The 54,107-nt window shown below is 54.4% G+C and carries 43 protein-coding genes; 22 read left to right on the top strand and 21 right to left on the bottom strand.

The features are described from left to right. Positions 1 to 1,098: 1,098 nt before the first annotated feature. On the top strand, positions 1,099 to 2,631 hold the full coding sequence (locus tag EYY67_RS22400; protein ID WP_131694422.1) for a methyl-accepting chemotaxis protein: 1,533 nt from the start codon (positions 1,099 to 1,101) through the stop codon (positions 2,629 to 2,631). Positions 2,632 to 2,688: 57 nt separating this feature from the next. Here EYY67_RS22400 and EYY67_RS22395 read toward each other — a convergent pair whose 3' ends face one another. Then, complete coding sequence (locus EYY67_RS22395; RefSeq protein ID WP_095924750.1) at positions 2,689 to 5,403, bottom strand: cation-transporting P-type ATPase; 2,715 nt, start codon at positions 5,401 to 5,403, stop codon at positions 2,689 to 2,691. A gap of 291 nt (positions 5,404 to 5,694) precedes the next feature. On the opposite strand from EYY67_RS22395, the gene EYY67_RS22390 reads away from it, so the two are divergent. Genes EYY67_RS22390 through EYY67_RS22380 form a run of 3 tightly spaced genes read left to right on the top strand, consistent with a single transcriptional unit; the run spans position 5,695 to position 10,816 of the window. After that, on the top strand, positions 5,695 to 6,789 hold the full coding sequence (locus EYY67_RS22390; protein ID WP_095925283.1) for an efflux RND transporter periplasmic adaptor subunit: 1,095 nt from the start codon (positions 5,695 to 5,697) through the stop codon (positions 6,787 to 6,789). Next, positions 6,789 to 9,854, top strand: a complete 3,066-nt coding sequence (locus EYY67_RS22385; RefSeq protein ID WP_131694421.1) for an efflux RND transporter permease subunit — start codon at positions 6,789 to 6,791, stop codon at positions 9,852 to 9,854. The genes EYY67_RS22390 and EYY67_RS22385 overlap by 1 nt, the downstream gene beginning before the upstream one ends. After that, positions 9,851 to 10,816, top strand: a complete 966-nt coding sequence (locus EYY67_RS22380; RefSeq protein WP_131694420.1) for an acyltransferase — start codon at positions 9,851 to 9,853, stop codon at positions 10,814 to 10,816. Before EYY67_RS22385 ends, EYY67_RS22380 begins: the two co-directional genes overlap by 4 nt. A 52-nt stretch (positions 10,817 to 10,868) precedes the next feature. On the opposite strand, the gene EYY67_RS22375 is transcribed toward EYY67_RS22380, so the two are convergent. Next, positions 10,869 to 11,123 (bottom strand): hypothetical protein, encoded by a 255-nt coding sequence (locus EYY67_RS22375; protein WP_131694419.1) that lies wholly within the window; start codon positions 11,121 to 11,123, stop codon positions 10,869 to 10,871. Between the two features lie 134 nt (positions 11,124 to 11,257). After that, on the bottom strand, positions 11,258 to 12,619 hold the full coding sequence (locus EYY67_RS22370) for an APC family permease (protein WP_095924744.1): 1,362 nt from the start codon (positions 12,617 to 12,619) through the stop codon (positions 11,258 to 11,260). A gap of 608 nt (positions 12,620 to 13,227) precedes the next feature. On the opposite strand from EYY67_RS22370, the gene EYY67_RS22365 reads away from it, so the two are divergent. Next, the gene (locus EYY67_RS22365) at positions 13,228 to 14,043 is read left to right on the top strand and encodes a helix-turn-helix transcriptional regulator (protein WP_131694418.1); all 816 of its coding nucleotides are present in this window, start codon (positions 13,228 to 13,230) and stop codon (positions 14,041 to 14,043) included. Here the strand turns inward: EYY67_RS22365 and EYY67_RS22360 are convergent. Then, the gene (locus EYY67_RS22360; protein ID WP_095924742.1) at positions 14,033 to 14,668 is read right to left on the bottom strand and encodes a LysE family translocator; all 636 of its coding nucleotides are present in this window, start codon (positions 14,666 to 14,668) and stop codon (positions 14,033 to 14,035) included. The genes EYY67_RS22365 and EYY67_RS22360 overlap by 11 nt on opposite strands. After that, a complete protein-coding gene (locus EYY67_RS22355) occupies positions 14,665 to 15,957 on the bottom strand; it encodes a hypothetical protein (protein ID WP_131694417.1) in 1,293 nt (430 codons plus the stop codon). Before EYY67_RS22355 ends, EYY67_RS22360 begins: the two co-directional genes overlap by 4 nt. Before the next feature lie 141 nt (positions 15,958 to 16,098). Between EYY67_RS22355 and EYY67_RS22350 the strand changes: the two genes are divergently transcribed. The 4 genes from EYY67_RS22350 (at position 16,099) to EYY67_RS22335 (ending at position 19,725) form a co-directional block, all read left to right on the top strand. Then, the gene (locus tag EYY67_RS22350; protein WP_095924740.1) at positions 16,099 to 16,758 is read left to right on the top strand and encodes a DUF1345 domain-containing protein; all 660 of its coding nucleotides are present in this window, start codon (positions 16,099 to 16,101) and stop codon (positions 16,756 to 16,758) included. Between the two features lie 161 nt (positions 16,759 to 16,919). Continuing rightward, the gene (locus tag EYY67_RS22345; protein WP_119827004.1) at positions 16,920 to 17,738 is read left to right on the top strand and encodes a transporter substrate-binding domain-containing protein; all 819 of its coding nucleotides are present in this window, start codon (positions 16,920 to 16,922) and stop codon (positions 17,736 to 17,738) included. Continuing rightward, positions 17,738 to 18,562: an amino acid ABC transporter permease gene (locus EYY67_RS22340; protein ID WP_095924738.1), complete on the top strand. Its 825-nt coding sequence runs from the start codon at positions 17,738 to 17,740 to the stop codon at positions 18,560 to 18,562. Before EYY67_RS22345 ends, EYY67_RS22340 begins: the two co-directional genes overlap by 1 nt. 26 nt (positions 18,563 to 18,588) lie before the next feature. Then, complete coding sequence (locus EYY67_RS22335; RefSeq protein ID WP_131694416.1) at positions 18,589 to 19,725, top strand: pyridoxal phosphate-dependent aminotransferase; 1,137 nt, start codon at positions 18,589 to 18,591, stop codon at positions 19,723 to 19,725. A 93-nt stretch (positions 19,726 to 19,818) separates the two neighbouring features. Here the strand turns inward: EYY67_RS22335 and EYY67_RS22330 are convergent, their stop codons facing one another. The 4 genes from EYY67_RS22330 to EYY67_RS22310 form a co-directional block, all read right to left on the bottom strand. Continuing rightward, the gene (locus EYY67_RS22330) at positions 19,819 to 21,606 is read right to left on the bottom strand and encodes a chitinase (protein ID WP_131694415.1); all 1,788 of its coding nucleotides are present in this window, start codon (positions 21,604 to 21,606) and stop codon (positions 19,819 to 19,821) included. A gap of 818 nt (positions 21,607 to 22,424) precedes the next feature. Then, positions 22,425 to 23,369: a LysR family transcriptional regulator gene (locus EYY67_RS22320; RefSeq protein WP_229920925.1), complete on the bottom strand. Its 945-nt coding sequence runs from the start codon at positions 23,367 to 23,369 to the stop codon at positions 22,425 to 22,427. A 137-nt stretch (positions 23,370 to 23,506) separates the two neighbouring features. Then, on the bottom strand, positions 23,507 to 24,049 hold the full coding sequence (locus tag EYY67_RS22315) for a glycoside hydrolase family 108 protein (RefSeq protein ID WP_119827012.1): 543 nt from the start codon (positions 24,047 to 24,049) through the stop codon (positions 23,507 to 23,509). 21 nt (positions 24,050 to 24,070) lie between these two features. Further along, a complete protein-coding gene (locus tag EYY67_RS22310; RefSeq protein WP_095924734.1) occupies positions 24,071 to 24,517 on the bottom strand; it encodes a winged helix-turn-helix domain-containing protein in 447 nt (148 codons plus the stop codon). Positions 24,518 to 24,965: 448 nt separating this feature from the next. Here EYY67_RS22310 and EYY67_RS22305 point away from each other — a divergent pair, with 448 nt between their 5' ends. Beyond that, entirely contained in the window at positions 24,966 to 27,065 is a 2,100-nt protein-coding gene (locus EYY67_RS22305) for a glycosyl hydrolase family 18 protein (RefSeq protein ID WP_131694414.1), read from the top strand. Positions 27,066 to 27,175: 110 nt separating this feature from the next. Here EYY67_RS22305 and EYY67_RS22300 read toward each other — a convergent pair whose 3' ends face one another. Continuing rightward, positions 27,176 to 28,054 (bottom strand): LysR substrate-binding domain-containing protein, encoded by an 879-nt coding sequence (locus tag EYY67_RS22300; protein WP_131694413.1) that lies wholly within the window; start codon positions 28,052 to 28,054, stop codon positions 27,176 to 27,178. Between the two features lie 116 nt (positions 28,055 to 28,170). Between EYY67_RS22300 and EYY67_RS22295 the strand changes: the two genes are divergently transcribed. Continuing rightward, a complete protein-coding gene (locus tag EYY67_RS22295) occupies positions 28,171 to 29,727 on the top strand; it encodes an MFS transporter (protein ID WP_131694412.1) in 1,557 nt (518 codons plus the stop codon). On the opposite strand, the gene EYY67_RS22290 is transcribed toward EYY67_RS22295, so the two are convergent. Next, on the bottom strand, positions 29,706 to 30,482 hold the full coding sequence (locus EYY67_RS22290) for a YdcF family protein (RefSeq protein WP_131694411.1): 777 nt from the start codon (positions 30,480 to 30,482) through the stop codon (positions 29,706 to 29,708). The two genes, EYY67_RS22295 and EYY67_RS22290, sit on opposite strands and share 22 nt — an antisense overlap. A 420-nt stretch (positions 30,483 to 30,902) precedes the next feature. Here EYY67_RS22290 and EYY67_RS22285 point away from each other — a divergent pair, with 420 nt between their 5' ends. The 6 genes from EYY67_RS22285 (at position 30,903) to EYY67_RS22260 (ending at position 36,931) form a co-directional block, all read left to right on the top strand. Beyond that, the gene (locus EYY67_RS22285; RefSeq protein WP_095924729.1) at positions 30,903 to 31,448 is read left to right on the top strand and encodes a Csu type fimbrial protein; all 546 of its coding nucleotides are present in this window, start codon (positions 30,903 to 30,905) and stop codon (positions 31,446 to 31,448) included. Positions 31,449 to 31,511: 63 nt separating this feature from the next. Beyond that, complete coding sequence (locus EYY67_RS22280; protein WP_095924728.1) at positions 31,512 to 32,030, top strand: Csu type fimbrial protein; 519 nt, start codon at positions 31,512 to 31,514, stop codon at positions 32,028 to 32,030. 8 nt (positions 32,031 to 32,038) lie between these two features. Further along, a complete protein-coding gene (locus tag EYY67_RS22275; RefSeq protein WP_131694410.1) occupies positions 32,039 to 32,581 on the top strand; it encodes a Csu type fimbrial protein in 543 nt (180 codons plus the stop codon). A 19-nt stretch (positions 32,582 to 32,600) separates the two neighbouring features. Then, positions 32,601 to 33,413 carry a fimbrial biogenesis chaperone gene (locus tag EYY67_RS22270; protein WP_095924726.1) on the top strand — a complete coding sequence of 271 codons (813 nt, stop codon included), beginning with the start codon at positions 32,601 to 32,603 and terminating at the stop codon, positions 33,411 to 33,413. A gap of 18 nt (positions 33,414 to 33,431) precedes the next feature. Continuing rightward, complete coding sequence (locus tag EYY67_RS22265; RefSeq protein WP_131694409.1) at positions 33,432 to 35,966, top strand: fimbria/pilus outer membrane usher protein; 2,535 nt, start codon at positions 33,432 to 33,434, stop codon at positions 35,964 to 35,966. After that, positions 35,963 to 36,931, top strand: coding sequence for a Csu type fimbrial protein (locus EYY67_RS22260; RefSeq protein WP_095924724.1), 969 nt, complete (start codon positions 35,963 to 35,965; stop codon positions 36,929 to 36,931). Before EYY67_RS22265 ends, EYY67_RS22260 begins: the two co-directional genes overlap by 4 nt. A gap of 55 nt (positions 36,932 to 36,986) precedes the next feature. On the opposite strand, the gene EYY67_RS22255 is transcribed toward EYY67_RS22260, so the two are convergent. Continuing rightward, positions 36,987 to 37,466, bottom strand: coding sequence for a cold shock domain-containing protein (locus EYY67_RS22255; RefSeq protein ID WP_095924723.1), 480 nt, complete (start codon positions 37,464 to 37,466; stop codon positions 36,987 to 36,989). Between the two features lie 108 nt (positions 37,467 to 37,574). Beyond that, positions 37,575 to 38,228, bottom strand: a complete 654-nt coding sequence (gene alkB, locus EYY67_RS22250; RefSeq protein ID WP_095924722.1) for a DNA oxidative demethylase AlkB — start codon at positions 38,226 to 38,228, stop codon at positions 37,575 to 37,577. 123 nt (positions 38,229 to 38,351) lie between these two features. Here alkB and EYY67_RS22245 point away from each other — a divergent pair, with 123 nt between their 5' ends. Further along, a complete protein-coding gene (locus tag EYY67_RS22245) occupies positions 38,352 to 39,170 on the top strand; it encodes a shikimate 5-dehydrogenase (protein ID WP_119827028.1) in 819 nt (272 codons plus the stop codon). 69 nt (positions 39,171 to 39,239) lie between these two features. Here the strand turns inward: EYY67_RS22245 and gudD are convergent, their stop codons facing one another. The 6 genes from gudD to dgt form a co-directional block, all read right to left on the bottom strand. Next, positions 39,240 to 40,577: a glucarate dehydratase gene (gene gudD / locus EYY67_RS22240; protein WP_131694408.1), complete on the bottom strand. Its 1,338-nt coding sequence runs from the start codon at positions 40,575 to 40,577 to the stop codon at positions 39,240 to 39,242. Positions 40,578 to 40,605: 28 nt separating this feature from the next. After that, complete coding sequence (locus EYY67_RS22235) at positions 40,606 to 41,946, bottom strand: enolase C-terminal domain-like protein (protein ID WP_119827030.1); 1,341 nt, start codon at positions 41,944 to 41,946, stop codon at positions 40,606 to 40,608. Continuing rightward, positions 41,946 to 43,319 carry an MFS transporter gene (locus EYY67_RS22230; RefSeq protein WP_095924718.1) on the bottom strand — a complete coding sequence of 458 codons (1,374 nt, stop codon included), beginning with the start codon at positions 43,317 to 43,319 and terminating at the stop codon, positions 41,946 to 41,948. The genes EYY67_RS22235 and EYY67_RS22230 overlap by 1 nt, the downstream gene beginning before the upstream one ends. Before the next feature lie 226 nt (positions 43,320 to 43,545). Continuing rightward, positions 43,546 to 44,706 carry a CdaR family transcriptional regulator gene (locus EYY67_RS22225; RefSeq protein ID WP_095924717.1) on the bottom strand — a complete coding sequence of 387 codons (1,161 nt, stop codon included), beginning with the start codon at positions 44,704 to 44,706 and terminating at the stop codon, positions 43,546 to 43,548. A 239-nt stretch (positions 44,707 to 44,945) separates the two neighbouring features. Beyond that, the gene (degP, locus tag EYY67_RS22220) at positions 44,946 to 46,391 is read right to left on the bottom strand and encodes a serine endoprotease DegP (RefSeq protein ID WP_119827034.1); all 1,446 of its coding nucleotides are present in this window, start codon (positions 46,389 to 46,391) and stop codon (positions 44,946 to 44,948) included. Between the two features lie 206 nt (positions 46,392 to 46,597). After that, positions 46,598 to 48,112: a dGTPase gene (gene dgt / locus EYY67_RS22215; RefSeq protein WP_131694407.1), complete on the bottom strand. Its 1,515-nt coding sequence runs from the start codon at positions 48,110 to 48,112 to the stop codon at positions 46,598 to 46,600. A gap of 182 nt (positions 48,113 to 48,294) precedes the next feature. Here dgt and mtnN point away from each other — a divergent pair, with 182 nt between their 5' ends. The 3 genes from mtnN to EYY67_RS22200 all read left to right on the top strand — a co-directional run bounded on the left by mtnN (position 48,295) and on the right by EYY67_RS22200 (position 50,393). Further along, on the top strand, positions 48,295 to 48,999 hold the full coding sequence (gene mtnN / locus EYY67_RS22210; protein ID WP_131694406.1) for a 5'-methylthioadenosine/S-adenosylhomocysteine nucleosidase: 705 nt from the start codon (positions 48,295 to 48,297) through the stop codon (positions 48,997 to 48,999). Positions 49,000 to 49,030: 31 nt separating this feature from the next. After that, positions 49,031 to 49,822, top strand: coding sequence for a vitamin B12 ABC transporter substrate-binding protein BtuF (gene btuF / locus EYY67_RS22205; RefSeq protein ID WP_165497995.1), 792 nt, complete (start codon positions 49,031 to 49,033; stop codon positions 49,820 to 49,822). Between the two features lie 325 nt (positions 49,823 to 50,147). Then, positions 50,148 to 50,393, top strand: a complete 246-nt coding sequence (locus EYY67_RS22200) for a hypothetical protein (RefSeq protein ID WP_095924713.1) — start codon at positions 50,148 to 50,150, stop codon at positions 50,391 to 50,393. A 138-nt stretch (positions 50,394 to 50,531) separates the two neighbouring features. On the opposite strand, the gene erpA is transcribed toward EYY67_RS22200, so the two are convergent. Together erpA and clcA are read right to left on the bottom strand one after the other, a co-directional pair. Next, on the bottom strand, positions 50,532 to 50,891 hold the full coding sequence (erpA, locus tag EYY67_RS22195) for an iron-sulfur cluster insertion protein ErpA (RefSeq protein ID WP_013576932.1): 360 nt from the start codon (positions 50,889 to 50,891) through the stop codon (positions 50,532 to 50,534). An 88-nt stretch (positions 50,892 to 50,979) separates the two neighbouring features. Then, entirely contained in the window at positions 50,980 to 52,443 is a 1,464-nt protein-coding gene (gene clcA / locus EYY67_RS22190; protein ID WP_131694423.1) for a H(+)/Cl(-) exchange transporter ClcA, read from the bottom strand. A gap of 186 nt (positions 52,444 to 52,629) precedes the next feature. Here clcA and hemL point away from each other — a divergent pair, with 186 nt between their 5' ends. Next, positions 52,630 to 53,910 (top strand): glutamate-1-semialdehyde 2,1-aminomutase, encoded by a 1,281-nt coding sequence (gene hemL / locus EYY67_RS22185; RefSeq protein ID WP_131694405.1) that lies wholly within the window; start codon positions 52,630 to 52,632, stop codon positions 53,908 to 53,910. The last annotated feature ends 197 nt before the right edge of the window (positions 53,911 to 54,107 follow it).

The raw sequence follows: 54,107 nt of genomic DNA, 5'->3' as shown, positions 1-54,107 counted from the left end.
TTTCTAGGCGCATTCTTACACAAATTCCTAATTTCACATGAAAGTGTGAGCTATACGACGCTTTTGCCCTTAATGGCTCGTAAAATCTAAGAACTATCTCATCAATAACGCCTCTCATTTGAAGAATTTAATTAACACACTTATTTATCTGATTCTTTACATTAAAACAGGATATTTCACTTTTTTAAGTGTGATTTTAGATTTAGCTTTTTACTAAAACCAAACGCCAGAACCTCATTAATGAGACATTTTCTTAAAAAACAGCTCAAGAAAACTAAACTATTGGTTTTTTATACACATTTATGTATGACAACTAACATTTTCATTTAACCATAAGACGCCCAAGAACATTCCTAACAAGGCCTAAAAACCGATTAAAAGCTTTAATTTCAGACAAATAATGGTAAATATCTGATTTTGCAATCTTATGAATACCAAGATGTTTCCTAATTAATTGTCTGGAAGTCGTTAAATAACACGAGCTGCTACCGGATTCACACCGTGGAAGTGGTTAAAGAGTGTGTTAAATCACACGACAGGATTTGATGACTGGCGGATATTTATTTAAAACGCAGTTTTGATTCATGTGTACAAAAACCCATCTTATGGCACCATTTTCAGGAAGACGCGGTTCTTCTTATCGCCTCCACGTGTTTCGCGCGTATCAGCAACAGTCTCTTCAGATCAGGCTCCGGAAAACTGCGGATACCGTTTTTAAAAGAACACATTTCATCAATCTCCCTTGCGAGGCGCTCGTGGAAATCGAACTGAGGTTCATCTGGATCGCGCACTAAATATTTTTCACTTTCCCTGAGATGATGCACTTTCCGATCTGATGCTGCTCTGTTCGGAGATTTATGCGAGGAACCCGGCACGAAAAACCCTGTGAATTAAGTGGTTATATTCACCATCCCAGACCGAATTGTTTTCTTAAAGATGAAATATTGTTAATCAACAATATTTTTTCCAGCATGATATTTAGCCCCTTAAAGCAAATTATCCTGTAATAAAATAACGCTTACATACTTACATTAAAGTAATAACGAAATCGTGCCGATGCTTATCTTGTGCTATGGCTCATAAAATAAAAGGTTAACGATGAAAATATCCACAAGATTATTTGTACTTGTTGGTTCTGCGCTGCTTGGTGTTTCCTGCGTCGTGGGTTCAGCATTGTATTCATTGAATAATTCACTGATTGAAGGTCGTAAAGTGGAAATCGTCAACTTACTGACGAAGGCCGAACATATCTCACGTTATTATGTCCAGCAACAAACAACCGGTAAAATGAGCCAGGCGGCGGCACAGGAAAGTGCTAAGAAAATGCTTTCCGAACTGAACAGTGATGCCAAAAGTTATTACTGGGCAAATGATGATAAAGATTTAACGATTGTTCATCCGAATCCAGATCTGATTGGTAAACGGTCTGGCGGAAATCACACACCCTCGGGCATGATGGACAATGAAGCCTATAAACAGGCGGTAATACAGGATCACTTCGGACTGGTCGATGTACTGGTCAAACGCAGTAAAGATCAACCCCTCCAGCCAAAATTACAGGGCGTAGTGCTACTCCCCGAATGGAACTGGATGCTCGGTACCGGATTTTTCTATGACGATATCAATGCCAGTTTTTGGAAGATGGCCTGGGAGTTATTAGCTATCTCACTGGCAATTTTAGTGGTGGTTAGCGTGATTGCCGGAGTAATGACCCGCAGTATCCGCCGGACACTGGGTGGAGAACCCGATATTGCCGCTAATATTGCGGCCCAGATTGCCTCGGGAAATTTAGGTATAGGGGTGAAACTGGCGGCCAATGATCGCACCAGCCTCATGTACACGCTCAACGAGATGAAACACAAGCTGCGTGAGCTGGTGCAGGAAATTCAGCTATCCAGTGATGCCATCGCCACCGGCGCCAGCGAAATATCGATGGGCAACACCGATCTTTCACAGCGAACGGAAGAACAGGCCGCCTCTCTGCAGGAAACTGCTGCCAGCATGGAAGAGCTCACCGCAACGGTGAAACTGAATGCCGAAAATGCCCGTCAGGCCAGCCAGCTGGCGGTGAAAGCCTCGTCCGCCACGCAGCATGGCGGCGAAGCAATGGGTCAGTTGACCGATACCATGCAGCGGATTTCAACTGAATCGCAGGACATTGTGCAGATCGTTGGTGTGATTGAAGGCATTGCGTTCCAGACCAACATTCTGGCACTGAATGCTGCCGTTGAAGCCGCACGTGCAGGCGAAGCCGGACGCGGTTTTGCGGTGGTGGCCAGCGAAGTCCGCACCCTTGCTCAGCGCAGTGCGACCGCAGCCAAAGACATCAAGAACCTGATTGGGGAATCTGTCACAAGGATCACCGACGGCTCCAGCCAGGTAACGCTGGTCGGGCAACGCATGAACGAAATCGTTCAGTCAATCCGACAGGTGAACGACATTATGGATGAGATCGCATCTGCATCCTCAGAGCAAAGTATCGGTATTGAACAGGTCAATCTTGCGGTCACACAGATGGACGGCGTGACTCAGCAAAACGCCGCACTGGTAGAACAGGCTGCAGCTGCTGCAGCCTCACTCGACCACCAGGCAAACCAATTACGCCAGACTGTCACTGTTTTTAAACTATAAACAAAGCGCTCAAATAAAGCCCCGACACAGAAAACATCCGTGCCGGGGCGTTTCCTTTTACGCCGTCTTGCGCCAGCTTCGGGTCAGCACTTTTTCTATCTCGACAATCACGAACAGGGCGACACCGATCAGCAGGCCGATGATCCAGTAGATAAACGGCAGGGGCCGCGTGCCGAACAGCGTGTTCATCAGCGGCACATAGATAATGATGGCCTGCAGCGCGAACAACACCACGGTGACAATCCAGATGCCTTTGTTTTGCAGCAGACCACGGCTGAGAGAGAAATTATCCGAATCACGGCAGTTAATCATGTATACCCACTGCGCGGTCACCAGCGTCTGCAACAGCACGGTACGGATAAATTCCGGTTCGTAACCACGCGGTTGCAGCCAGGCTTCGAGCAGGAAGGCGCTGATGGAAATCAGCAGGCCCACAAAGGCCACACGCCAGATGGCGTATTTATCCATGACGTGCGCGCTGACGTTACGCGGCGGACGACGCATCACGCGGCTTTCGGCTTTCTCAAATGCAAGTCCGAAGGAGAGCGTCGCGGAAGTCGCCATGTTCATCCATAAGATCTGCACGGGGGTCAGCGGCAGCAGATTGCCCATCAGAATGGCGATGATGATCAGCAGCCCCTGCGCCAGGTTGGTCGGCATAATAAACAGGATGGTTTTTTTCAGGTTGTCGTAAACCCGCCGCCCTTCCCTGACCGCGTTGGCGATGGTGGCAAAGTTGTCATCCACCAGGATCATATCGGCAGATTCTTTCGTCACTTCCGTGCCTTTGATCCCCATGGCGATACCGACGTTGGCCTGTTTCAGCGCCGGGGCATCGTTGACGCCGTCGCCGGTCATCCCGACAATTTCGCCGGTATCCTGCAGGGCTTTCACCAGACGTAATTTATGTTCCGGACTGGTACGGGCAAAAATATCGAACTGCACGGCTGCGGTTCTCAGTTGCGCGTCATCCATATGCTCCAGTTCATAACCGGTGATGGAGTTTTCGCTGTTGCCGATGCCGAGCATTTTACCGATGGCCATCGCGGTTTCCTGATGGTCACCGGTGATCATCTTGACGCGGATCCCGGCCTGCTGGCATTCGCCAATCGCCACAATCGCTTCCGGACGCGGCGGATCCATCATGCCCGCAATACCGATCAGCACCATGCCGTGACTGAGTTCCGGATGGTCCAGCGCGGTAACCGGCTGATCGACCGGCTTCCAGGCCGCCGCCACCATGCGCAGCCCTTCGCTGGCATATTGGGTGATCGCCGATTCCCAGTAGGCATGATCCAGTGGCACCGCGCCTTCCGGTGTCTGCTGGAACTGACAGAGTTTGAGCAGCACGTCCGGCGCGCCGGTCAGCATGATCTGCGACTGGCCGTTTTTCTCGCCAGCCACCGCCATATATTTGTAAAGCGAATCGAACGGGATTTTACTGCTGAGGCCAAACGCCAGTTCCGGCAGATGCGCCTTGGCGGCCAGCACTTTCAGCGCCCCTTCGGTCGGACCGCCGGTAATGCCCCAGTGCCCCTGCGCGTCCTGCTTCAGCGTACTGTCGTTACAGATATCCACGGTACGCAGAAACTGAGTCAGCAGCGGTGACGAATCCGCAGGTTGCGGTGTCGCCGCACCGGCGGGGGTAAAGCTGCCCATCGGTTCGTAGCTGTTGCCTTCTACCGTCCAGACATTATCCGCCAGAATGACCGCTTTCACGGTCATCTCATTCATGGTCAGCGTGCCGGTCTTATCCGAACAAATCACTGACATCGCGCCCAGCGTTTCCACGGTCGGCAGTTTGCGGATAATGGCTTTCGAGCGCGCCATGGCCTGCACGCCAAGCGAGAGAATAATAGAAATGATCGCCGGTAACCCTTCCGGCACCGCCGCCACCGCCAGACTGATAACCGACAGCAGCAGTTCGCCAAACGGAATATCGCGCAGCAGATAGCCGAAAATCAGCAACGCCACCATCATGAACAGAATAATGATGAAAATGGATTTGCCGAGTTTGTCGATCTGCACCAGCAGCGGCGTTTTGTTGTCTTCTATAGAAGAAAGCATTTCATTGATGTGACCGAGTTCCGTCTGGCCGCCGGTCGCAAACACCACGCCGCTGGCGGTACCGGAACTGACGGTGGTGCCTGAAAACGCCAGATTTTTGCGATCACCGATGGATTTCTCGCCTTCCAGCGAGTCGGTCTTTTTCGATACGACGGTGGATTCACCGGTGAGAATGGCCTCTTCGACCCGCAGGTTATGCACATCGATCAGCCGTAAATCGGCAGGGATTTTATCGCCGGGGCGCAACAGCACAATATCCCCCGGTACGATCTCGTCGGTAGCCACGGTAACCTGCTGGCCGCCGCGTAATACCAGCGCCTCACTGGAAAGCATATTCTGGATGCTCTTCAATGATTTCTCAGCATTATTTTCCTGAATGAAGCCAATCAGGGCATTGATTACCGCCACGCCTAATATCACCAGCGTATCAACCCAGTGCCCCATAATCGCGGTGATCACCGCGGCGGCAAGCAATATATAAATCAGGATATCTTTAAAGTGGGAGATAAACTTAATAAATAAAGACTTACCTTCTTTTTGCGGCAGGACATTCGGACCGTAATGTTTTAATTTGTTTTGTGCGTCTTCGGGAGATAGCCCGTCTGGCCCGGACTGCAACCCTGCCAGACTTTCTTCTACGCTTTGCTGATACCACAGTTTTTCTGTTGTTAATGTATTCACAGAATGTGGCGCTGGGTTATTCATAATGCCTGACTCCTTGACCCCTGAAATGGTTCATAAATGAAGCGGGTAATGAATGAATTGTCATGATGTTTTCTGGCAAGATGCTTAAAGCTGTATAAACTATAATATACCGTGTTAAATAGTGTTAATTCCCTGCTTTAAAAAAACAATTACATAAACAAAAACAAGAAGTCGCTTAATAGTCTCACTGAAAATACGTCAAAGCAGAATATAGCGGTGCCTGACACTAAAGCCCCTGAGTATTCTGCCGGTATTTATTATTTCGCGCGTGGTTTGCATGAGGGAAGTATGTTGAACATCCGTTTTTCTCCCGCTCTGTTACTTTCGTTCCTTCTGTTCCTGTTAAGTGCCTGCGATCAGAAAACCGCAGACGCCCCTGTTCCGCCACGTCAGGTTAAAATCGCCACCGCCGAAGCGGCCAGTCCGCTCAGCACCCGCGTTTTTCCGGCCCGTATTCTGGCGGGGGATAATACCGACATCGCTTTCAAGCGCGCAGGCCAGTTACAGACGCTGGATGTGCGTGAAGGCGAAGCGGTAAAACAAGGGCAAATCCTCGCCCGCCTGACCAATAATGATGCCCGTCAGCGACTTAATGATCGCCAGAGCGCCGCCACGCTGGCGCAGCGCCAGTTCGAACGTTATCAGACGCTGGCACGGCGCAACGTGGTGTCGCAGGCGGAACTGGAAGTGCACAAAGCCAGCCGGGATTCCGCCGCCGCCGCGCTGAAAATCGCGCAGGAAGAACTCAATGACCTGAACCTGACCGCGCCGTTCAGCGGAGTGATTGCCCGGCTTTCCGTGCGCAATCATCAGGTGGTGGCCGCCGGTCAGCCGGTGGCGACTATCAGCCGTGCCGATGTGCTGGATGTAATATTCAGCGTGCCGGAAAACCTGTTTACCAGCCTTGATATGCGTAATGCCGGTTATCAGCCACGGGTGCGCATCAATAACCTACCCGACCGCGAATTCACCGCCACCTATAAAGAACACACCGCCAGCAGTGAAGCCAATTCACTGACCTGGCAGGTGACGCTGACCATGCCGCGTCCGGAAAACTTCCCGGCCGTGGCCGGGTTAAGCGGCACGGTGACGGTCAATCCGGCCAATCTCGCCACGGCAACACCGGCAGAAACGCTGGTGATCCCGGTTGAAGCGGTGTTTAACCCGGACAGCAGTCAGCGCAACGACGCGCACGTCTGGCTGGTCGCCGGTGAGGGCGACACCCTGCACGTCGAAGACCGCAAAGTCACCGTCGGCGAGCTGACCTCGCAAGGCATTGAAATCACCGCCGGACTGCAAAAAGGCGACAGAGTGGTTGCCGCAGGCGTGGGCGAACTGCACGCTCAGCAGCCGGTTCGCATCTGGGTCAGGGAACGGGGACTGTAATGAGCATTAATGACAGTTTTATCAATAACCCGACGCGCGTCTGGCTGGTGATCCTGCTGCTAGGGGTGGGCGGGCTGATTGCATTATTCAATATCGGCAGGCTGGAAGATCCGGCATTTACCATCAAAACCGCCGTGGTGTCGGTGCAATATCCCGGTGCCTCTTCCCAGCAGGTCGAGGAAGAAGTCACGTTACCGCTGGAAAATGCCCTGCAACGCCTGCCCTACGTCGATAATATTTCGTCTATTTCCGCCGTCGGCTTATCGCAAATCACCGTCAATATTGATTCCCGCTATCACTCGTCTGAACTGCCACAAATCTGGGATGAACTGCGCCGCCGCGTCAACGACGCCACGTTGCAGTTTCCGCCCGGTGTCAGCCCGCCGTTTGTGAATGACGATTTCGGGGATGTGTACGGTTATTTTTTCTCGATCTACGGCGACAATTTTACCAACCCGGAACTGCGTAAATACGCCGAACAGTTGCGCAGGGAACTGGTGCTGGTGCCCGGCGTGGGGAAAGTCGCCATCGGCGGCATCATTCCTGAACAGGTGAATATCGAGATTTCCCGCGCCAAAATGGCAGCCTACGGCGTCACCCTGCCGCGCCTTGCCGACGTTCTGAACCGGCAGAATCTGGTGTCCGACGCGGGCAGCATGACGGTCGGCAGCGAGTCGATCCGTCTGCATCCGAGCGGCGGATTTCAAAACATTGATGAGCTGAATAATGTGCTGATCAGTCCCGCCGGATCCACCCACAGCATTTATCTGCGCGATATCGCCACCGTATCGCAGGGCGTGAGCGATCATCCGGGCAATATTTACCACGCCAATGGCCGCGACGCGCTGACCCTCGGCGTCTCGTATATTCCCGGCGTCAATGTCATGAATATCGGCCACGCGATCGAAGCGCGGATGCAGCAACTTTCAGCCGATAAACCGGCGGGGATCCAGCTGAAAGTCTTCTATGATCAGGCCGCTGAAGTGAAGAAATCCGTTGACGGCTTTATCATTAACTTCCTGATGGCGCTGGCGATTGTTGTCGGCGTATTGCTGATCTTCATGGGGCTGCGCAGCGGCATTATCATTGCCGTGTCGCTGGCGCTGAACGTGCTCGGCACCTTGCTGATCATGTCTTTGTTTGGCATCGAACTTCAGCGGATCTCCCTCGGTGCGCTGATCATTGCGCTCAGTATGCTGGTGGATAACGCGATCGTGGTGGTGGAAGGCGTGCTGATTTCCCGCCAGCAGGGTAACCCGCTGATGAACGCCATCTCGCACATCATTAAACGTTCCGCCCTGCCGTTACTGGGCGCGACGGTGATCGCCATTCTGGCGTTTGCGCCGATTGGTCTCTCGCAGGATTCCACCGGCGAATACTGTAAATCGCTGTTCCAGGTGCTGCTGATTTCGCTGATGCTCAGCTGGGTGACCGCGCTGACGCTGACGCCGGTGCTGGTAAAATGGGCGTTCGCCAATATGAAAGTGGCGGAGAAAAAACCCGACGAACAGGCCGACCCTTACGGCGGCTGGATATTTCGCGTCTACCGGCGTGTTCTGTCCGCGTTGCTGGTGCGACAGACCGTGACACTGACCGTGCTGGCGGCGTTGCTGGTGGCCTCCGTCTGGGGATTCGGCTTCGTACGGCAGAACTTTTTCCCGTCGTCCAATACGCCGATTTTCTTCGTTGATTTATGGATGCCCTACGGCACCGACATCAATTACACCGCGCGCATTGCCGGGGAAATCGAGAAAAAGATCAACCATCAGGACGGCGTGGAAAACACCGTCACCACCGTCGGTCAGGGCGGAATGCGCTTTATCCTCACCTATAACGGCCAGCGCCAGTACTCCAACTACGCGCAGATCATGGTGCGTATGGACGATCAGCGCAAAATCGCCGGGCTGATTGAACGCACCGAACAGGATATTGCGCAGCATTATCCCGAAGTGAATGCGCGGCTTAAACGCATCATGTTTGGCCCGTCCGGCGACAGTGCGATTGAAGTGCGCATCAAAGGATCGGATCCGGATACTCTGCGGCGGATCGCCAGTCAGGTGGATAAAATTATTCTTGATGACGGGTCGGCAGACGGCGTGCGCAACGACTGGCAGGATCGCAGCAAAATGGTGCGGCCGGTGTTCTCGCCTTACCTCGGACGCGAACTGGGCGTTGACCGGGGGGATGTAGACAGCGCCTTGCAGATGAATTTCAGCGGCAGCACCGTCGGGATTTTCCGTGACGGCTCGACGCTGATGCCGGTGGTTCTGCGTCCTCCGGCGGCGGAACGGCTGGATGTCGATCACATGGCGAACATCATGGTGTGGAGCCAGACGCGCCAGCAATTTATCCCGCTGAGTAACGTGGTCAGTGATTTTAAAGTCGAATGGGAAGATCCGCTGATCATGCGCCGTGACCGCATGCGGATGCTCACCGTGCAGACCGATCCGGATCCGGCCAGCGGCGAGACGTCCGGCGATATGCTGGCGCGTATCCGGCCGCAGATTGAGGCGCTGACCCTGCCGCACGGCTACAGCATTGAATGGGGCGGCGACGCGGAAAATTCCGCCGAGGCGCAGCAGGGCTTGTTCACCACGCTGCCGATCGGCTTCCTGATGATGTTTATCATCACCGTCCTGATGTTCAGTTCGGTGAAAAATGCCATCGCCATCTGGCTGACCGTGCCGCTGGCACTGATCGGCGTCACCTTTGGTTTCCTGCTGACCGGGATCCCGTTTGGATTTATGGCGCTGATTGGTCTGCTCAGTCTGAGCGGGATGTTAATCCGCAACGGCATCGTGCTGGTCGAGGAGATCGGCCAGCAGAAAAAAGAGAAAAACCAGACCGAAGCCATTATCTACGCCGCCACCTCGCGCCTGCGGCCGATCCTGCTGACCGCCTTCACCACGGTGCTGGGACTTGCGCCATTGTTGCTGGATGTCTTTTTCCAGAGCATGGCCGTGGTTATTATGTTCGGGCTGGGATTTGCCACAGTGCTGACGCTTCTGGTTCTGCCTGTGATTTACAACTGTTTCCATCGTGAAGGACAACGACGCGCACAATGAACACAACGGGACTGAACATTATTAAAACGCTCGGCTGCCTGACCGCCGTGACCTTTTTTACCGTTTATAACACCTACGATAATTACAATTACAATCACGACAGTATTCTGGCGTTTCTGACCTTTATTTCCACCATCGCCACGCCGCTGTTTTTCGTGGTGACCGGCTATATGGATGCCGGTTCGCAGCACACATCAGAATGGCAACTGAAGAAAATACGCGGCATCCTGACCATCTTCATTTTCTGGTTTTCCATTTATTACTTATGGAGTCCCTATCAGAAAGGCTATCTGATCCAGCCGTGGTTTATGTTTTCACTGGTGATCATTTACACCTTTCATCCGGTGGTCGACTGGCTGGCAAAAAGGCGCATTGTTCTGGCGATGCTGATCGCCGGGCTGCTGATTTTCTCGTATGCCTACGATCTGCTGGCGATCTATTACACGGAGAGTAAAAGTTTTTCGACGCCCGCACAGTTCCGTATCTGGACATGGATCCTGTTTTACCTAACCGGTCAGTTGCTGTATGACCCGGTGGTTTCCGCGCTGTATGGCCGCCCGCGGGTGGCAAAAATCGCCGCCATCGCCATTCCCTTTGTGTATGTTTTCACCTGGTATTACGAAAAGTATTTCTTCTTTTCCATCTTCAACGTCGAGCGCAACAGCTTTATCCTGACCGGCTCGCAGGTTTATATTCTGGTGGTATTGATCATTATCGCGGCCAACGGCGTCAAACAGGATGCCACGCGTTTGCCGGTCGGCGAGATGGTCAGCTCACTGGGTAAAACCATGACCGGCGTGTATATCCTGCACTACACCGTGTTCAATTTATTGATCCAGTGGATCCCGATCAATTCCCTGACCGCCAAACTGTTCGTCATCCTGCTGACCTTCCTGCTTTCAGTGCTGTCTTCCATGTTGCTGCTGAAGAATAAAATAACGAAGAAGCTGATTACGTTTTGATAAAGCATTAACAAACCCGCCTTGCGGTTGAGGGCAAACAAAAAAGGGTGCGTTAATTATTATGCTTATCTTTATGTGTAAGCTTATCAATCGCTTTAGAGAGTAAATAGAGAAACACCAGCCATAGCCCCATAGAGATAAACTTCATCGGCCAGGGTTCAAAAAGCATGATGCAAAGTATTGAGCCAATAACGATCAGCGGGCCGATAAGTGCTTCAAAAGCATGATGAAGAGTAAAGGTGAGGATCGTAGAGGCGATACGGAGTAAGCCGCGGATAAAGCGTATAAAACTGTTATTACGCGGCATTGAGTTTCTTCTCCACGCTACCCATTATTTTCCTGAATGTGGATCCGCCCTGGGTCAGCCTGACATGTATGGCATCAACAAAAATGGCTCCCGCAGGATAATGCCGCAGGAGCCATTTTTAGAGCAACAACGCGTTACGCCACGTCTTCGTATTGCGGTACCGGATTGCGGAAACTTTTGGTCATGCAGGCCAGATAGATAAAGCCGATTGCGCCCCAGATAAGCCCGAGCACCATCGATCCTTCTTCCAGATTCACCCACAAAGCGCCGACGGTCAGCGCGCCACACAGCGGCAGCAGCAGATACTGGATATGGTCGAGCAGCGTTTTGTTGCGCTTCTCGCGGATCCAGAACTGCGAAATCACCGACAGGTTCACGAAGGTAAAGGCCACCAGCGCACCGAAGTTAATCAGCGCCGTGGCGGTAACCAGATCAAAGTTAATCGCCATCAGGGCAATCGCACCGACCAGCAGCACGTTGAAAGACGGCGTACGCCATTTCGGATGGATATAGCCGAAGAAACGTTTCGGGAATACACCGTCGCGCCCCATCACATACATCAGGCGGGAAACGCCCGCGTGCGCCGCCATGCCGGAGGCCAGCACGGTGATGCTGGAGAAAATCAGCGCGCCAAACTGGAACGCCCTGCCCGCCACCTGCAACATGATTTCCGGCTGTGAGGCATCCGGATCTTTAAAGCTGGAGATATCCGGGAAATACAGTTGCAGGAAATAGGTCGCGGCAATAAATATCACACCGCCGATTAAGGCCGTCAGGAATATCGCCCGCGGGATCACCCGTTCTGCGTCTTTGGTTTCTTCCGATAAATTACTGATACCGTCAAAACCGGTAAATGAGAAACACAGAATGGTCGCGCCGGTAATCATCGGCACGGTATGGGCATTTTCACCCCAGAATGGTTTGGTGCTGGTCAGCGTGCCGTAACCGGTGCCGTGATCAACGCCATAAATCACCATGCCGGTGATCACCGTGATCAGCACAATCTGCAGCACCACCACCAGCGTATTAATGTTGGCGACGGTTTTGATGCTGCGCAAATTTGACAGCGTCATAAAGCCAACCAGCACGACCACAAATATCCACGACGGCACCGACGGCACCAGCGCTTCAAAATAGATTTTCGCCAGCAGGATGTTGATCATCGGCGCGAACAGATAATCGAGCAGCGACGACCAGCCGACCATAAAACCCACCACCGGATGAATGGCTTTTTGCGCGTAGGTATAGGCGGAACCTGCCGAAGGATAGCGGCGTACCAGCTTGCCGTAACTCAGGGCGGTAAACAGCACGGCGATCAGCGCAAAGGCATACGCCGTCGGCACATGGCCGTCAGTCAGGCCGGAGACAATACCGAACGTATCGAACAGTGTCATGGGTTGCATATAGGCCAGACCTATCATGACAACCGGAATCAGCGTAAGACTTTTACGTAATTCCACGCGGGAAGAGGACCCTGTGACGAGATTATCCGACATGATGTTGATGTCCCATGACGGAATTCGCCGCATAAAAAGAGTGCTGCACCATTGATGTTTCCTCGCGACATGTCTGTCGGTATTTAAAGTAAATATCTATCCGGTACTGTGCCCGGCCTCTGTTTTTGAATGTTTTCTTGTACGAAGAAAGGCTTCGTCAATGAAGTAATAGCGGGTAATTCCCCGTTTTGCGGGGCGCATATTTTGCCTTATTAAGTAGGGAATTGACAAGCCAGGTAAGAATAAATGCAGGCAATAAATAAAATAGTCAGCAAAAACGAGCACGTATTGCCAAAAAGGTTTCGTGATCGTTTTGTTAATTGTTTTTATCCTGTAAAACAAAAATGAATGAGCCGTCATTCCCGTTATAAAATATCGGTAATGCGTTTCTGAAAATAACGACTGCGCCTGTTATTTAACATTCAGAGCGTGCCCCGATCTTTACCTGCGTCAGCATTGCCTTATGGGCAAATTCTGAAAATCCCAGCCTGTTGAGTTGAAGATGAATTTTCCTCGCTTTTGTTGTTAACATTTTGTGCTATAAATTTTACATAAGAAAAACCTATGCAGTCCCTTTTTCAGCGCAGCAATGATTTTCGGGGTGTAATGTGTCTCTTTCTATTTCTGAATGGACGATGGCAAATGACATTGAATGCTCGCATCTGACCGCGAGCAATTCCTCATTCCCGCGTCACACTCACGATGAATACGTCATCAGTGCCAATCTGACCGGCACGGAAGAAATCTGGCTGCACGGCAAAACCGGGCTGGTGCGCGGCGGTGACATCACCATTTATAATCCGGGTACCATTCAGTCTTCGCTGTTCGGTAACGACAAAGTGGAATTCCTCAGCGTGCATATTCCGCAGTCTTTACTGCGTCAGGTGTCGGTCGATCACAATCTGCGTTCCGATCACTGCGCGCCGGTGCTCACCGAAGGCGTGCTCAGCAATCCGGCATTGTTTTCCGCGCTGTGTCATTACAAACGCACGCTGAACGATGACGATCAGGAGCAGAATCTGTTGTGGCTGCTGGGTGCATTGCTGGAAGAACCGGCGAGGGAGCAGGAACAGTCTTTGCGGCCAATTACGCTGGCGCTGGATTTTATGCGCGACCATCTGACGCGGAAAATCCATCTCGACACGCTGGCGCAAATCAGCGGACTGAGCAAATTCCACTTTGTCCGCCTTTTCCGCCAGCATATCGGTATGCCGCCGCTGCAATACCATATGCAACTGCGTTTACTGGAAGCCCGTAATCAGCTGCGCAAAAACAATAACGCGCTGGATGTGGCGATCAGTCTCGGCTTTTACGATCAGAGCCACTTTATTAATACTTTCCGTAAAATGATGGGGATCACGCCCCACCTCTATTCCCTGTCGCTCCACGCCTCGTCATCCCTGAGCCAGCCGGTTATACGATGAACTCGCGGTAACCGGTGATCACCACGTACAACGCAAAGTACGAGAAGATCACCGCCGAAGCCACGTAGGAGTATTTTAGCATTTTGGTGCCGAGCATTTTGCCGCCGAGGCTGCCCACCGAACAGATCACCACGGTCCAGAACACTCCGGCGATAAAGAAGCCGCTGAGGAACCACGACGCCACCACCGGCCCGCCCTGTCCCATACGGGAAATCAGCGCGCCGCCGACCGCCGCAAACCACAAAATGGCGGTCGGAGACGACATGGCCAGCAGGACGCCGCGACCGAAATTGCGGATCACCGAACGCGGCTGCGCGTTGTCACCGGTTTGCAGATCTTCCGCCGGTGCCAGCGCCGCACGGATCATTTTGTAGGTAAACCACATCAGCATCAGCGAGCCGCCGACCCACAACACCCAGCGCACACTCTGGTATTGCAGCAAAATCGTCATCCCGGCCAGCGCCAGCACCGCATAGATCAGATCGCCGATGCAGGTGCCAATCCCCAGCCAGAAACCGTGAAAATACCCCCGTTGCATCGCCAGCGTCATCATGGCGATGTTGGCAATCCCTATATCCAGACACAGCGACAGGCTGAGCAAAAATCCATTTGAAAACGGCATCATAACGGGACTCTCTTAATTAACTGGTTGTATTCAATCATGTCGTTGGTGGTGCCAAGGCGGGCCATCAGGATCGCCACATCTTCCGGGTTGTTGTGCGGGCAATGTTGCAGCATGAACGCCTGCGCGCGATCCGCATCGCCGCCCAGCAGTTCCTCACTCATCAGACGGGTGAGGTCGGCCATTTGCCGGCAGAACAGTTCAGGATGGAAAACCACCGACTCCGCCGACAGTTCAATGCAGCCGTGCTCGCGCAAATAATTGAACTGGATCCACGCGGCACCGGCATCCGGATAACTCGCCGGACCCCGGCGCAGGTAGCGCAGCATTTCCAGGAAGTAGATCCGCGCCAGCACGGTAGGGTCGAGCTGCAACCCCCCGGCCACCTGCGGCGTCAGGCACATCAGCAGGCCAAACTGATCGGCCAGCGCTTCCTGCACCATCATCGATCCCCAGCGATCTATCTTGCTGATTTTCGGGAAGACGTTTTCGTTACGCACCAGCGAGTGCCCGAGATCGTGCCCGCGGAACCAGGCGATCAGATAACGCTGGCAGGTATGGCAGTCCGGCAGGGCGTCGTCTGCCCAGCCCATTTTTATCGCTTCATTACGCGAGAACAGTTCAAACAGCTGCAGATAGGTGTTGGCGAACACCACCGTGCGTTTGACCGGTGAATACTTCAGCCCCTCGTCTTCCGGGAAGAAATAGGCAAAATGTTTGGGATAGGTATTGGCCTCTCCGGCAATGCCGAACAGGTTGATGATTTTGTACGCGCAGCCCGGCATCGCCAGTAAATCGGCAGAAATTTCCTTTTGCAGATACAGCAGGCTTTCCGGGAACAGGCTGTCCATCACATCGGAGATTTCCTGCAACACAGGCGCCGGCTCGCCAAACCACGAGGAATAAAAGCTCTGTTTCGATTTTCCGACCCACGTCGAGGTATTGCCAATGCCCAGCACCAGTTGCTGTTCATTCAGACCGGCAATTTGCGGCAGAACTGTTTTTCCGCAACTGTCATCCGCCAGAATTTCCGCCCGTAAAAACAGTCCACGCCGGGTATCAGGATCGTCAAACATCGGTGCCAGACGGAAACACTGAATCGACATCTCTTCACGCAGTGCTTCCAGCAAACGGCTTTCGCAGGCCGCTTCCAGCTGGTTGATGGCTTCGGTCAGGCGCAGGCAGTAATGAATAGTTTGCAAAGCTTTGGGATTTAAATTTTCCGGGGCATCCAGATCCATCATTGAAACCTGATATGCCGCCGCGGCTGGCCAAAATGACGTTGTAAACATAGTGTCAAACCCTTGAGCGCAATGGAGAGGGTTCACTACATCACTCCCGCAGGATCGGGTATTGGAAGAAATTGCGCATCCCCCTGACGGCCAGCGTCTACAGTTAGGTTATCCGTTTCTTTTTGCCAGGTGCCTGACACCATGCGTTTTTCCCTGCTTCACTCTTTTCATGGCCGGAGCCGGTTACTGATTTCCCTCGTTGCCGGACTGCTGTGCTTTTTTGCCCTTCCCGGCCATCTGGGCGTGTTGCAGCGCCTGATGATTGGCTGGAATGTGCTGGCCTGGCTGTACCTGTTTTTTCTGTGGTTTCGCATGTTGCGCACGGAGGCGAAAGATATCCCGCATATCGCCAAAACGCAGGATGAAAGCGCCACGCTGGTGCTGACGCTGGTGACCATCACCTGTCTGGTGAGCATACTGGCGATCCTGCTGGAACTGGGTTCGCTCAAGACGCTGACCGGCACCGCCAAAGGCTTACATATTCTGCTGACCGCCACGACGCTGATTGCCTCCTGGGCGCTGCTGCCGACCTCTTTCGCCATGCATTACGCCCATCATCATTACCTGCGGCGCAGCAAAGACGTGACGCCGATGATCTTCCCCGAAAAGCCGGACGCGCCGGGTTACTGGGATTTCCTGTATTTCTCGTTCACCATCGCCGTGGCGTCGCAGACCGCTGACGTGGCGACCGGCACCACCGACATGCGGCAGATCGCGCTGCTGCAGTCGGTGATTTCCTTCGTGTTTAATCTGGCCATTCTCGGGCTGTCGATTAACGTCGGCGCCGGATTACTCAGTTAGCAGGAGGGCGGGTTTGAAGTAATGCGCTGCCATGAGGGGGATTTTCCGCAGAGTTCACTGTAAGTCTGAAAACCCGGAATTTAGACTTCTATACGTCTAAAACTTAGTGTAGGTTTTTACAATATTTCCCCATTCTGGTTACGTTTAAGGAAACTTTGTTTATGCGCACTCCGTTTGTTGCTGTGACTCTCCTTGCCGCCACGCTGTTTTCCGCCGCCTCGTTTGCCGGTACCACGCTGGATCGCGTGACCAAAACCGGCGTGCTGCGTAATGCCATCGTCAACGACTATCCGCCGTTCGGTTTTATTGATGACAATAATCAGCTGGCCGGTTTTGACGTGGATGTGGCGAAAGCCGTGGCGCAGCGCATGGGCGTGAAGCTGGAACTGATCGCGCCGGGCTGGGAAACCATCGTCGGCGGCAAATGGCAGGGGCGCTGGGACACCTGTATCTGCTCGATGACGCCGAATACCGAGCGCGCCAAAGTGCTGGATTTCCCGACGCCGTATTACAACTCTCCGGCGGTGCTGGTGGTCAATAAGAAAGACGACAGCATCAAATCGGCCGCCGATCTCAGCAATAAAAAGATCGGCGTCGGTATCGGTTCGACTTACGAAACTTACCTGCAAAAAACGCTGGTGATCCCCGGCAGCAAACCGATCGTCTTCCCGTTTGATAACGTGCAGGTCATTCCGAGTGACGAAGAAGTGGCGTTCCAGAATCTGGCGCTCGGGCCGGGTGTCCGCCTCGACGGCGTGGTGTCCGATCTCGCCACCGCCAACGCCCGCATCAAACGTGCGCCGGTATTTAAAATCGTCACCGAACTGTATGCCGAACCGAACTGGATAGCGACCGACAAGGGCGATGCCGAATGGGATAAAAAAGTGGCGGACACCCTGAAATCGCTGCGCGACGACGGCACGCTGGCAAAAATCTCGCAGCACTGGCTGGGTGAAGATATTACGCACGAGGTTCCCTGATGCCGCAACTGCCGGACAGCCAGCCGAAGGTGGACACGCCTGCGCGCTGGCACCACGCACACGCGTTTACCTTTAAAACCGGGCTGACGTGGCTGATCCTGCTCAGTCTGCTGCTCGGCACCTTCAGCAAAATGGGGCTGGACTGGAGTCTGATCAGCCAGAAACTGCCGTTCCTGCTCGGCCTGCGCCTGTCGCCCGACGGTTTTATTCAGGGCGCGGCGCTGACCATTATGATCACCGCCTGCTCGATGTTTTTCTGTCTGCTGATCGGACTGGTCACCGCGCTCGGCCGTATGTCCGGTAACGCGCTGGCGTTCGGCTGCGCCACCTTTTACGCCTCGCTGTTTCGCGGTACGCCGCTGCTGGTTCAGGTGCTGATTATCTATCTGGCGCTGCCGCAGTTCGGCATTGTGCTCGGTGCGCTCAGCTCGGGGATCATTGCGCTGTCGATGAACTACGGCGCGTATCTGGCCGAAACCATCCGCAGCGGCGTGTTGTCGGTGCCGCGTGGTCAGCAGGAAGCGGCGCTGGCGCTCGGCGTGTCGCGCTGGACAGTGGCGGTACATGTCACCGCCCCGCAGGCGCTGCGCATCATCATTCCTCCTGCCGGTTCGATGTTTATTTCGATGCTGAAAGATTCGTCGCTGGTGTCGCTGATGGGATTGTGGGAACTCAATTTTCTGGCGCAATCCTACGGGCGCAGCACTTACCGGTATATGGAAATGCTGGCCACCGCCGCCGCGATTTACTGGATCATGTCGATCGTGCTGGAACTGTTGCAAAGCCGTCTCGAGCGACGTTTTGCCCAGGGGCATCGCCGCTAACTTCTGACTTTTATCGCAGGTACGTCATGGCTTTTCCTGAAGATTTTCGTTTAATCAGCTACCTCTCACGTCTTGAGCACGCCGTGCGCTTTCCGCTGTCCTCGTCCTATCCGGAATCGATGAGCACCGACACGCTGTTTGCGCTGGCGGGCGAAGCACATCGCGCGCCATTTATGCAGGCCGTGCTGGATTACCCGCCGCTGCGCGGAACGCCGGAACTGCTGGCCGCCATCGCGACCACTTACGACCGCATCACGCCTGACGACATCATCAGCTTTGCCGGAGCCGACGAGGCGATTTACGCCTGCTTCCAGATGCTGCTGAACGCCGGTGATCACGCGGTGGTCATTACGCCCAATTATCAGTCGCTGGAAAGCGTGCCACTCTCGCGTTGTGACGTCACCGGCGTGGCGCTCGATGAAAACAACGACTGGGCGCTGAACACTGAAAAAGTGCGCGCCGCCCTGCGCCCTGAAACCAAAGTGCTGGTGATTAACTTTCCGCATAACCCGACCGGCGCGCTGATCAGCCATCAGCAACTCAATGAACTGGTCGACATGTGCCGCGCGCGCGGGATCTGGATCTTCTCTGACGAAGTGTATCGCCTGACTGAGTTTGATCCGGCGGACCGGCTGCCACAGCTGGCGGATATATATGAGCGCGGCATTTCGCTGAATGTCACCTCGAAAGCCTACGGCTTGCCGGGTCTGCGCATCGGCTGGGTGGCGTGTCAGGATAAGGCGTGGATGCGGGAACTGGAGCGCATGAAGCAGTATCTGTCGATCTGCAACGCCCTGCCCGGTGAAATGCTCACCACGATTGCCCTGAATGCCCGCGCCCCGATCCTCGAACGGGTGATGCAGCGTTCACGTCATCAGCTCACCCTGCTGACCACTTTTCTGGCGCGGTATCCGCATCTGTTTCAGCTGTCTCTGCCGAAGGCCGGGGTGCTGGCGTTTGTGCGTTATACCGGTGCGGAAGGCGCACAAGCTTTTGCCACACAACTGGTGGAACAGGCTGGCGTGATGGTGATCCCTTCCGTGGCCTATGCCTCGGAACTGACCGCCGTGCCGGAAGATTTTCTGCGTATCGGCTTTGGCCGGGCGAACCTTGAGCAGGCATTAACAGAAATGGGCATCTGGCTGGATCAACGGCCGTCATAAGATTGCCGTTCAGCGGATGAAAAAAATGGGCGCGGATATCGCACCCATTTTAGTTTTCCCCGATGAACGGAAACCGGACAGCTTACATAAAGGTTACTTACAGGCTTTGATCTCTTTCCACTGTGACCATTCACCGGTGAACGACGGGTTACCTGGCTCATTATTCTGAGTCCAGTAATTCGCCAGATACTCTTTACCTTTCCAGTTAACACTTTCGCCGCCGTTATACACTTTGCCGGCATCCCAGTTGTTGGCGCAGCTGGTGCTGGTGCCTTCATCCGGAATTGGCAGTACCTTCGGCGTGACGGTCAGCACATAGGTTGCCACACTGCTTTTCTTCGCGTCGGAAACGGTCAGGGTGAAGTTGAAGCTTTGTTTGCGGGTGACTACCGGTGCAACAAAACTCAGCGATTCACGATCAGCGCCCGCCAGCGTATTACCGTTCGGCAGCAACCAGCTGTAGGTCAGTTTGTCGCCATCCGCATCGGTAGATTCCGCTGCGTTGAGCGTCACATTCGCCTGACTTTCCACTTCGCCAATCGGACCGGACAGTTTTGCCACCGGCGCGGAATTGCCAGCTGGCGCAGGTGTCGGTTCCGGTGTTGGTGCTGGCGTCGGCGTTGGTTCAGGCGCTGGCGTCACCGCTTCTTCCTGACCGGCGTCATCCACCACTTTCACGTTAAAGAAGTGCTGGACGCAGCGTTTGTAATCGCCTTCCTTGAACGCCGAGAACGGCGTCTGGTAGCCGACCAGCTGACAGGAATACGTCTGGCCAGTCGGCGTTTCTGCTGACCATCCCCAGTCCTGTTCCCAGTACTGTGGCAATGCGCCCGCGCCGCCTTCATCAAACTGCTTCATGTTTTTACAGCCCAGCACTTCATTGGCCGGAACCGGCACGTTCAGGTATTCGGCTTCACTTTTGTAATAGGAAATACGGTTCAGGCCCTGCGCGATTTCCTGTGCGCCACCGCATTCGACACCGCCGTTGATGATCTGAATGGTCACGCCGAACCCCGGGACCAGACCGTTGGCTTTATCCCGATCGTTCGGCTGCCAGGTGCCGTCGATCACATGCAACATGCTCGGTTTCGGCGCCTGCGGCGTCACGAAGAAGAACACCGCGCTGGCGAGGTTCAGCCACGTATCTGCCACCAGCTCCGGTTTATCCAGCAGGGTTCTGACCGTGCCAAACATCGCATCGGAGAACGGTCCGTAGTTGTAGTTATAGGAGAGCTGTTTAGCACCGCGACCGAAGTAGCTGACGAAATCACCGTCGGCATCTTTGCCGCACGGCCAGGTTTGTCCCTGCCAGACGTTCGGATTACATTCACCGTTGTAGCCGCCTTTCTGTCCTTCCTGCCAGCCCATCTCCCGCAGATAGACCAGCCCCTGACGCCATTCGGCTTCCGGACGCCAGCTTTCGTGGCCGCCGGTTTCCTGCGCAAAGTGCGCGAACATGGTGGCCAGCACCTTGCGGCAGATAGCATCGGAATCACGCCCGTCGGTGTAGGTGGCGCACACCGCCGGGAACTTACCAATCGCCTGCAGGAAGCGGGTATAGGTGTAACTTGGTTCGCGCAGAGGGAAGATGTGCTCCCATTTATCGCTGCCCAGAATGCTGTCCACCCGCTTCACGTTGGCCGGGTTATCGCTGCGGCCGGGGGCGATTTTGTCTACCGCATCATTATCCAGCGTGCGGATAGAAGCCTTCACTTCCTGCATCAGCGGATTTTGGGTGAGGCTGTTTTCTTTTTTAATCAGGTCACTTTCTTTGATGACATAGGGGTCTGACGCATCCGCGGCTATTGCCGTCCCCGTACCCGCCAGCAGACAGGAAAGGGTAATAAGAGGAATAAGCGATGTATGTTTAGTTCTGCGCATAAGGATAACCTTATATATTGAGAGACGGAGTTAAATGCTGAAAAACATTTTCTGCATACTGTTAACTGGCCAGAGTGACTGTCACGCGTCCCTGCCCTGTCAGTGAAAAGGCTAATCGCTTCAGCGCATCACCCCCTAATAAAATCAGAGTCATAAACATCATAAAAACAGGATGATGTTTATCAAATAAAGCCTCTCATGCGCACGCAGATTAAAAAAATGCGGACTGATCCACCAGGAATCAATCCGCATCATTTATGACTCAATAATAGACTTCCAGTTACTCAGTGCATTTACTTTTGGGTAAACGTAAAGGTCGTCACCCACCTTTTAACACGGCCAGTCACTATTATTAATAATGGCCCACCTGATACACCTCCAATCCCGGAGGAAACAAAAAACATATTGAAATGCTTATCCCTTTCAATAAAAAATCCGTAAAGTAAAACCGGTAAAAAAACAATACAACATGTTGCGAAAAGCATTTATAAATATCATCCACCGCCGGTTTGGTTTTACAGCGCATAATATCATGCACAACCCCTTTCCGTGAACGACATGACTGTTCCTGAAACTCATCATTCAAACCCGACAAACCCAACGTCTTTTGCCTGAAAGCTGTTCGGATGAAAACCCTGCAGAGGGATGAAGTGCCATTCATATAACTGTCACAATCATCATCGGATTATCACGCAGTAATAATCATTTCACCTCAATAATTAATTTTAATCATCTGGTGCAGATTATCGATAAAACACACATTAAAAATTAAAATATTCTATTGTTAATACGGTCAACCGTATTTCCTGCCCCATTTTTCACACTGACTCGGGACTGTTAAGCTGAGACATCACCAGATGAACGTAACGCCGCTTGCTGCTGTTGCTGAGGTAGTTCATGTAGACGCTGGAGTCATTGATAGAAATTTCCTTTGGAAGATCAAAGCATTTTAATTTACAGTGCCGTTCCTTGATGAAGTAGTCCGCCAGTAATCTGGGAAGCACCGTGAGCATATCGCTGCGTTCAAGGGCGCTGATGATACCGTTGATGGAAGAGGACCGGTAAATCACTTTAACCAGGCCAGCATAGGGCGTATTAATCGTCAGCGTGGTGCCCAACAGGCCGGTAAAATCATTATAAATACCGTCGTTATAAACCGCATGGGGTAATGCGTAGTAATGCATCAGGGCCAGTTCTTTCTGATTGGACAATAAACTGTTAGCACCACATAAAATAACGAAATTATCCATGGAATCTATTTTCACTGAAGTAATTTTATCATGCTGCAGGGCATGATGCGAAATGACCACATCAATGTTTGCCTGCAACAAATTCTTTACCATCTCATCACTCTTAATATTATTCACATTTGAAAATTCAACTTTTACTGTTTTCCCGCTGTCGTTCTTATACATCCGGTTAAAATAATAATCTTCCAGGGCATCCGGGCACATCACCCGTAAAATTGCGCAGGAAGGACCTTCAGTGCGGCTCGACTGTAAAACGTCTTCAATGATGGTGATGGCATTAACAAAAGAATCATGAACATCCAGCGCCGTGGCCGTCGGTTTCAGTCCGGTTGCCGTGCGGTAGAACAAATCCTCCCCCAGATGACGCCTGAGTTTATTTATCGATAAACTCACTGCCGAGGGTGTAAGGCTCAGATTCTCCGCTGCTTTTGAAATATTCCCGGATACAATCACTTCGTTCATTATCTTGATCAGATTGTAATCAAAATTAATTGCACTTCTTTGATTCATCATTCACTCTCCAGATAAAAGGGATAGTTTACTGCGAAATAAATAGCACAGTTCTTTATGCATTTTGTTTTCATAAAAATCCACCCTTTATAGACACAGGTAATGCACAGAGTTCAGAATAAAAAATATTGCGCCATATATTAAAGATTTATCCGTCCCTTCATCCAGCCATAGACAAAGCTTTCATTGGCCGTGCGACCTTCGGCCAGTTCCAGATAACGTTGCCCCTGGCTGCAGTTGAGAGAAGTGACCAGCACACCCGCCCCTTCGGCACCGCGCTTCTGGATAAACTGCTCAAGTGCCTTCAGCGTGCCGGGGCCGATCCTGCCGTCCACCGCGATATCGGCATACTGCGAGCCTCCCTGATTAAACACATTCAGCCAGCGTTGCAGCCATTTGATGCCGACCACCGGCCCCATGTTAGTGCCGGTATCGCACAGTTCCAGCGCCAGTACCGGCGCGATGACATAGACCTTGTCAAAACCCGGCTGATACCAGTAATTTTTCTCGAGGATCAGGTAGGCATCTTCTTTAGTGAAATCGGTCATTTTTCCGGTGTAGCCGTAACTGCGGGCGGTTTTTTCGGTGATCCCCCAGTGGGTCGGGCCGCCGGTATCGTCCGGGTGGTCCACATAACCCCCTTCGTTTTTCAGCACGGAATTGATCACAGGATTGGTAAACATAAGGTATTCCTCCGACAACGGTTAAAGTTGAAGCGTCAGGAACAACGCACTACCGAGCACCAGCAGTGAAACGACAACACCCAACAGCCACCACCACGGCCTGAACCTTTTACCGGGGGGCATTTTTTCCTCCATGACTTCAACCGTGGCTGACGTACTGACCCGTATTCCTGATTTCGGTACGGTGATGAAAAATTCATCCAGCCCGGCAAATTTAAGATCGCGTCGGATTAAATAAAGGGTTTGGGTCAGGCTGGCATCGCTGGTGAATTTACTTCGGCTTCCCCATAATGCTTGTGATATCGCCTCTTTCTCGATGACTTCATCTTTTGCATGCTCGATAATATAACTCAGACAGCGGGCTCTCATTGAGGTCAGTTTAATATTCACATCACTGTGAAGTTTTTTAAACTCCTTGGTTTTTTCATTAAACACATATTCACTGTTTATCAGGTACACAGCCATCATCTTCTCCCCTCCATTATTTCAGTCATCTGAGAAACCCCGCTAAATCTATGCTGATGATTAAGCGTATCTGCTTTTATTATTTTCTCCACAGGCAATAGGAATAATATTAAGTATTTTAGTTAAGATGTGACTGAATCAATAAAAAACGGGGCCTATTGAGTCAGACTCAAAAACAATTTAATTCTCACTCAATATCATGGTGTGGCACAACTTACTGAAAGATAGTGTTTTTAATGATCAATTTGGGATAACTCATTTTGTTATCAGCGTGATTATTGATACTGATAAAATTAGCCAACTTTTACCGCTCAAAAAGCAATCACAAATTTTAGCTTAGTCACTTTTATTTATATCTCAATGTGATTTGCCGGATTTTATTTCCAGGTCGAAGATATCCACCAGCAGCAAACGGCTGTTGATGTATTCATTCAAATCTTAGGAAAATACTATGCCTACCAGCAAAATTATTAAGACCGATGAGCTGACCCAGTCCTCCTATAAAGACGACGGATTTAATCCAGCCACAGAAACAGAGAAATACAGCTATACCTCCGCACGTGTGACTAAACCGGTTTATAACAAATATACTAAAGCTAATAAGCCTAAAGTATTTGGCTATTATACTGACTGGTCTCAATATGATGGCCGTTTACAAAACCCAAAGATTGAGGCAGATAAAAGGGGTCGTGGTTTTGATCTGGCAAATATCCCGCCAACCGCTTATGACAAAATCATCTTTGGTTTCGTCGGCATCGTCGGCGATCAGGGTGAAAAAGCCAATACCGTCGCAAGTGCCGCGCAACAACTGGGCAAATCCACTCATCAGGCAACGTTCCTGGATCCGTGGGGTGACTTTGCCTCCAGCGTCAACAACAATCTCGACAATCCGGGCTGGGTTGAGCTTTCTCCGACCAGCGCGACGCAAGCCAATGTAAAAGGGCTGGTTGGCGGGTTGCGTGATCTGCAAAAACGCGCCAAAGCCGTCGGGCATGATCTGGTACTGTCGATGAGTATTGGCGGCTGGACCCTGAGTAACGGTTTCCACAACATGGCGAAAAGCGCAGATGGACGTACCATCTTTGCCAAAAGCGTGGCCAGTCTGTTCACCCGTTTCCCGATGTTCAGCGAAGTGGATATTGACTGGGAATATCCGGGTAATGCCGGCAATAACAACCCGTATGACGATAATGATGGTGCAAACTATGCGTTACTGCTGGCTGAAATTACCAAAGAGATGAAAGCCATCAAGCGTTCTGATGTGAAAATCAGTATCGCCAGCTCCGCCGTTGTCGCCATTCTGGAAAAATCCAACGTTTCTGCCTTACTGGAAGCTGGTCTGTATGGTATTAACGTCATGACGTATGACTTCTTCGGGACACCATGGGCAGAAAAACTGGCTCACCATACCAACCTGCGTGCGCTGGTTGAAGGCGGATTTGGGGTCGATACTATCGTTGAATACCTGTTGGCTAAAGGCTTCCCGGCCGATCGTATCAACGTCGGTTATGCGGCTTATTCCCGTAATGGGCAGAATGCCGTGCTGGAAAGCTATTCTCCGCTGGAGGGCACTTACTCGCCAAATGAGGGGAAAACAACCGTCGGTTCATTCGAAAGTGGCACCACCGAATGGTACGACCTGGTGAATAACTATCTGGATCTGGAAAGTCAGTCAGGCCGCAACGGCTTTGAGGTGTACACCGACCAGGTAGCGGATGCGGATTACCTTTACAGCAAAGATTCCGGCCTCTTTATGTCCATTGATACCCCGCGTACCGTGCGTGAAAAAGGCCGTTATGTCATTGAAAAAGGGCTGGGTGCGCTGTTTACCTGGACCATCGATCAGGACAACGGTCTGCTGGTCAATGCTGCCCGTGAAGGCCTCGGTTACGCTATCGAGCAGAAAGTTATTGATATGTCACCTTTCTACTTTGAAGGCGTCAATGTCAGTGGTCAGGTGCCGGATGATGAAATCCCTGCAGAAAGCAATGTTGCACCCACCGGTGACATCACCCTGCAGGTGTTCAGCGGTGCGAAAGTGCGTCTGAGTGGGGCGGGTTCTGCCGATAAAGACAACGACAAACTGACTTATAAATGGACCGCGCCAGCCGCGATTGCGCTGTCCTCTTATAGCGCTGTATCGGCAGACTTCACTGCGCCGGAGCTGGTCAGTAAGTCTGACTTCAGCTTCTCTCTGGTCGTCACCGATGAGCATGGTGAGAAATCACTGACCAAATCCATCGTCGTGACGGTGCTGGGTGATGCAGCCATTGAGCCGGAACCAACGCCAGAGCCGACGCCGGAACCAACACCGGAGCCAACCCCTGAACCGACGCCGGAACCGACTCCGGAACCGGAGCCAACGCCGACGCCTACACCAACGCCGTCTCCGGCGGGCAAATATGCCACCTGGGATGCCAGCAAAGTGTACAACACGGGCGACAAAGTCAGTCTGAACGGCAAAGACTATCAGGCAAACTACTGGACTCAGAATAACCAGCCGGGCAAAGCCGAGTTTACCGGTGAATGGTCACAGTGGAAGCAAATCTGAACCTCGTCAGACTTGAGATAAATCTCTTCTGACCTGTAATAAACCTTTTTTGACCTGTATAAAAAGTACCACGGGGCCTGGTGCCCCGTTTTTTATGCGTGTGTGAGATCTCACAGAACTTTTTTTTCGGTCAGAAAATCAATAAATACCCGCACTTTTGGCAGCATATGGCGGCTGCTTGGCCAGACCACTGAAAATTTCCCGCCCTCTTTCAGATAATCAGACAGCACAGCAATCAGCTCACCGGATTCAAGATAAGGCCGCACGATAAATTCCGGTACATACGCCAGCCCCAGCCCCTGCACGGCCGCCTGTAAAATCGACTCCAGATTATTGCTGCTCAGAGCCAGCGGCAGCTCCGGCGGCGTCTCGCCGTTCATCGCCCATTCCTGCCATTGGCCGTTGCCGGGAAAGCGGTAACGCAGGCAGGCGTGCTGATAAAGATCGTCAGGTCTTAGCGGCGCCGGATGGCTGGCGAAATAGGCCGGACTTCCCACAATGGCAAACCCGAACGGCCCGAGACGGCGTGACATCATCTGCGAGTTGCTCAGATCTCCGCTGCGGATGGCGATATCAAACCCTTCATCGATGACATCGGCCATGCGGTCGCTGAAATCCAGATCCAGTTCCACCTCCGGGTAACGCTGGCGAAATTCCGGCAGATGCGGCAACAGCATGCGGTAGCCGATAGCCGGGGCGGTGATGCGTAATTTGCCGCGCGGCACGGCGGAAATGCGCACCAGTTCCTGCTCGGCCTCTTCCAGTTGCGAAACGATATTCTGGCAGCGTTCAAAAAACAGCTGGCCTTCATCGGTCAGGCTGATGCGCCGCGTGCTGCGGTTAAACAACCGAACACTGAGTTTTTCTTCCAGCCGCGCCACGCTTTTGCCCACCGCCGAGGCGGAAATGCCCATACGTTCTGCGGCCGCGGCAAAACTCTGACTTTGCGCCGCCCGGACAAAGGCCAGCAGGCCGTTAAGGTTTTCCATTCTTTACCCTCGTTTATTCGAGCGTTTTCGTCCTGAATCATCGGACTTGTGGCCTGTTTCCGCCAGATTGCCGACATTTTATCATCATCGTTAACCTTAACCCGTTGGGGAAACCAATGCACTCATCAACGACCACAACTCCGGCAGGCAGCCTGCGCGTTCTTTTTACCGTGTGTCTGGCGGCGGTCATATTGCCGCTGAATTTTGTCAGCGGCGCGGTGGCAACACCGGCTATCGCCCGCGAACTCGGTGGCAGCGCGCAGGCGCTGAGCTGGGTAACCAATGCGTTTATGCTCACCTTCGGCTGTTTTCTGATGGCCGCCGGGGCGCTGGCCGATGAACTGGGACGCAAAAAAGTGTTCGTCAGCGGCGTCTCGCTGTTTGCGCTGCTGTCGTTGTTACAGGCGTTCAGCAACAGTTTGCTGTGGATTGATTTACTGCGCGCCGCACAGGGCATCGCCGCCGCAGGGGCGCTGGCGGGCGGCGCGGCAGCACTGGCTCAGGAATTCGACGGCGCAGCGCGTACCCGCGCCTTCAGCCTGATGGGCAGCAGTTTTGGCATCGGTCTGGCCTTCGGCCCGTTCCTTGCGGGGGTGCTGATCGCACACTTCGGCTGGCGTTCGGTATTTTTCTCCGCGACGGTGATTGCCGTACTGGCGCTGATCACCGGTGCAGGCAAAATGCACGAAACCCGTAATCCGCAGGCGACGGGCATCGACTGGCCGGGCACGGCGTCCTTCACCGCCATGCTGGCGCTGCTGACCTGGGCGCTGATGGAAATCCCGCAATCAGGCCTTTACAGCACGCCGGTGCTTTCATTGCTGGCGGGAGCGGCGGTGCTGCTGGCGGTGTTTGTCGCCGTTGAACGGCGCGTGAAAAACCCGATGCTGGATTTATCGCTGTTCCGTTACCTCCGTTTTATCGGCGTACAGGCACTGCCGCTGGCGACCGGTTTCTGTTTTGTGGTGCTGCTGGTGATCCTGCCGATGCTGTTTATCGGCGTCGCGGGTCTGAGTGAAGAACAGGCGGGACTGATGATGATGGCGCTGTCCGTGCCGATGCTGGTGGTGCCGCTGCTGGCGGCGTGGCTGACGCGCTGGATGTCGGCTGGCGTGTTATGTACTTCCGGTCTGGTGATTGCTGCCGCCGGGCTGGGCTGGCTGAGTCAGGCGGTGCTGGCGCAACATGTCACAGGCATGATCGCGCCGATGCTGATTATCGGCACCGGCACCGGTCTGCCGTGGGGGCTGATGGATGGTCTTTCGGTCAGCGTGGTCCCGAAAGAACGGGCGGGCATGGCGACCGGTATTTTCAGCACCACCCGCGTGGCCGGTGAAGGCATTTCGCTGGCGATAGTCGGTGCCATTCTGTCGGCCTTAACGCACAGCGCACTGACGGCGCACTTTACCTCAGACGCGGTCAGTTCAGGAGCAATCGGTCAGGCCGCACAACGGCTGGCGACCGGCAATCTGGCCGTGGCACAGCAACTGATCCCGCAGGCCAGCACGGCGCAGCTTCAGCAGATTTATGCCGCCTCGCTGCATCCGTTGCTGTTATGCCTGATGGCGATCACGCTGTTTTCCGCGCTGGTGGTATTACTGGCGCTGCGCGGCAATCATCAGCAAGACGCTGATACCGCGCCCGCCGTGTGTCAGAAGGATCTGTCACCGTAATCCGCCTCCAGCACCGGTTTCAGCCGGGCATAGATGTCCTCAATCTCCCCCGGGATTGTCACCTCTGCGATAAAGCCCGCACCACGCGGGCCATAACCGCCGGGCGCGTTGCGCAGACGCGGAATTTCGCCGAGCAGCAGTGACACAAAGCGCGGCAGCGACCATAAGCGGTGATGGCCGGTTCCGGCAATGCGCAACCCTTCCCCTTCGCGTTCAAGCTGTGGCACCAACACCGGCCAGTTGAGGAACCTCACCTCAGGCCGGTCGCGCCAGACGTGGCGGAAACTGGCGTCGGTGCGTAACTGCATCAGCGGATCCTGCACCAGCGTGACAGCCGTATGCTGATCCCCCGCCGCCTCCAGCACCCGCCGCGCCTGTAAGGCATTGTCGCCACAATTGGTGGATGCGGTTTCCAGCAAAATCTGGGCCGGTGAACCCCCGAAGTGCTGCACGCCGATGTCATAAAGCACCTCAGCCTCGCTGCGTCCGGCCAGCGGAATGTGCTGATAATCGGGATGCTGGCGAACGGCGTCATACAGTAAATCCGTGGAATGCCCCACGCCACCGGCAATCAGTAAGCGTGAAACGCGCCCCTGCGCCAGCGCCCGAAACGCCGCTTCTGCCGTCGGTAAAATCGCATTCCCAAGCAGGATCAGCAGCGAAGGCGTGCCGGTTATGCCCTTTCCGTCAGTCTGGTCAAAAGCCAGAAAACGCGCCAGCCGGTTCATATCGTTAATGACATCGTCAGAAAACATCAGTAGCTCCGTTGAAGGATTGCTCAGGGCTTATCGATAACAACACATTATTAATGGTTAAATGATCTCATCGTTTGGTTGATGTAACGCAATCATTATCAATGGAAAACAGGAATAAACAGGATAAAAAATGGATAATTTGTAATTTATAGAATTTTTATCCTTATTGAAGGAAATGGAGAAAAGATCCCCTTAAGGTAAATTTATTAACTTATATTTAACCATAACGGCGTTTTTCCTCAGTTGCATAAGGTCAGGGATTCATTCAGTTAACACTGAAAAACATAAGTCCCGGCCTGAACGCTGTTTATTACCCGCTTTTTTATCATTTTTAGCATCACTTACTGACCACCAGAGGATTTCCACATGCAACGACGTTGCATGCATACACAACCGTGTAAGCTGTTATTGGGAGTCATCATGGGCGAAAAAAATTCATTATTACTGGCCGTTCTTGCCGCTGCAACGCTGACATTAGCCGCAGGCGCACAGGCAGCCGGTACCTTAACAGGGCAGGTAGGCGTTCAGCTGACCATCAGCACCGGTTGTACTGTCGGTAACGGCACATCAACGGGGGGGACCAACCAGTGGGGTACCCTGAACTTTGGTAACTACGCGGATCTGACCAGCGTCATCAACGGGACGGTGTTTGGTGCCAATGGCACCGGTGCCGTGACCATCACCTGTAGCACCGGGCTGACCCCGACGCTGTCACTGAATGGCGGTCTGGCGGCAACCGGCGGGCTGCGTACCATGACCTCCAGCGGCACCAGCATTCCTTACCGCCTCTATTCCGACACCGCACGGACGACAGAGATCGCGATAAATACGCCGATCACGCTGACGACGGGCACCACTGCGCAAAATATCCCGATTTATGGTCGTGTGCTGCCTGCTGACCAGACCAGCACCACACCGGCTGCGGGGACGTATAACGATACCGTTGTTGCCACTCTTTCCTGGTAAGGCTGTATTCCATCAGAGTCGATTTCGCCTCTGACTGGCTTTCGATTCAAGGAAGGAAAGATCATGGACATCAAGGTACTGCTGCTACTGCCAGCCGCACTGGTGGTGTCGATGCAGATGCGCATTCCCTTTAGTCAGGCAGCGACGATAGGCATCAGTGCCACGTTGCTGCCCGCCTGTGAAGCGGGAACCACGACGTCCGGCAGCACCAGTTTTGGTACGCTGAATTTTGGCAATTACGCCTCACTCACCAGCGCCATCAACGCCACCAGCGCCCAGCTGGCGGGATCGATCCGCGTCAAATGCGTGACCGGCCTGACCTACAAAATCGTGATGGATGGCGGCAGCAGCGGCGTGGTAACTGCGCGCCGGATGGTTAACACCACCAACAGCGCCTCCACCCTGCAATACAATCTCTACACCACGGCGGCGCGTACCACCGTCTGGGACAACACCACCGGCGTCAGCGGCACAGGTAACGGTGCGGATCAGTGGAGCACGGTTTATGGCCGCGTTCCGGCGCAAACCACGCCCGCCGCCGGGGTTTATCAGGATACGGTGAATGTCACCGTATCCTGGTAGAGGTGGCTATGTCCGGGCGTCTGCGCGTTTCGCCGCTATGGCTGATGCTGCTTGTGCCGCTGATACCGTGCAGCACGGCGAATGCCGACACGGCGGTCGCCGCCTTTACCGTTTCGGCCTCCCTCACCAACGGCTGTGCCTTCGGCAGCTCGCTGTCCAGCCCGACCTCCAACCTCGGCACCCTCAATTTCGGCTCCATGTCGTCCATCACCAGCAACGTCGATACCGTCAGCAGCACCGGCGCAGGCTCGGTGGTGGTGACCTGTACGCCGGGCACCTCCGTCAGTATTGCCATGGATTACGGCACCCACGGCGGCACCGCCACGCGCCGCTTTATGCAAAACACCACCAATACCGATCAGCTGGGCTACCAGCTTTTCCGCGATGCCGCCCGCAGCCTGGTCTGGGGCAACGGCACGCTGGTGATGTCCATCCCCAGTTTTCCGGGTACCACGCAAACCTATCCGGTTTATGCCCGTTTATACGCTGTGACCACCCTGCCTTCCGCCGGGACTTATACCGATACCGTCACCGTAACGTTAACGTATTGAATCATCAGGATATGAAACCATGAAGAGACTGTTTTTACGCCCGACCCTTTCCCGCCTTTTCGCTGCCGCCGCACTGGGTTGCGCACTGCTTTCCTCCGTGACCGCGCAGGCCGCCAGTTCGGTGCTGGTCTGGCCGGTGTACCAGATTATTGAATCCGATCAGAACGGATCCGCCCTGTGGCTGGAAAACCGGGGCGCGGAGCCGGTCTCCTTGCAGGTGCGGGTGCTGGCCTGGAAGCAGGAAAATTACAATGAAAAGTATGCCGATCAGACCAATGTGGTCGCCAGCCCGCCTTTCGCGACCGTACCGCCGGGGCAACGCCAGCTGATCAGGCTTATCCGCAACACGCCGGTGCCGGCCAATACCGAGCAGGCGTACCGCATTATCATTGATGAAATCCCGTCGCCGCTGAACAGCGCCGGTGAGGGCAAAGACAAAGCCGTGGTCGGGCTGCAATTGCAGATGCGTTATCTGCTGCCGTTGTTTATGGATGGCGGCAGTTTGTGGACCAATGATCGCGCGGATATGAAACGCGATCCTGACACCGCAACGCGCCCGATCCTGACGTGGCAGACGGTGTCCGACGGCGGTAAAACCTATTTGCAGGTGCGCAATACCGGCATCGTGCATGCGCGGCTGAGCAACGTGTTCTGGTCAGCTAACGGCAATCAGAAACAGGGTGTGAAAACCATGGTCGGCGGCTTTATGGGGTATGTGCTGCCGGGGCAAAAAATGCGCTGGGCGGTGCCTGCCGGGGTGACGCCGGGCGCGCAGCTGAATGCGCAGATTGCCGATAACACGACACCGATTGTCATCCCGCGCGGCCAGTAACAGCAGGAGCCGCAACGGATGCCCATCAGACGCCTTCCCCGTGCAGGTCATCAGCGACCGCTGTTGTTCCGGGGAAGCCTGTGCCTGTTATGCCTGAGTACGTTCAGCGCGCAGGCACAGGAATATTCCTCGCTGCCCGATGCCCCGCGTGCGGCACCGGTGGTCACGGACGCCATGTTTTATCTGTCGATTGTGGTCAACGGCCAGACGGATAATCAGGTGGTGCCGGTGACGTACCGCAATAACGCCTACTTTGTTGAAGCGGGTGTGCTGGCAAAAAACCATATCCACATTAACGGCCAGCAGGGGCTGATCAACGTCGGCGAACTGCCGGACGTCAAAGCGAAATACGATTCGGCCAGCCAGCAACTGGTGTTAAACGTGCCGGATGCCTGGCTGCCGAACCAGAATGTCAGCGGCGACCCGCTGATGAACTACACGCCGTCGAAAAGCAGCACCGGACTGTTGTTTAACTACGATGCCTATTACACCGATCCGCCGGGCGGCGCGAAATCCATCGCCACCTGGATGGAGCAGCGTTTATTCAGCAATCTCGGGCTGATCACCAATACCGGCACATACCGCTACAACATCGATAACGTCCCCAACAGCAACGGCGACCAGACGACGCAGGACGGCTATCTGCGCTACGACACGTTCTGGCGGTTCACCGACGAGAAAAACCTGATCAGCTATCAGGTCGGGGATTTCGTCAGCGATTCCCTGACGTGGAGTAACTCGGCGCGCATGGGCGGTGTGCGTATCAGCCGTAACTTCGGTGTGCGCCCGGACCTGGTGACGTATCCGGTGCTGCAATACAGCGGCACGGCGGCGGTGCCGACCACTGTCGATTTGTTCCTCAACGGCTATAAGGCCAGCAGCAATAATCTGAATTCCGGGCCGTTCACCCTGACCAACGTGCCTTATATCAACGGAGCCGGTGAGGCGACGATTGTCACCACCGATGCGGTCGGGCGGCAGGTCTCCACCAGCGTTCCCTTTTATGTTTCCAACACCCTGCTGCGTAAAAATCTCAGTGATTTCGATTTTTCACTCGGTGCGGTGCGCAACAATTATGGCGTGACCAACGGGGATTATTCCGACGGCGCGTTCAGTGGCATTTACCGTTACGGGCTGAGCAATTATCTGACGCTGTCCGGCCATACCGAACTGACGCAAGGTCTGGCGCTGGGCGGTCTGGGGGCAGATGTCGCGGTGGGTACCTGGGGGACGCTGAGCATTTCCGGCAGCCAGAGTAAGGCGAACCATCCGCCGGTGGACAGCAATAATCAGCTGAACAATCCGAACGGTTATCCCAACGGTCAGACGCCGGGCATTCCGGACTCCAGCGGACAGATCGACAATCCGCTGGGCGAAAATGTCACCGATAAAAAAGACGGCAGCCAGTACACGCTGGGTTATTCCTACTATTCGACGGTGTTCAGCCTCTCGGCGCTGCGTTCAAAACGCACGGTGGGTTATCAGGATCTGACGTCTTACACCAGCGACACGCGGTTAAGCCGTCAGGCCGATCAGATCACCTTCAGCACATCGCCCTTCGGATCCGCCAACGGCACCATGGGTATCGGCTATTACGACGTCGAAGCCTATGACAATTCGCATACCCGGCTGGTGAATTTCTCCTACAGCCGCTCGCTGTGGGGGCAAAGCAGTATGTTTTTATCGCTCAATAAAACGCTGGGCGATACCGGCTACAGCGCGCAGTTGCAGTTCATCATTCCGATTGGCACCAACATCAATATGAATGCCGGTGTACAACGTGACAGTTCGGGCAATTATCAGGAACAAATTGGCGCCAGCAAGGCGACGCCCACCGACGGCGGTCTGGGCTGGAATCTGGCTTACAGCGGCGGCAACAATCCGTATCAGCAGGCCGATGCGACCTGGAAATCCCATTACGCCACGATCCAGGGCGGCTTCTACGGTAATCAGGGCGATTACACCAACTGGGCCGATCTGAGCGGATCCGTGGTGTTTATGGCGAACGACTGGTTCCTGTCAGACAAGATCAATGATGCCTTTATCGTGGTGGATACCGACCATTACGCCGAGGTTCCGGTGCTGTTCGAGAATCAGAAAATGGGCAAAACCGATAAAAACGGCCACCTGCTGATCCCAACCGTCAGTTCGTATTATCCGGCCAAAGTGGAAATCGACACCCTGCCGCTGCCTGCCGACGTGGTCGCCAATAACGTCAATGACCGCATCGCCGTGAAGCAAGGCAGCGGCGTGGTGGTGAAATTCAATGTCGAGAAAGTGCTGTCCGCCAATATCACCCTGCATGACGCCGCCGGACAACCGCTGAAGCTGGGGACGCTGGTGACAGAGCAAAATACGCAGCAGACCACCGTCACCGGGTACGACGGGCTGGTGTATTTCTCTCACTTACAGGAAAACAACGTGCTGAACATTCAGCAGGAAGATCATTCGGTATGCCGGGTCAGTTTCACCCTGGATCCCCATCATCACAGCATTGAGCAGGTTGGCCCGCTGGCATGTCAGGGTGGCGCAACGGCAGGAGATAAATCATGAGAATTTTCAGGCGGTGGATAACGCAGGGATTACTGCTGATGCTGTTGCTGGGTGCGACATCGCTGGCGCGGGCGGGATGCACCACGGCGGCCACCACCATCACGCTGGGCACTCAAAATTCCTTTGCCGTCAGCTCTTCGCCGCTGGTGACCGCAGGCGGCAGCGGCTTAAGTTGCACCGGCCCGTTGCTGAGTATCGGCGGCACCAACACCATCACCGCCACCATTGGCGCCACACTGCATCCGAGCGGCTCGCAGCCGCGCCTGTACAGCGCAGCGACCAACCAGTATCTGCCTTACAGCCTGTGTAAAGACGGCAGTTGCGGCACGGTGTATAACCAGGGCGATGTGATTAGCTGGAGCAGCACCACCGCCCTGGGATTACTGGGTTTGTTCTCCGGGCCGAACGGTACGTTACCCCTGTATGTCATGCCCCAAACGCTGTCCAATCTGGCGGCGGGCACCTATACCGATACCGTCCCTATCGCCTGGAGATGGAACATCTGCTCGGTGGCCGTCGGCACGTTGCTGTGTATCGCCGATACCGGCAATGTCAGTGGCAACGTCAACCTGACGCTCAACGTCACTAATTTTTGCTATATCGACAGTGCGCCGAACGTTGGTTTTGGCAGCGCGGCCCTGCCTTCCGGTCTGACGACTGTGGTGGCGAATACCATCAGCGTGCGCTGTACGCTGAACGCCAGTTATTCCGTTAACCTGACCAGCAGCGTGCCGGGTTCAGGCCAGTACCGGCAGATGGCGTCCACCGTCGGCAGCACCACCAGTTATCTGCAATATCAGATCTTTAAGGGCGACAGCACGGTCTGGACGGCCGCCACCAACAGCAGCGCGACCGGCACCGGCACATCACAATCGTTCCCGTACACCGCGTCGGTGAATCTGGCGCAAAGCAATCAGCCCGCCGGGAACTACAGCGACACGGTCACGGTCACGGTGACGTATTAACGAAGGGAGAAACAGACCCGGTGCGGCAGAAGCGCACCGGTTTTAAGGCAGGAAATTACAGGGCTTTCAGCGTTTTGACCGTCGCATCCACGTCGATTTCGTCTTCAGTGAAAACATAAGTGCTGTTCTGGAAAGTGGTGATCAGCAGCTTTTTCATGGTGCGGGTTTCGGCTTTTTTCTCTTCTTCCTGCGGGCGGATACGGTTCATCAGCAGCCCGACGGAAAGTACCGCGTTTTCTTTGTCGATCTTGGTTTCCGCAGGCACTTCTTCATTGAAGGCCAGGAAGGATTTGATGCTGGTGATTTTGATGCGCTCACCGGCAATAAAGATGTATTTGCTTTCCGGCTCGACCTTCACCGCAAAGGCGGAAAGCCCTTTGTTGTTGGTGGTCGGCTCAAAGGTCACTGTCGCATCTTTCTTAATCAGCTCAGGGTTTGCAACTTTAATCACGTGGAAATAACGGTTATCGCCGTTTTCATCTTTGATAAAACCGAAACCTTTATCTTCAAACCAGGTTGTGATTACGCCGTTCATCGCTTACCGCCTAAGTAATTATTTATTCAACATGTCAGTTTTTGCAGGGCGGCAGTGTAAAGCAGAATGAGGACAAAGTCCTGTGCTTTACGGCCTGATCACCCCGTTTTACGTTGCTTTTCTGAAAGTCAGGTTAAACCGGTACTGACCGGTCAGCGGATGCTCGCCCGCTTTCAGCGGCAATACGCCGTGATAACGCAGCCGCGACGGGCCGCCCCACACCACAATATCGCCGTGCATCAGCGGCACACGCTGCGTTTTGTCGCTGCGTTCCATACCGCCGAACTGAAATACCGCCGGTAAGCCCAGCGAGACCGAGACAATCGGCTGGCCGAAATCGTGCTCGTCTTTATCCTGATGCAGGCTCATTTTTGCGCCCGGCTGATAGCGGTTGATCAGGCACGCATCGGGCGCGAAACCGGGAAATCCCGCCTGCTCTGCGGCGTTTACCGCAAGCTGGCGAAACAGGTCCGGCATCGGCGGCCATTGCTGATGGCTTTCCGGCGAGACGGCCTGATAGCGATACCCCGCCCGGTCCGTCACCCAGCCGACATCGCCGCAATTGGTCATCGCCACCGACATCGCGTAACCGCCCGGCGTGGCGCGATACTGAAAAGGCACCAGACCGGCGATACGGTCGATCTCCGCCAGTAACGCCACATCTTCTGCCAGCGCCGCACCGCGTAACACCACCGCGCCGGGGCACAGATCTTCCCGCCAGTTCGGGTGAAAATCAGGGTGATCAAAAAGATCCAAATTCATGTCAGCCTCCGCGTTCATGCCTGTGTTAAGTATAACAGCCGATTTGAGACAGACTCAGATTGTCGGGGCGGATCGTTTCAGCTAAGGTTCAGTAAGATCAATAAGCCCTTTCAGGAGAGCATCATGAGTCGGGAAATTAATAAAGATACACAGCTGTGTATGTCCCTTTCCGGTCGTCCGGGAAATTTCGGCACCCGTTTTCATAACAGCCTTTATCAGGCGTTAGACCTGAACTTCGTCTACAAAGCCTTTTCCACCAAAGACATCGAAGCCGCCGTGAAAGGCGTGCGCGCGCTGGGTATTCGCGGCTGCGCAGTCTCGATGCCGTTCAAGGAAGTCTGCATTCCGTTCCTTGATGAGTTGGATCCTTCCGCCACCGCCATTCAGTCCGTGAATACCATCGTCAATGACGACGGTTTCCTGCGCGCTTACAATACCGATTACATTGCCGTCGCCCGTCTGCTCGACAGCCATCAGGTGCCGCGTGACGCCGTTTTCGCCCTGCGCGGCAGCGGCGGCATGGGTAAAGCGGTGGTCGCGGCCATCCGTGATGCCGGTTTCAAAAAGGGCTATATCATTGCCCGTAACGAAGCCAATGGTCGCGCACTGGCGGAAGAATACGGTTACGAATGGAAAGCCGACATCGGTGATCTGGCCGTCGATATGGTGGTGAACGTCACGCCCATCGGCATGGCCGGTGGCCCGGAAGCCGATTCGCTGGCCTTTGAACCGGCGGTGATTGACCGCGCCAGCATCGTCTTTGACGTCGTCGCGCTGCCGGCAGAAACCCCGCTGATCCGCTATGGCCGTGAACACGGCAAAAAAGTGATCACCGGTGCGGAAGTCGCCACCTTGCAGGCCGTCGAGCAGTTCGTGCTGTATACCGGCGTACGCCCGTCTGATGAGCAAATTGAAAAGGCGGCGGCACACGCCCGCAGCTGATCTGGCCTTCTGAACGTAAAAAGCCTCTCATGCGAGAGGCTTTTTTAAGGGTGCGGATCCCGCCGATGATCAGCGCACCAGACACGGCCTTTTCGGATCAAACGTCCAGTCCGGCACCAGGAACTGCATGCCCTGCGCATCGTTACGCGCGCCCAGCCCCATGCCTTTGTACAGCTCGTGCGCCTTCATTACCTGATCCATATCCAGCTCTACGCCCAGACCCGGCTGTTCCGGCACACGCACCTTACCGCCTTTGATCTGCAACGGTTCTCTGGTCAGGCGCTGATTGCCTTCCTGCCAGATCCAGTGGGTGTCGATGGCGGTGATTTTGCCCGGTGCCGCCGCCGCCACCTGCGTGAACATCGCCAGCGAAATATCAAAGTGATTGTTGGAGTGCGAGCCCCAGGTCAGCCCCCATTCGTGACACATTTGCGCCACGCGCACCGACCCCTGCATGGTCCAGAAATGCGGATCCGCCAGCGGAATATCCACGGATTTAAGCTGGATGGTATGCCCCATCTGACGCCAGTCGGTGGCGATCATATTGGTGGCGGTCGGCAGGCCGGTTGCCTGACGGAATTCCGCCATCACTTCACGCCCGGAGAAGCCCTGCTCTGCGCCGCACGGATCTTCGGCGTAAGCCAGCACGCCGAGCAGTTGTTTACCCAGTGCGATCGCTTCATTCAGCGACCAGGCCCCGTTGGGATCAAGGGTAATGCGCGCCTGCGGGAACCGCTGCGCCAGCGCCGTCACGGCTTCGGCCTCTTCACTGCCTGCCAGAACGCCGCCTTTCAGTTTGAAATCGTTAAAGCCGTATTTGTCATACGCCGCTTCCGCCAGACGCACCACTGCCGCCGGTGTCAGCGCTTCTTCATGGCGCAGACGATACCAGTCACAGCGGTCATCCGGCTGGCTCTGATAGCCCAGCGAGGTTTTGTTGCGGTCGCCGACGTAGAACAGATAGCCAAGCATTTCGACTTCATCGCGCTGCTGTCCGTCGCCCAGCAATGACGCCACGGTGACGCCCAGATGCTTACCGAGCAAGTCCAGCATCGCGGCTTCAATCGCCGTCACGACATGAATGGTGGTGCGTAAATCGAAGGTCTGTAAACCCCGGCCGGAGGCATCGCGGTCAGCGAATTTTTCGCGCACCGCCGTCATCACATTCTTGTATTCACCCAGCGTTTTGCCGGTCACCAGCAACGCGGCATCATCCAGCGTCTGACGGATTTTCTCACCGCCCGGTACTTCACCGACGCCGGTGTTACCACTGCTGTCTTTGAGGATCAGGATGTTACGGGTGAAAAACGGCGCATGCGCACCGCTGAGATTCAGCAACATGCTGTCGTGTCCGGCAACCGGGATCACCTGCATGGAGACAATTTTAGGTGTAGATGAAGAGGTCATGCTTACTCCTTAGTAACGTCAGATTCCGTTAACCGCGCCCCATGGCCGGGCGCTTGCGATCGAATGTCCAGCCGGGGATCAGATACTGCATCGCGGCGGCATCGTTACGCGCGCCGGTCGGCAATTTCCGGTGTAACTCGTGGGCGCGATGGATTTGATCCATGTCGATCTCCACGCCCAGCCCCGGTTTTTCTGGCACTTTGATTTTCCCGTTCACAATTTGCAGCGGCTCTTTGGTCAGGCGCTGGTTGCCTTCCTGCCAGATCCAGTGCGTGTCTATCGCAGTCGGTTTACCCGGTACGGCCGCGCCAACATGGGTAAACATCGCCAGCGAAATATCAAAATGGTTATTCGAATGGCAGCCCCAGGTCAGGCCCCATTCGTCGCAAAGTTGCGCGACGCGCACCGCACCGTGCAGCGTCCAGAAATGCGGATCCGCCAGCGGGATATCCACCGACTGCAACATCACCGCGTGCTGCATCTCACGCCAGTTGGTGGCGATCATGTTGGTCGCCACCGGTAAGCCTGTCGCACGGCGGAATTCGGCCATCACCTCGCGGCCGGAAAAGCCCTGCTCCGCGCCGCACGGATCTTCGGCGTAACTGAGGATCCCATGCAGGTCTTTGCACAGGTCGATGGCTTCATCCAGCAGCCACGCGCCGTTCGGATCGACAGTAATTCGCGCATCAGGAAAACGTTTTGCCAGCGCCTTGATCGCATCGATCTCCTGCTCGCCCGGCAGCACGCCGCCTTTGAGTTTGAAATCTTTGAAGCCATAACGATCCTGCGCCGCTTCCGCCAGCCGCACCACCGCCTCACTGTTCATCGCTTCCTGATGACGCAGGTGATACCAGTCGTGCGTGCCGCGCTCGCCTTCCTGATACGGCAAATCGGTTTTCTGCCGGTCGCCGATATAAAAGAGATAACCGAGCACCGTCACTTCATCACGCTGTTTGCCCGGCCCGAGCAACTCGCACACCGGCACGCCGAGGAATTTGCCCATCAGATCCAGCAGCGCGGCTTCCAGTGCGGCGACGGCGTTCACCCGCAGTTCAAACGTCCACGCGCCTTTGCCGAAAGAATCAAAATCCGACGACTGATTACCGGCGTGGATCTGATGCACCAGCCGGTTCATGCGCGCCACTTCCTGACCCTTCACCTGCGCAATGGCTTCCACCAGCGTGTTGTAGATCACCTCTCCGCCCGGCGCTTCGCCGACGCCGGTATTTCCGGCGCTGTCTTTGAGGATCACGATATTGCGGGTGAAGTAAGCGCCGTGTGCGCCCCCGATATTCATCAGCATGCTGTCATGCCCTGCCACCGGAATAACCTGCATATCCGTGATGACCGGTGAGGATGGCGTACTCATTATCTTTCTCCTTTTACTGTGCCGGTAACGGCATACGGGCGAAGCTGGATGCGTTCGATTTTTCCGACAATAAACAGGTAGCTGACCACGGCGAGCAGCGCGTGGATGCCGACATAAATCAGCGCGCCGTTGAAGGAACCTGTGGTGCCGATAATGTAGCCGATGGCGATGGGGGTGATGATGCCGGAGACGTTACCGAACATGTTGAACAGCCCGCCGCTCAGCCCGCTGATTTCTTTCGGTGCGGTGTCGGCCATCACTGCCCAGCCCAATGCGCCCAGCCCTTTGCCGAAGAAGGCGAAGGCCATAATGCCGACCACCATCCATTCGGTGCTGACGTAGTTGCAGAAGATCATCGACATCGACAACAGCATGCCGATCACAATCGGTGCCTTGCGCGACAGCGTCAGGTTGTTGGTTCTGCGCATCAGCCAGTCGGAAATAACCCCGCCCAGTACGCCGCCGAGGAAGCCGCAAATTGCCGGCACCGAGGCCACCATGCCCGCTTTGAGGATCGACATGCCGCGCGCCTGCACCAGATACACCGGGAACCAGGTGATGAAGAAGTAGGTCAGCGCATTGATGCAGTACTGGCCGATGTAGATGCCAATCATCATGCGTGATTTCAGTAATTGCTTAAGCTGGAAGGCTTTTTCGCCTTTGACGACGGCTTTTTTGGTGGTCTTCTGATCCATGTTGATCAGTGCGCCACCGGCTTCCATGTAATCGAGTTCCGCCTGATTCACGCCCGGATGATCTTTCGGATCGTGGATCACTTTCAGCCAGATGAAACTCAGTACAATCCCCAGACCGCCCATAAAGAAGAAGACGTGTGACCAGCCCACTTCATGCGTCAGCCAGCCCATGATCGGGGCGAAAATTACCGTGGCGAAGTACTGCGCGGAGTTAAAGATTGAAACAGCGGTGCCACGTTCCTGCGCCGGGAACCAGGCCGCGACGATACGGCTGTTGCCGGGGAAGGAAGGCGCTTCGGCCAGACCGACAAGAAAACGTAAGGCAAACAGCGAAACGACAATGCCGAAGCCGCTGAAGACATCGACGAAGCCCTGCAACAGGGTGAACAACGACCAGATGAAAATGCTGTAGAAATACACTTTTTTCGAGCCGAATTTATCCAGCAGCCAGCCACCGGGTATTTGCCCGATCACATACGCCCAGGAAAATGCCGAGAAGATATAGCCCATCCCGACGGAATCCAGTCCGATATCTTTGGCCATCGCCGAACCGGCAATGGATAACGTGGCACGATCGCCGTAATTAAATGAGGTGACAATAAATAACATCACCACTATCCAGTAGCGCGCGTTAGTTCTTTTTTTGACGGCACTGGCTGCTGAAACGGTAGTTTCCATGGTGTTCTCCGGAATTAATGACAACGCCTCTACACAGAGATAAAAGTCATTCCATTCACAGAACTGTAGGGTTCAGAGAGGAAGGAACGCAGCCAGTATATGAACAACATTCCTTTTACTCATTGGGCAATACAACAGGCTTGAACCGTCCTTTGCATTTATCCTGAGGCAAATGCCCAGCGCCGTGCGAGTTGTTTCACAAAAAATGAAACAGCTGTGATGGCTGTCACAACTGGTCGTTATCTAATTGCAGCGCGACATACAGCAATAAACGATCGTCGAAATTCCCCAGATCCAGGCCGGTTAATTCAGAGATGCGGTTGAGGCGATATTCCAGCGTATTACGGTGAATATAGAGGGCTTTCGAGGTGGCGGTCGGCTGCACATTATTGTGGAACCACGAGGTCAGCGTGCGGCGCAATAATCCGTTGCCGTCAGTGGCTTTCAGACGGGCCAGCGGACGCACCAGTTCGTCGGCCTGCCAGCCGCCGCGCAGGCTGTCGAGCAGCACCGGCAGGATCAGATCCTGATAGAAATAGCAGCGTTGTTCCGGCATCCGCTGTTTACCGACGGTCATGGTGGTGCGCGCTGTGCGGTACGAACGGGCGATGCTGCCGGGGCCGGTAAAGAAGTTACCGAGGGAAATGCGCACGCGCAGACGACCGGTTTCGGTCATACGGGAAAGCAGATGATCGATGCGCTGGCGGTGGCCGTCCGGATCCCAGCGATCGTAGCTGTTCAGCGCCGGTTTCAGCACCACCATTTCGGTGAGGGAGACAATGGCGATCAGGTTGTCGCGCTCCGGCGTGGTCAGCAGGGTTTGCAGCTGTTGCAGCTCGGCCATCGCGGAATCGACACCCAACTGGCCGCTGTCGACCTCCACCACCGCAGCGACGCGCGGCCGGTTCAGGTCGATGCCCAGACGCTGCGCCCATTCCATCAGCGCCGGAGAAAGCTCGTCCACGCGGATCAAATTCAGCACCAGTTCTTCACGCAGACGACTGTCCTGCGCCAGCATATGCAGCAAACGCGCTTGTTCGAGCATCATTTCGGCGGTCATACACACCAGTTCGCCGTACTGGCGCAACTGAGACGGATTGCCCGTCAGACCAATGACGCCCACGATCTGGCCATCAATACGCAGCGGCAGGTTGATGCCCGGACGCACACCGTGCAAATGCCTTGCCACGCCTTCGTCGATATCGACAATACGTTCCTGCGAAATAGACAGTAAAGCCCCTTCGTGCAATTCACCAAGGCGCTGGTCGTCGCCACTGCCGATAATCCTTCCGCGGCCATCCATGACATTCACATTACTATCAATAATTTGCATTGTGCGGGCAACAATTTGTTGCGCCAGCTTTGCATCGAGATGATACGCCGACATGGAGCCCCTGCCTTGCCTGTTTTATCGTTGTAAAAACAGCATACTCAGGCCGGGACGGCCATACATTATGCAAATGCCCAAAGAGCGAAAGCGCCTGTTGAAGTTGCGGGGAAAGTCACATTTTTAAGCAAATGCCCAGACTTGCCTGCAAAAAACCGGTCATGGGTGGGAAACGCTGAACAGCAGACAAAAAAAAGCACGCCGAAGCGTGCTTCTTGTCGGGACACTGCGGGCAGAAATTACTGCGCCAGCAGATAAATCGAGGTGTCGCCACGCTGAATATCCAGCGCCAGAACGTTTGGCTTGGTGTCGAGAATTTTACGCAGTTCGCCCAGATTGGCGACTTTCTGCTGATTCACGCCCAGGATCACGTCGCCTTTTTTCAGGCCGATGCGCGCGGCGGTAGAACCGGCTTTCACGTCATCCACTTTCACGCCTTTCTGGTCGCCCGCTGCGCCGTTGCTCAGTTCCGCCCCTTCGATACCGGTGTAAATGTTGCCGGATTCGACTTTAGGTGTCTGAGTACTTTGCTCAATGGTCACGTCCACGTTCATCGGTTTGCCTTCACGCAGCAGGCCGAGGGTGACTTTGGTGCCGATTGGCATGGTGCCGATATCCGCACGGAACGAAGCGAAGCTGCTGATCGGTTTACCGTTCATGCTCAGGATCACGTCACCGGCTTTGATGCCCGCTTTTTCAGCCGCAGATTTCGGCATCACCTGGCTGATAAATGCGCCACGTTGGGCGTCCACTTTCATGGCTTTCGCCAGTTCAGAGTTCAGCTCGGTGCCCATGATGCCCAGTTCGCCACGTTTCACCTGACCGAATTCGATCATCTGTTTGGACAGGTTTTTCACCATGTTACTTGGGATCGCAAAACCGATACCGATGTTGCCGCCATCCGGTGCCAGGATCGCAGTGTTCAGGCCGATCAGTTCACCGTTGAGGTTCACCAGCGCACCGCCGGAGTTACCGCGGTTGATCGCCGCATCCGTCTGGATGAAGTTCTCGTAGTTTTCGATGTTCAGGCCGGAACGTCCCAGCGCAGAAACGATACCGGAGGTCACGGTTTCACCCAGACCGTACGGGTTACCGATCGCCACGGTGTAATCGCCGACGCGCAGCTGCTCGGAATCCGCCATTTTAATGGCCGTCAGGTTTTTCGCATTTTGTAACTGGATCACTGCAATGTCAGAACGCGGATCTTTGCCGATCACTTTCGCGTCGAACTTACGGCCATCGTTAAGCTGTACGCTGATTTTGGTGGCGTTATCCACCACGTGGTTGTTGGTGACCACATAACCTTTATCGGCATCAATGATCACGCCGGAACCCAGCGCACGGAAATCTTCTTTCTGCTCAGGTGCGGGCTGACCATCTGGACCCTGACCGCCGCCCTGACAAACCGGCGAGCCCTGGAACGGCGAACCGTCCTGACACAGCGGTGAATTCTGACCAAAGAACTGCTGGAACTGCTGGCCCATACGCGGTGTTTTCACCGGTGCGCTGCCTTCGACGTTAACGCTCACCACGGACGGCATCACTTTCTCAAGCATCGGTGCCAGACTTGGCAGCTGCGTCGTGCTGGAAGACGCCGTTTCGGCCGCCAGCGCAGAAGAAACCGGGGCCATTGCCATACTGATACTTAACGCTAATGCGCTGAGGAATAAACTCGATTTTTTCATTTTTCAGGATCTCTTAAAATTATTGTGGCAACCAAAATAGTCGCATTGCTTGGTAGTCGTGATACTGAGATGGTATTAATAGCGTGAAGTTCATCAGGGTCGATCTGACAATGGTAAAAAAGTATTGTCAGCATTTACAAATGGCGTTTTTTCAGACAGTTCCGTAAAGAAAATTAAAGACATTTAAACTTTCCTTTTAATGAGAACTATTCCGCAGCCATGAGTCTTCTGTATTCATCATACGCATAAAGGTCGGTCATTCCGCTGATATAATCCTGAATCATTCGCGCCCGGTAATAAAATTCCTGCGCGGCATGTTCCGCCACCGGTAATCCTTCCAGCGCCGCCACCGCATTGTTGTAGGCCAGACGGTGTTTGGCAGAAATCTTATGCAACAGACGGGTTTCTATCGGATATTTCCGGTGCGTATCTTCCTGAACCAGCTGAGTAAAATCGGTCAGCGGCATATCCAGCAGCGGGCTGTAAATATCCAGCAATCCGCTGATCACCCGGTAGCCTTGTAATTCCAGCTCTTCCACTTCGGGATGGTTGAATACCTGTTTGAAGGCCACGCTTTTATAAATTTCTAACAACCGGTTGGCCTGACTGTCATCTTCAAGTAACGCGTGATTAAAGGTGCCCTGATAAATATCTTCTATATTATCAATGAACCGGCGGGCCGCATGCGGCACCAGTTGCTTGACGGTCTGCACGCGCAGTTCCATAAAGAAGTAATCCACCGGATTACGGAACGTTTTGGCGTTATCCATTTTTTCGTAAGCGGTACGTACCACTTTATCGAAGAAGTCGTTTTTGCCGATCTCGCCCCATTCGCGGCACAGATACTTATATAGCTGATCCACGCTGAAAATACTTTTCTCCACCGCATCTTCCAGATCCGCAATACAGTAAGAAATGTCATCGGCCGCTTCCATAATGTAAGTCAGTGGAAAACGGTTAAATTCCCCCAGATCCAGCTCGCTGCGCAGTTTTTTGATGAAAGGTTCTTCCGCCAGATAAAACCCTGGCTTTTTCATCAGATAATCATGCGACGGCAGTTTGCTCAGCGAATACGCCGGGCGGGTGTATTTCAGGATGCAGGCGGTCTGGCTGTAGGTCAGATTGAGTTTCAGCAGCGTAAACACCAGCCGGATAGCCTGCGCGTTGCCTTCAAAATTGCACAGGTCATAGCGGATTTTGCTGCGCAGGCGGTTGAGTTCAACGTCGCCGGACGTCAGGCGCAGACAGGCGACCAGACAGGCATCGGTTTCCGGCGGCGTTTCGCCACATCCGGCGGTATCCATGCGTCTGGCAAACCAGTTGTTAATGGCAGATTCACCGAAATGGCCGAACGGCGGGTTGCCGATGTCATGCATCAGGCACGCCATTTCCACCACGCTTTCAAAGGGATCGGTCACGTCGTCCAGCCCGTAAGCCTCAAGCTTTCCCTGACGGCGCAGACGGTGCAAAATTTCTTTGGCGATGTGACGCCCCACCTGCTGAACTTCCAGGGAATGGGTCAGGCGGCTGCGGACGGCGGCGTTTTTCTCCAGCGGGAACACCTGCGTCTTTTGTTGCAGGCGGCGGATGGCGGCGGAGTTAATAATCCGTCCGCGATCGCTTTCAAACTGACGGACGACGTCATAGGCATCGCGCGCCTCGATCGTGGCACTGAAAGGGCGTTGAAAATTGAATTTCGCTTTAAAATCGATCCCGGACATGATTTCCCACCTTTTCAGCCACTCACGCGTCTAAGTGACACGCGGTTGCGTTACAAACCCGCATCCCAAACGCATTATCTCTTGTCACTAGCCATGATAGACTATCGCGCATTGTTTTCGTGATTAAACCTTCAATTCCGCACCCGCTGCGGCTCATTCCACCCACATCTGCGAGTATTTATATGAAAGTAGGCATCATCGGCGCAATGGAGCAGGAAGTGACCCTGCTGCGCGACAAAATCATTAACCGTCAGACCATCGAACGTGCAGGCTGCGAAATCTACACCGGCCAGTTAAACGGCGTGGACGTGGCGCTGCTGAAATCCGGCATCGGTAAAGTGTCTGCCGCCATGGGCACCACGCTGTTACTGGAACATTGCCGCCCTGACGTGGTGATCAATACCGGTTCCGCAGGCGGTCTGGCGAAAACGCTGAAAGTGGGCGATATCGTGGTATCGGACGAAGTGCGTTATCACGATGCCGACGTCACCGCATTTGGTTATGAGCCGGGTCAGATGGCCGGTTGCCCGCCCGCCTTCACCGCCGATCCTGAACTGATTACGCTGGCTGAAAACTGCATCCGTGAACTGAACCTGAACGCCGTACGCGGTCTGGTGTGCAGCGGCGATGCTTTCATCAACGGCGCTGCGCCGCTGGCACGCATCCGCGCCACCTTCCCGCAGGTGGCTGCTGTCGAAATGGAAGCGGCGGCCATCGGCCACGTCTGCCATCTGTTTGGCACACCTTTCGTGGTGGTTCGCGCGATTTCTGACGTGGCGGACGGTGAATCTCACCTGAGCTTCGAAGAGTTTCTGGTGGTGGCTGCACAACAATCTACCCTGATGGTTGATGCAATGCTGACTGCGCTGGCCGCGTCAGAAGAGTAACCGTCACGTGATACTGCGCCGGTTCTGTCTCATGTTGCTTTGCCTGCTGATGCCTGCTGCGGTTATCGCGGCACCGGCGCAACGGGTGATCAGTCTGGCACCTAATCTGACCGAACTGGCGTACGCTGCCGGTCTGGGCGACCGGTTAGTCGGAGTTAGTGCTTACTCCGATTATCCGCCCCAGGCCAGCAAGCTGGAACAGGTGGCGAACTGGCAGGGGATCAATGTCGAACGCATCGTGACATTGAAACCGGATCTGGTGCTCGCCTGGCGGGGCGGCAATCCGCAGCGTCCGCTTGATCAGCTCACTTCGCTGGGCATCCGCGTGGTTTATCTTGATCCGCAAAATGCCGGGCAGGTGGCGCAGGCGCTGGAACAACTGGCGATTTACAGCCCTTCACCGGAAATGGCAAAACACGCCGCCGCCGATTTCCGCCAGCAATGGCAGGCTCTTAAGCTGAAATATCACCGTGAAAAGCCGGTTCCGGCCTTTATTCAGTTCGGCACCCAGCCGTTGTTTACCGCCTCGTCGGCCACGATGCAAAGCGAAGTGCTGGACGTCTGTGGTGCAAAAAACATTTTCGCCGACAGCCGTGTGCCGTGGCCTCAGGTCAGCCGGGAACAGGTTTTAAGCCGTCATCCGCAGGTGATTGTTATATCGGGCGGAAAATCACAAAAACAGGTGATTGAGGATTACTGGCGTTCGTTGTTCAGCGTGCCGGTGATTGCGCTGGATGCCGACTGGTTCAGCCGTGCGGGGCCGCGGATCCTTCTGGCCGCCCGTCAGCTTTGCCCTCAGCTGGCAGCCTTGCCTCAGGGGTGAATGCTTACTAACTATTTAGCCCTGCCCCCGCAAATAACCGGCATGGCATTTTTCCGAATTGTTGCTTTATTAACCGAAATCAATAATTCTGCCCTGTCATCTGGTAGCATATCCGGCGTAAAATCCTACGTACGTTGCCAGCCCTCGCTTTAAAATTATCTCTTTGTATTACAAACGAAATAATAAGAATAACGGCGCGATACACGATAAAAACGTGACTTATTTCCCGATCATAAGAAATCCGGATTAAAGGCCGTAAAATTTAGACCGATAACCTTTTCAGCCAGGCTGATTTTATCGTTCTACACCAGCAGGAATAACAATAATGAAAGCTCTTTTACTCAGCGCGCTGCTCGCCCTGAGCCCGTTGTTTGCGGTCGCGGGCATGGTGGGCGGCCAGATTGGTGTCAGTCTGACGATCCTGCCCAGTTGCAAGATTGATGCGGCACACAGCGGCACGTCCGTCACCTGCGCCAGCCGGACGATGATGCAGCCCCACATCAGCGAAATGATGCTCACCGCCGTTCCCGGCATCAGCATGGATTCGAAGCTGGTGACCGTCGAATGGTAACCCCCTTGTGAATGCTCACTTACCTGAGCGCCCTTCCCTCACAAAGTTTGACCATAAAAAAAGCCCGTCTGCTATCAGCAAACGGGCTTTTAATTTCTACAAAATCTTTACCCTAAATCATTCGGGCTTGAAGGGTAATCAGATGCTGAAGGAAGAGCCGCACCCACAGGTGGTTTTTGCATTCGGGTTAGTCACCACGAAACGTGAACCTTCCAGCCCTTCGGTGTAATCCACCGAACCGCCGACCAGATATTGCAGGCTCATCGGGTCAACCACCAGCGCCACACCGGCTTTTTCGATGGTCATGTCGCCGTCATTAATTTTGTCGTCAAAGGTGAAACCGTACTGGAATCCGCTGCAACCGCCGCCGGTGATGTACACGCGCAGTTTCAGGTTCGGGTTTTCTTCGTCGGAAATCAGGTTTTTCACTTTACGCGCAGCGGCCTCAGTAAACTGTAACGGCAACGCGGTTGTTTCATTCAACAATGCTTCACTCATAATTTCTCACTCCCAATCCGCATTTGTTCAGGCCGCCGGATTGACTGTCTGAATAATATACTCATTATCTTATACCTGAGTTAATGCTTCAAGTATGGGCATTTTTGGCTGCGCTGTCCTGCTTATTGATGCCTTCGGCGACGACATCTGCCTGCGCTTTTTCAGCATTCTCGCGTTCCTGCTTCTGTAAGGTGCGGGTCAATATGGCGGAATACAAGGGCTTACCGCCCAAAAACTGCGCCAGCAAGGTCGCGCCGAGACAGGTAATGATCATCGGTAAAATCAGCTGATAATTATCGGTCATCTCCAGCACCAGCACGATCCCGGTCAGCGGTGCGCGCACACTGGCGGCAAATAACGCGCCCATCCCGGCGATGGCAAAGGTGGCGGGCTGAATACCGTATTGCGGGAACCACGCCAGTGCCGCCGTGCCGAAAGCCGTACCGAGTAATGTTCCGAGCGCCAGCATCGGGGCAAAAATCCCGCCCGGCGCGCCGGAAGCAAAGCACAGCAGCGTGGTCACCACGCGGACAACAAAAATCACCAGCAGCATCATCAGGCTGTATTTTCCTGCGGCCGCCAGCGGGATCAGCGCGAAACCGCCGCCGGTCACTTCCTGATGTACCAGCCCGAGCAGGCCGCAGAAGCCGCCCAGCATGCCGCCGATAATCAGGATCTTGCGCAGATTTCCGCCATGTACGCGGGCAAACATGTCCTGCGTGCGGAAAATCAGGGCGTTAAAACAGACGCCGACCACACCAAACACCATGCCCAACACCAGATACAACCACAGCGTATTGAGCGGCGCATTCGCCAGCCTGCCGACTTCAATCACTGCGCCGTCGCCGTTAAAAATACGGAAAACGATGCTCGACATGATCACCCCGATAAACACCGCTTTTATCGAGATCAGGCTGTAACGGAACTGCAAACGCATCTCTTCGAGGATAAACAAGATCCCGGCCAGCGGCGCATTGAAGGCCGCAGAAAGCCCCGCTGCTGCGCCCGTCGCCAACAGAGAGTGCCGCGCTTCCGCGCTGCGCAGCCGGAAAATATCCACCATCATTTTCCCGACGTTTGCGCCCATCTGTACGGTCGGCCCTTCCCTGCCCAGCACCATACCCGCGCCGAGCGTGCCCATGCCGCCAAAGAATTTCACCGGGATCACCCGCCACCAGCGCACCGGCCGCAACTCCTCCAGCGCACCTTCAATTTCGGGAATGCCCGAGCCACCCGCTTCAGGGGCATAACGCCGCACCAGATAGTAGCCGACCATCGCCAGCGCGGCGGAGAACACAAACGTCAGCGGCCACAGCAGGATCCAGTAATTGCTGAGGACGCCCAGCCCGGAAAGCCGGATCGCCATCACCCAGTTCACCGCCTTCTCGAACGCCACGCCGAGTAAACCGGCGACCGTACCGACCACGGCAGCGACAAGCAAAATGGTGACCGGCGTTTTATCACGGCGCAGTACAAGACGCAGGATTTCGCTGCGTTTGCGGGGGCCACGCACCGGTGCATCCGCTAAAATTTCAGTGTCTGATTCATTCATCACGGAAAGGGATATACAGAAAAGGTTATGGAAGATGAATGAATTTAATCATACAAATTGCCGTCCTGACAGGATCTGCAACAAAATGCCGTACGGTTTACGGTTTGATAACGCCGCTCAGTTCACTAGAATGGGCGCATAAATTTTTCCGAGACATATTGAACCCAGCAATTCAGGAGCCGAATAATGAGTAAGTCAGAAAGTCTGTTCACGCAGGCGCAAGCGCTAATCCCGGGCGGTGTTAACTCGCCGGTACGTGCCTTCTCCGGCGTCGGCGGCGTCCCCTTATTCATCGCGCGCGCTGACGGCGCTTTCCTGTTTGATGCCGATGGCAAAGCCTATATCGATTATGTCGGTTCATGGGGGCCGATGGTGCTTGGTCATAACAATGCCGACATCCGCAATGCGGTGATTGAAGCGGCTGAACGCGGCCTGAGCTTTGGCGCGCCGACCGAGATGGAAGTGAAAATGGCCGAACTGGTGACCGGTCTGGTACCCAGCATGGACATGGTGCGCATGGTGAACTCCGGCACCGAAGCGACGATGAGTGCCATCCGTCTGGCGCGCGGCTTCACGCATCGCGATAAAATCGTCAAATTCGAAGGCTGCTATCACGGCCACGCTGACTGCCTGCTGGTGAAAGCCGGTTCCGGCGCGCTGACCCTCGGCCAGCCGAACTCCCCGGGCGTTCCGGCAGATTTCGCCAAACACACGCTGACCTGTACGTATAACGATCTGGATTCCGTCCGCGCTGCGTTCGAACAATTCCCTGACGACATCGCCTGTATCATCGTTGAGCCGGTCGCGGGCAACATGAACTGCGTGCCGCCACTGCCGGAATTCCTGCCGGGTCTGCGCAAGATTTGTGATGAATTCGGCGCGCTGCTGATCATCGACGAAGTGATGACCGGTTTCCGTGTGGCGCTGGGCGGTGCTCAGGAGTACTACGACGTTACGCCGGATCTGACCTGTCTGGGCAAAATCATCGGCGGCGGGATGCCGGTGGGCGCCTTTGGCGGCCGTCGCGACGTGATGGACGCGCTGGCACCGACCGGTCCGGTCTATCAGGCGGGTACGCTTTCCGGTAACCCGATTGCGATGGCGGCGGGTATCGCCTGCCTGACGCAGGTCGCGCAGCCGGGCGTTCATCAGACCCTGACGGAGCGCACCACCCAACTGGCAGAAGGCTTGCTGGAGGCGGCGCAGGAAGAAAACATTCCGTTCGTGGTGAACCACGTCGGCGGCATGTTCGGCCTGTTCTTCACCGACGCAGAAACCGTGACCTGCTATCAGGATGTGATGAAATGCGACGTTGAGCGTTTCAAAAAGTTCTTCCATCTGATGCTGGAAGAAGGCGTGTATCTGGCCCCTTCCGCGTTTGAGGCAGGCTTTATGTCTCTCGCTCATACTCAGGAAGACATCCAGCGCACCATCGACGCCGCACGTCGCTGTTTCGCTAAGCTTTAAGATCTGGTCAAGTCGGCTCCTCCCCTTCGCAGGGGGAGGAGCATGACGAAAATCAGTTCAGGTTTTATTGCAGCTGAGTGCGGAACACGATTAACTCCCTCCCCTGCGAAGGGGAGGGCTGGGGTGGGGTATTAAGGTCAAAAACCAAATTCAAAGTGTGCTTTAACTCATTGCTTTGTATTTAAAACCCCCTCCCA

This window comes from Rahnella victoriana (assembly GCF_004330295.1).
GTDB lineage: Bacteria > Pseudomonadota > Gammaproteobacteria > Enterobacterales > Enterobacteriaceae > Rahnella > Rahnella victoriana.
The sequence above is the reverse complement of the archived record's forward strand: the minus strand, read 5'-3'. Positions and strand labels throughout refer to the sequence as shown.

Bases quoted from the DNA above. Each gene is read 5' to 3' on its own strand.
- EYY67_RS22400 (WP_131694422.1), top strand. From the start codon at position 1,099: ATGAAAATATCCACAAGATTATTTGTACTTGTTGGTTCTGCGCTGCTT.
- EYY67_RS22395 (WP_095924750.1), bottom strand. From the start codon at position 5,403: ATGAATAACCCAGCGCCACATTCTGTGAATACATTAACAACAGAAAAA.
- EYY67_RS22385 (WP_131694421.1), top strand. From the start codon at position 6,789: ATGAGCATTAATGACAGTTTTATCAATAACCCGACGCGCGTCTGGCTG.
- EYY67_RS22380 (WP_131694420.1), top strand. From the start codon at position 9,851: ATGAACACAACGGGACTGAACATTATTAAAACGCTCGGCTGCCTGACC.
- EYY67_RS22375 (WP_131694419.1), bottom strand. From the start codon at position 11,123: ATGCCGCGTAATAACAGTTTTATACGCTTTATCCGCGGCTTACTCCGT.
- EYY67_RS22370 (WP_095924744.1), bottom strand. From the start codon at position 12,619: ATGTCGGATAATCTCGTCACAGGGTCCTCTTCCCGCGTGGAATTACGT.
- EYY67_RS22360 (WP_095924742.1), bottom strand. From the start codon at position 14,668: ATGATGCCGTTTTCAAATGGATTTTTGCTCAGCCTGTCGCTGTGTCTG.
- EYY67_RS22355 (WP_131694417.1), bottom strand. From the start codon at position 15,957: ATGTTTACAACGTCATTTTGGCCAGCCGCGGCGGCATATCAGGTTTCA.
- EYY67_RS22350 (WP_095924740.1), top strand. From the start codon at position 16,099: ATGCGTTTTTCCCTGCTTCACTCTTTTCATGGCCGGAGCCGGTTACTG.
- EYY67_RS22345 (WP_119827004.1), top strand. From the start codon at position 16,920: ATGCGCACTCCGTTTGTTGCTGTGACTCTCCTTGCCGCCACGCTGTTT.
- EYY67_RS22340 (WP_095924738.1), top strand. From the start codon at position 17,738: ATGCCGCAACTGCCGGACAGCCAGCCGAAGGTGGACACGCCTGCGCGC.
- EYY67_RS22335 (WP_131694416.1), top strand. From the start codon at position 18,589: ATGGCTTTTCCTGAAGATTTTCGTTTAATCAGCTACCTCTCACGTCTT.
- EYY67_RS22330 (WP_131694415.1), bottom strand. From the start codon at position 21,606: ATGCGCAGAACTAAACATACATCGCTTATTCCTCTTATTACCCTTTCC.
- EYY67_RS22320 (WP_229920925.1), bottom strand. From the start codon at position 23,369: ATGATGAATCAAAGAAGTGCAATTAATTTTGATTACAATCTGATCAAG.
- EYY67_RS22315 (WP_119827012.1), bottom strand. From the start codon at position 24,049: ATGTTTACCAATCCTGTGATCAATTCCGTGCTGAAAAACGAAGGGGGT.
- EYY67_RS22310 (WP_095924734.1), bottom strand. From the start codon at position 24,517: ATGATGGCTGTGTACCTGATAAACAGTGAATATGTGTTTAATGAAAAA.
- EYY67_RS22305 (WP_131694414.1), top strand. From the start codon at position 24,966: ATGCCTACCAGCAAAATTATTAAGACCGATGAGCTGACCCAGTCCTCC.
- EYY67_RS22300 (WP_131694413.1), bottom strand. From the start codon at position 28,054: ATGGAAAACCTTAACGGCCTGCTGGCCTTTGTCCGGGCGGCGCAAAGT.
- EYY67_RS22295 (WP_131694412.1), top strand. From the start codon at position 28,171: ATGCACTCATCAACGACCACAACTCCGGCAGGCAGCCTGCGCGTTCTT.
- EYY67_RS22290 (WP_131694411.1), bottom strand. From the start codon at position 30,482: ATGTTTTCTGACGATGTCATTAACGATATGAACCGGCTGGCGCGTTTT.
- EYY67_RS22285 (WP_095924729.1), top strand. From the start codon at position 30,903: ATGGGCGAAAAAAATTCATTATTACTGGCCGTTCTTGCCGCTGCAACG.
- EYY67_RS22280 (WP_095924728.1), top strand. From the start codon at position 31,512: ATGGACATCAAGGTACTGCTGCTACTGCCAGCCGCACTGGTGGTGTCG.
- EYY67_RS22275 (WP_131694410.1), top strand. From the start codon at position 32,039: ATGTCCGGGCGTCTGCGCGTTTCGCCGCTATGGCTGATGCTGCTTGTG.
- EYY67_RS22270 (WP_095924726.1), top strand. From the start codon at position 32,601: ATGAAGAGACTGTTTTTACGCCCGACCCTTTCCCGCCTTTTCGCTGCC.
- EYY67_RS22265 (WP_131694409.1), top strand. From the start codon at position 33,432: ATGCCCATCAGACGCCTTCCCCGTGCAGGTCATCAGCGACCGCTGTTG.
- EYY67_RS22260 (WP_095924724.1), top strand. From the start codon at position 35,963: ATGAGAATTTTCAGGCGGTGGATAACGCAGGGATTACTGCTGATGCTG.
- EYY67_RS22255 (WP_095924723.1), bottom strand. From the start codon at position 37,466: ATGAACGGCGTAATCACAACCTGGTTTGAAGATAAAGGTTTCGGTTTT.
- alkB (WP_095924722.1), bottom strand. From the start codon at position 38,228: ATGAATTTGGATCTTTTTGATCACCCTGATTTTCACCCGAACTGGCGG.
- EYY67_RS22245 (WP_119827028.1), top strand. From the start codon at position 38,352: ATGAGTCGGGAAATTAATAAAGATACACAGCTGTGTATGTCCCTTTCC.
- gudD (WP_131694408.1), bottom strand. From the start codon at position 40,577: ATGACCTCTTCATCTACACCTAAAATTGTCTCCATGCAGGTGATCCCG.
- EYY67_RS22235 (WP_119827030.1), bottom strand. From the start codon at position 41,946: ATGAGTACGCCATCCTCACCGGTCATCACGGATATGCAGGTTATTCCG.
- EYY67_RS22230 (WP_095924718.1), bottom strand. From the start codon at position 43,319: ATGGAAACTACCGTTTCAGCAGCCAGTGCCGTCAAAAAAAGAACTAAC.
- EYY67_RS22225 (WP_095924717.1), bottom strand. From the start codon at position 44,706: ATGTCGGCGTATCATCTCGATGCAAAGCTGGCGCAACAAATTGTTGCC.
- degP (WP_119827034.1), bottom strand. From the start codon at position 46,391: ATGAAAAAATCGAGTTTATTCCTCAGCGCATTAGCGTTAAGTATCAGT.
- dgt (WP_131694407.1), bottom strand. From the start codon at position 48,112: ATGTCCGGGATCGATTTTAAAGCGAAATTCAATTTTCAACGCCCTTTC.
- mtnN (WP_131694406.1), top strand. From the start codon at position 48,295: ATGAAAGTAGGCATCATCGGCGCAATGGAGCAGGAAGTGACCCTGCTG.
- btuF (WP_165497995.1), top strand. From the start codon at position 49,031: ATGTTGCTTTGCCTGCTGATGCCTGCTGCGGTTATCGCGGCACCGGCG.
- EYY67_RS22200 (WP_095924713.1), top strand. From the start codon at position 50,148: ATGAAAGCTCTTTTACTCAGCGCGCTGCTCGCCCTGAGCCCGTTGTTT.
- erpA (WP_013576932.1), bottom strand. From the start codon at position 50,891: ATGAGTGAAGCATTGTTGAATGAAACAACCGCGTTGCCGTTACAGTTT.
- clcA (WP_131694423.1), bottom strand. From the start codon at position 52,443: ATGAATGAATCAGACACTGAAATTTTAGCGGATGCACCGGTGCGTGGC.
- hemL (WP_131694405.1), top strand. From the start codon at position 52,630: ATGAGTAAGTCAGAAAGTCTGTTCACGCAGGCGCAAGCGCTAATCCCG.